The organism is Exiguobacterium sp. MMG028 (assembly GCF_027947425.1).
GTDB lineage: Bacteria > Bacillota > Bacilli > Exiguobacteriales > Exiguobacteriaceae > Exiguobacterium > Exiguobacterium aestuarii_A.
The window spans coordinates 115,173-172,406 of sequence record NZ_JAQJIN010000004.1 but is presented as its reverse complement, the minus strand read 5'-3'; the positions used below and the strand labels follow the sequence as shown (position 1 = coordinate 172,406).

Genomic DNA, 57,234 nt, shown 5'->3' with positions numbered 1-57,234 from the left:
GTCTCGAAATGGACCGGCATCCCGGTGACGAAACTGACAGAAGGAGAGCGGGATAAACTGCTTAACTTAGAAGCGGTCTTACACAAGCGTGTCTTCGGTCAAGATGACGCGATTCGTTTAGTCAGTGATGCGGTCATTCGTGCTCGCGCCGGAATCAAAGATCCGAACCGTCCAATCGGTTCCTTCCTCTTCCTTGGGCCGACTGGGGTCGGGAAAACGGAACTCGGGAAGGCGCTCGCAGAAGCGATGTTTGATTCGGAAGACCATATCGTTCGACTCGATATGAGTGAATATATGGAGAAACATGCCGTATCACGACTTGTCGGTGCACCTCCTGGCTATATCGGGTATGAGGAAGGGGGCCAGTTGACGGAAGCGGTTCGGCGTAACCCGTACTCGGTTCTTTTACTCGATGAGGTCGAGAAGGCACATCCGGACGTCTTCAACATCTTGTTGCAACTGCTCGATGATGGTCGATTGACCGATTCGCACGGGCGCATCGTCGATTTTAAAAATACAATCGTCATCATGACGTCGAACATCGGGGCAGACATTTTGCTCGAAGCAGCGAGAGACGGTGTGATTGATGAAGATGAGGAGCGCCAAGTACTCGAGAAGCTTCGCCGCCATTTCCGTCCTGAGTTCTTGAACCGGGTCGATGAAACGATTCTGTTCCATCCGCTCACGAAGGATCAAATCGGTCAAATCGTTGAGAAGGCGGTCGGACGAATGAGTGAACGACTCACGACGCGCTCGATTCATATCGAGATCACAGACGCAGCAAAAACGTTCGTCGCCGATGAAGCGTACGAACCTCAATTCGGTGCCCGTCCAATCAACCGTTACGTACAACGGACGATTGAGACGAAACTTGCCCGAAGCATCTTAGCCGGAGATGTCGAAGATGGTCAAACGGTCGTCATCGATGTCGAGAATGGAGAATTGACGTTACGTCCATCGACGGTCAATGCATAAGGAAAGAGGAATCCAAAATCGGATTCCTCTTTTATGTACGTTGATGGTTTCGTCGCAAAAGCAGAAAACTGACACCTATAAAAATGAGATAGAGCACCGTTCCGAAAAATAAGTTGAGTACCCACGGGATGGTTCCCATAAATGTGGCGCGTGTCGCTTCCTGAAACCAGAGCAGTAACCAAAAAAATAGGCCAAGACTCGTTGCGAGTAGTGTATAAAACCCCAACAAGCCTTGTTTCGTCCACCGCTTGATTCCAAATCCCAATAAAGTCGTAACGACAAAAATCGCACCTAGCCCGACATAAAATAATCCATCAATCGGTAATGACTGCACCTACATGACTCCCTTCTCACAATCAGATTCATATAGTCTCATCTTACACTGTGAGGGAATAAATGGGAATCTTTATTGTGAAACGAGAGGACGTTCTGGCTGATAGATGCAGTACGGCTCTGCCTCCTTATAATCACCAGTAACCGCATAGGCTCTGGCCCGCGAACCACCACAGAGATAACGATATTCGCAATACCCGCACTTTCCGTGATGACTATCCGGATCACGCAACGCCTTAAAGATCGGATGATGACGATAAATATCGGCGAGAGGTGTCGTTCTGACGTTCCCGCAAAGAATCGGTAAAAATCCAGAAGGTTGGACGTCACCTGTGTGCGAGATAAAGACAAACCCGTTCCCGTCATTCGTTCCGCGAGGTGCCTTCGCCAAATCATCATGGGGATGTCCAATTGGAGGGAGTCCCTCTGATTTTCGCCGTTGATTTTCTTGTCGTGCCACCCGTCGATAAAACTGGGCTTCCGTCGTCGAGATGATAAACGGTGCCGTCTCTTGTAACGAGAACGCCCACTTCAGCACCTCTTCATGTCGCTCGGGAGAGATGGGCTGTAACAGGGATCCTCGCCCGGTCGGCACAAGGAAAAAGAGCGTCCAGACCGATACGCCGAGGGACTCCACGAGTTTTGCCATCTCAGGTAAGCGATCGACGTTATATTCGGTCACCGTCGTGTTGATTTGAAACGACATGCCTTCTTCTCGGAAGTAGGAGATTCCTCGGATGGTACGGTCGAAACTACCGCGTGTTCCTCTAAAGTAATCGTGTGTCTGTGCATCCGGACCATCGATCGAAAACGCCCAACGCGACAACCCGGCAGCTTTTGCCCGTTTCACAGCGTCACGGGTAACGCGGGGTGTGGCAGAGGGTGTCATCGAGACACGCATCCCGAGAGATGAGGCGTACGCGGTCAATTCAAACAAATCTTCGCGCATGAGGGGGTCCCCACCTGTGAAGACGAGAATTGGATTGTCCATCGCGTGGATATCACGAATGAGTGCCTTCCCTTCTTCCGTGTCGAGTTCATTTTCGTATCGATGAAACTGTGCCTCGGCCCGGCAATGGACACAGGAGAGGGCGCAAGCACGTGTCACTTCCCAAATGACGATAAACGGGTTCTCGTTATAATCGATATGTTTCATACTGTCACCAACTGCTTCAATTTCAGGTTGTCGACCGCTTGTTTTGCAGAATCAACACAGTCTGGTAAGCCAACCCCATGGAGAATGGCGCCACACGCCTCGACTCCGTCCCACTTCGCGAGCGCTTTTTCAAAGGCGTGGACATCTTGTTTATGTCCGACCTCATATTGGGGCATCGTCTGAACATGGCGTTCGACTTTCGTGAAGAGTGGTGTCCCGACTTTTTGAATGCGACGGAGCTCGTGCAAGGCGAATGTCGCAATCGTATCATCCTCTTCGTGCAACAAGGATGAGACATAATCAGAACCAATGTACATCCGAATCAACGCTTTCCCTTCAGGTGCCATATGTGGCCACTTCTTATGCATCCAACTGCAGGCGGTCAAGGCGTTGCCTTCCGACTTGGCGATGACGTAACCTGTCCCGTCTAGCGCCTCGACCTCTGATTCGTCGAATGCGGCAAGAACGGTCATCGAGGATGTTCGCTTACGAGTCGACAAACGCTCGGCTTCCGGAAAACCGAGCAGCGGCCCGAGCATGTTTGGGGAAGTCGCAAGAATGATCCCGTCAAACTGCTCGACCGTTCCATCCGCCAATGTGATTTCATGCGGTCTTACGGACTTGACGATTGTCTTCAGGACGAGCCGGTCAATGGAAGGGCGGAGCGCTTCGACGAGTGCACCGAGTCCTTGATCGAGTGATAAAAACTTTCCGGTCTCTGACGGCTTCACCCCAGCCTGAGAAGGCGGTGTGAGTGCTTTCATCCCGAGAATCAGACTGCGAGTTTTTTGTTCAATCGTGATAAACTGAGGGAAAGTGGACTCGATGCTCATATCGTCGAGCGTTCCGTTATAAATCCCGGACAGAAGGGGCTCGATCATCGTGTCGACGACTTCTGATCCGAGTCTCGTCCGAAAGAAACGGTCGAGCGAGATGTCCTCTCCTTCATACACACGCGGAATGACAAGGTCGAGTCCGGCACGAAATTTCCCTCTCCACGTAAAGAGATCCGTTTTTACCATCGGCCAAAACTTGGTCGGAATACCCATGACCGAGCCGGCTGGCATCTGTCTCAGTTGTTGACGTACGTAAATGTAAGAGGTCCCGGTTTTAGAACGAACGAGTTGGTCCTCAAGACCGAGGTCGGTAATGAGAGACGTCAAGGTCGGCTTACGCGCCATATAACCGTCCGGGCCGGTCTCTAACGTAAATCCATCTCGATAGATGGTTTTGATTTTTCCGCCAAGACGGTCTTGTGCTTCGAACAGTGTGACATGTGCGCCGGCTTCTTTAGCATAATGCGCTGCGGCCAGCCCGGCGATGCCACCTCCGATAATTGCGATCTGATTCAATCGATTCACCCATTTCTTTAAAGTTCTTGTCGTATTAACGGTACCGAGAATATAGACGCAGACATAGGATAAGTGTCACGGAGTTCTAGACAAATTTGTCACGAATTCGAAAGGGGACGATGAAATGATGGCTTTCATCATTGTCGCGACGGTCATCGTGTCAGGTGTGGTTGGTTTTATTGTGACGATGAATCGGCATGGGGAAAAATTGGTCGGGGACGAAGAAAGTCCACCGATGATTTGGGCGGATGAAGAGTGGTATAAAGAAGATGGACCGCCAGACGGGTAATATGATAAGATGACCCGGTTGAAATTTGATGGAACATGAGGTGATCGAATGAATGTACTCGAACAACAGTTGAACCACTTGATTGATGAGTGTCGTCCGTATACGGCTCAGGGGAAAGTGGCGGACTACATCCCAGAACTGGCGCATGTGAAAAACGATTTACTCGGGGTGGCGATTTGTTTGCCGGACGGTACGTATATTCACGCTGGGGACGTTCATCACAAGTTTACGATTCAAAGTGTATCAAAGGCGCTGACGCTTTGTTATGTACTGATGGAATTTGGGGAAGACTATGTGTTTTCAAAAGTGGGGATGGAACCGACGGGTGATGCGTTCAACTCGATCGCGAAACTCGAGGAGACGGTCCCGTCAAAACCACTAAATCCGATGATTAATGCAGGAGCATTAGCGGTGACGAGTATGATTTTAGGGGAGACGGCTGACTTAAAGATTTATCAGTTCCGCCAATTTTTAGCGACCTTATTGAATCGACCCGTAGAGGAGATTACGTACGATGAAAAAGTCGCTCGCTCTGAATACGAGACGACCGACTTGAATCGCGCACTCCTCTATTTCATGCGTCATCATGGAATTGTAGAAGGAGACGTTGATGAGATTATCGACGTATATACGAAACAATGTGCCATTGAAATCGATTGTTTTGACTTGGCGCGAATCGGACGTGTCTTCGCAGGGAACGGGGACGACCCGGAGACAGGTGAAGAATTGATTCCGCGACGTGTCGTCCGAATCGTCAAAGCCATCATGACGACATGTGGCATGTACGATGCATCAGGTGAGTTCGCCGTCCGTGTCGGTCTTCCCGGCAAGAGCGGGGTGTCAGGTGCGATTTTAGCAGTTGGAAACCACGAACTGGATTTGAATAACGTCGGGTTTGGCATCTTCGGTCCGGCGCTTGATTCAAAAGGGAATTCGATCGCGGGGATGAAGTTGCTCGAACTATTGATTGAACGGTATACATCGCGTTAAATTGATAGCTGCTCCACGGATTCATCAAGTTCCTGCTGCAAGACTTCAATTTTTTTGTCGTATGAGGATTGCAGGTCGGTAGGAGGGGTGAAGGCCCGCCAACGCTTCAACAGTTGATCATGGTCATTCATCTCACCGAGTTCGGTTTGCATCTTTTTTAACGTACGGACGGTGTCGATTGATGCGTCCGACTCGTAGTTTAACAAATATTCATGTAAGTATCGCTCACGTTTCACGGCTAAGCGAACCTTATGGAGCGCTTCGATTTGTTCTTTTCCACTCGATTGTTCATGATAGATGCGAATTCGTTGTTTGCGTTCGCTTTTCGCCTTTTCTAACATTGGAGAGGCGTTCGTTTTTTTAAACGCACGAAACAACGGTCCGCCGATGAAACGACGAATTTGTTGGTCGAGTGAGGGAGTCATCTTTTCACTGACTCGTGTCGCGAGAATGGTCCGTTCGATGGCCCGTTGCTTTTCCATGGTTTGTAGAAAGGCTTCATCGAGCTCTGTTTTTACATCAAACTGTTCGATGAGGACATCGAGGTCACGTACATGACCGAGTGCCTCCATCAATTGTTTGAGTTGCCGGAACGTCGCGGGCTTCGTCTCAAAGATCTGCATGAACGTGATCAGCTTTCGTAAATGAACGCGGGCGCGATGAATGTCCTCGGAATTGTTGAACGAGAGGGCCTCGGTCACGTAATGGTTAAACGTGTTCCACGTTTCTAACAGCTCAAATTTAAGTTTTTCTGCATGCCGTTGATTCATGATATTGTTTCCTTTCTGAAAAAGAGATGAGGGTTGTCCATGTACCAAACACATTCATTAAACGAAAAAATCAAACTGTTCTTTACGATTTTCTTTCCAATCCTAGTCACGCAAGTGTCTTTTTATTTGATTAGCTTTTTTGATACCGTCATGTCCGGACGCGCAGGCGCCGTCGATTTAGCAGGTGTCGGTGTGGGCTCGAGTCTTTGGATGCCCGTTTATACCGGGCTAAGCGGCATCTTGTTGGCAGTAGCGCCGATTGTATCGCAAGCGCTCGGCGCACGGGACCGTCAACAGATTCAACGCACGCTATTCCAAGGAATTTATCTGGCCATTATGCTGAGCGTCATCACGTTAACGTTAGGATCTTTCCTCGTCCCGATGGCTATTGAAAGTATGGGGCTGAGTGCGGAAGGGAAACGGATTGCGACTCAATACTTACTTGCGCTTGGTTTCGGTGTCTTGCCGATGTTCTTGTTCAATGTGCTCCGCACGCTGATGGATGCCCTCGGCAAGACGAGGGTCTCGATGATCCTCATACTATTAGGGTTACCCATTAATGTCGGATTAAATTACATCTTCATTTTTGGAAAACTCGGTGTCCCGGCATATGGTGGTGTCGGAGCAGGGATTGCCTCGAGCATCACGTACTGGTTACTCTTTTTCATGGCTTTCTTCTTCGTCAGAAATGGCAAACCGTTCCGCGAATACAAGTTTTTACGGACGGGCGAGCGCATCGTCTGGCTCAGACAAAAAGAGTTGTTGCAACTCGGGACGCCAATCGGGCTAGCGATCTTCGCAGAGGTCAGCATCTTTGCGGCAGTTACGGTACTGCTCAGTTCATATGGTGACCAAATCGTCGCGGCACACCAAGCAGCCATTAACTTCGCTTCGTTCGTCTACATGCTTCCCCTGTCGGCATCGAGCGCGTTGACGATTGTCGTTGGCTATGAGCTGGGTGCGAAGCGACTACAGGACGCTGTCCGATATGCGAAAATCGGGATCTCGCTTTGTCTCGGTGTCTCTATTTTTTCTGGTGCATTCTTGTTTTGGCAAAACGAGCGGGTCGCAGCCATTTATACGAATGATCCAACGGTTGTGGACCTTGCGGCTCATTTCATGATTTTCGCAGTGTTCTTCCAATTGTCAGACGCTGTCGCCGCACCGATTCAAGGGATTTTACGAGGGTTCAAAGACGTCAACATTACGTTGGTCCTCTCTCTCGTCGCCTATTGGGTCATCGGCTTACCACTCGGTTATGTGTTGGCGGAGCATGCTGGATTTGGACCGGATGGCTACTGGATTGGATTGATTGCCGGACTAGCTGCCGGAGCGGTCTTGTTATTCCTCCGATTAGTGTGGATTGTCCGTCGCTTCGGTACGCTTCAATCGATGTCATGACACAAAGGTTGTTCACACTTGTGAACAATCTTTTATTTATCTAAAATTGGTCTATACAACTATACTTTTATTCGATATGATAACATGGAGGAAAACAAAAGAAGGAGTGGTGAAGCGATGGGGACATTGATCAATGCTCATATCGTGTCAGCGGAACAAACGTGGGAGCGTGGGTATATCAGATGGAGTGACCAATCGATTGAAGAAATCGGATCGATGGAACAATTTAAGCAACGAGACGAGACCGTCATCGATGTCTCGGGTGCGCTCGTCACGCCTGGCCTCATCGATGTTCATATACACGGGGGGTATGAAGTCGATACGATGGACGCGGACGAGTCACGGCTTCGTCAATTAAGTGAAGACATGCTTCAAGAGGGTGTCACGTCATTCTTTGCGACCACGATCACCCAGTCGAAAGAAGCGATTGAACGGGCGTTGACAGCAGTTCGGAACGTCATTGAATCAGACGATACGACCATCGTTGGGATTCATTTAGAGGGGCCATTCGTCAATGTGGAGATGGCGGGTGCACAACCAGCAGAACATATCATTGACCCAGATGCGGAACAATTTCGAAAATGGCAACAGCTTGCCGGTGGTCATATCCGACTCGTCACGTATGCACCAGAACGACCAGGAGCCCGAGCATTTGAAGCAGCCCTTCGTGAATCGGGTGCGATTGGTTCAGCGGGACACACGAGTGCGACGTTTGAAGAGAATAAGCAAGCGGGCGTCAAACATGGAACACACTTATATAACCAGATGCGTGGCTTGCATCATCGGGAACCGGGAACGGTCGGATATTGTCTCTTAGAGAAAGGGGTCATGGCCGAAATCATTCCAGACGGGATTCACAGTCGTCCGGAGATGGTCGATTTTGCTTACCGCTTAAAAGGAGCGGATGAACTCGTTGTCATCACGGATGCGATGCGGGCAAAAGGTCTGCCTGACGGACAGTATGAACTTGGGGGTCAACCCGTCATCGTAGAAGGAGGCGCTGCCCGTCTTGAAGCAGGGAATCTCGCCGGGAGTGTCTTGACGATGGATGCGGCGTTCCGAAATATTCAGGCGTATACGGGATGTACGGTGGAAGAGGCGGTCAAAATGACTTCGACGAATGCGGCAAAAGAATTCGGATTGATGACAAAAGGAGACATCAAATCGGGGTTTGATGCGGACCTTGTCGTTTGGGATGACAGTGCACATGTTCAAATGACAATCGTCAAAGGAAACATTGCATATGAACGGGAGGAACAACGATGAACGTATTAGTCGCAAAAACAGCGAATGACGCGGAACGTATCGCCTATTCGCTCATTAAAGAACGGATTTCAGGGAAGCATGACTTCGTACTCGGTCTCGCGACAGGCAGCACGCCGGTCGGGATGTATCAAATGTTTAAACAAGACGCGCTCGATTGTAGCCATGTGACGAGCGTCAATTTAGATGAATACATCGGTCTGTCACCAGAGCATCCACAAAGCTACAACCGCTTTATGAAAGATCGCTTGTTTGACGAAGTGCCGTTCAAACAAAGCCATCTTCCTCAAGGTGATGCGCCAGACCCTGAAGCGGAGGCGGCTCGCTACGAAGGACTCGTCCGGAAGCTTGGTGTCGACTTACAACTTCTCGGTATCGGGGAAAATGGTCACATCGCATTTAATGAACCGGGCACGGCGCTTGATGCGAAGACACATGTGACCGAACTCACCGAATCCACACGAGAGGCAAACCGTCGCTTTTTTGACCGATTGGAAGACGTGCCGACGCATGCGATCACAATGGGACTCGATACAATCATGAATGCGCGTGAGATCGTCCTTGTGGCGACAGGTGAGCGAAAGGCAGAGGCCGTACAACATATGATTGAAAGTGTACCGACGGTCGACTGGCCGGCGACGATCCTTCAAGCGCATCCAGGTGTGACGGTCGTACTCGACGAAGCGGCCGCATCGCGCTGTGCAGAAGCTCTTCAAGCACGAGGACAAGAAGCAGCAACACGATTTTTCACCATTCGGGCTTAATCAACCTGCGGAGACACCTCCGTGGGTTTTTCTGTTTTCAACTATGGGAAAATGTAAAGAAATGAATTTGTCATCAAAACGTTTTCGACAAATTTCACACTTTCCTCTATAATGAGTGAAGCTCATTACTTTGACTCGAAGGAGACCATTATGAATTCTAGAACACATACTCGTAGACAGCGCAAAGGTCCGTCTGCGTTTTATAAAGTCTTTAGTGCCCTTGTGCTGATTGCGATTATTGCTGGGTCTAGCATTTACGGTACCGCATTTTATAAAGCACACAACATGTTGTCCGGCACCCAAGTCACGCTAGAGGACGACCCGACGGTTGAACCGACTCGCTTTGACAAAGAAGATACGGAGTCGTTTTTGATTTTAGGGACAGACCTTTCTCCACAAAAGAAAGCGCGTGGAGAGTTTGGACGCTCGGATGTCATGATTGTGGTCATTCTGAACAAGAAAGAAAAGCAGACGACGATGCTCAGTATCCCGCGTGACTCGTACGTCAATATCGATTACACAGGATACAATATCCCTTATGGAAAGACGGGTCTTGATCAAGATAAGATCACACATGCCTACTACTTCGGTTCCATGGATGAATCGAACCCGAACAACGGGATGCGTATGGCAACAAACACGATTGAGGACTTGGTTGGCGTTGAAATCGACCATGTCGTCTCGCTCAACTTCCAAGGATTTGTGGATTTCATCGATGCAGTCGGTGGTGTTGAAATCGACGTTCCATTCTCATCACAACAAAACAGCTATGACGCCTCACGTGAGACCGTACAAATCGAAGAAGGACTTCAGCAACTTTCTGGTGAAGAGGCACTGGCCTATGTCCGTAACCGATATGATGACCCACGTGGAGACATCGGGCGTGGACAACGCCAGATGGAAGTCATCAATGCCGTGCTCGAACAGTCACTTGGCACGTCACTCATCAATAACTATGATAAGGTCTTGAAAGCCGTGGGCGACAACATGCAGACGACGCTCGGACCGAATGACTATATGCGTTTGATTGAAGATGTCGGTGCACTACAAAATACGGTGCAATATCAATTGACAGGTGAAGGCGCCCGTGCAGATGACGGCCACTTCTACTATTTCTTGAATGAACCGCTTCTTGAAGAAGTACGCTACCGTGTGCAACAAGCGGACGCAGGCAATCCTGTGGAACCGATGACGGATACGGAATTAGAGTCTTACACGTTAGACCCGAGTGGGGTCACTTACGAAGCGCAATAAAGTTTGACTTACGAAAAATGCAAAACGCTCAGAATTCATTTTCTGAGCGTTTTTTATGTGGCAATGTATTTCAGGTCAGATTGCTTTTTTGTGTGGGATTGCTTGAAAATTGATTTAGTCAATGATTTTCCCACTCAAAAATTTGGTCTCACAGTAAGGACAGCGATCTACATCTTCCACATCAGTGTCATGGTCAAATCGTATTTCTGTTTCGTGCGTTATATGCGATCCATCGCAACGGTTAACGAATAGGAGTCTCCACGAAAGAGCGAGCGACTATATTCAAACATGTCTCCGTTCTCGAGATAGGTGCGTTGATCGATCAGCAATACCGGTGCGTTTGGAGAGATGGTCAGCAGTTTCGCTTCCTCGGGACCGGCGCTGCGGGCTTCGAGTGTCTGTGTTGCATTTTTCAAACGTAAACCGTGCTGTTCGGCGTATGCATAAATGGAACCGGTCGCGTCTTCTTTCGTCAGGTCAGGCAATAAACGGACAGGAATGTAGGCGGTCTCGAGCGCGAGCGGATGGTCGTCTGCGAGTCGGAGCCGTTTCATTTCGTATACGGGTGTTTGATTCGGGATGCTCAGTTGTTGGGCGATTCGATCCGTTGCCGGGATGACCTCGTAGGACAAAAGACGACTGAGTGGTCGCATGCCACGATGTTTGATTTCTTCAGAAAAACTCGTCAGTCCAGACAACGTCATGGCAATCTTTTGACTCGCGACGAATGTCCCTCGTCCTTTTTGACGGCTCAAATAACCGGCATTGACGAGGTTCATGATTGCTTGACGAATCGTCATGCGACTGACATGAAATTGTTCGGAGAATTCACGTTCTGAAGGTAGCGTGTCTCCTGGCTTTAACAACCCGTCATCAATTTGTTGCTTTAAGTACGCTTCAATTTGATAATAAATAGGTAACGGAGATTGTTTATCGATTTCTAACATATCATTTCGCTCCTGACTGAGAAGATGTATGTTTCATTATAGACGAAATTAGACTAGTTGTCTGAACAGATTTATAGAGGGAAGGTGGAGGACAAGATGAATCAATATACAGTCAATACAATCGTGACCTCAGTAAGTGAGGATGGCAAAGGTCATTGGCATACACTCGAGAACAGTCCTTTTTATGCGGAAGGTGGGGGGCAACCGGCAGACCGGGGATGGATTGATTCGCACGACGTATTAGACGTGCAACTCAAGGAAGGTGAAGTGTGGCATCTCTTGTCAGCGGCATTACCTACCGGAACACCAGTAGTGGCTCGAATCAATGAACAGGTGAGACGAGACCATTCCATCCAGCATACTGCCCAACACTTGTTAACGGCGATTTTGGAAGATCGTCACGGCATTCGTACGCTCAGTTTTGGAATTGGGGAAGAGGATTCGTCCATTGAGATTGAGACGGCAGGGATGGACTGGGCTCAAGTTGAAGCTCTTGAGCAAGAGATGCAGCAACTCATCTTTGAGAATTATCCGATTCATGTGTATGAAATCGCAGAAGAAAAAGTGGACCGGACGCGCTTACGGAAAGCGACCGATCGAACAGGGATGATTCGAATCGTCGAAATCGAAGGGCTTGATTATAACGCGTGCGGTGGGACACACGTGGAAACGACAGGGCAACTTGGTACGATTCACGTGACGACGCTCAAAAAAGTGAGAGGAAACATCCGCTTGACGTATGTGGCCGGTAATCGGGCGTTGAAAGCGACACAACGAGCACGAGAAGCGTTACGGACAATCCACCACACGTTCTCGACGACGAATGAATCGGTGGCGGCGCGTGTGATTGAAGAACACACGATTCGTCTTGAACGTGAAAAAGAAATCAAGACGCTCGAAGAACGGATTGCGAAAGCGAAAGTGAAGGCAGTCTTACAAGAAGACAACTATGTAGCGTTACATGTGGGACGAACGGAAGCCGAAACGTTGACGACCGCAATTGTTGAACGAATCGCAGCGACCGGACGAATCGCGGTCGGAGCCAACTACGGTACGCAAAAATTATTTGTCATGCATGATGGGACTCATGACATCGCGGTCGGAACATTTCTTCGTGTGGCCCTTCAAGAAATGAAGATTGGTCGCGGTGGTGGAAATCATAAGCAGGCACAAGCACGATTCACTTCGGTCATGGAACTTGAACAAGGGATGGAAGAAATCGTGAGACGATTACAAGAGGGGGTCTTACCATGTTGACGATTCAATCGGGAAAAGAAGCCGAGTTGATTGAGCAGGCCAAACAAGTACGGGAAATCGTATTCGTTCAGGAACAAGGAATCGATGCGAGTCTCGAATACGATGATTTAGATGATGTCTGTACGCACGTGGTCGGTCTCCTTGACGCGCAGCCGGTGACGACAGCACGTCTTCGCCCGGTAGACTCGACCGTCGGGAAAGTGGAGCGGGTGGCGACGATTCAGACGGCCCGAGGTCATGGATATGGAAAAGAAATCATGGACGAAGTCGAACGTGTCGCAAAACATCAAGGATTAAGTGAACTGCGCCTAGGTGCACAGTTAACGGCGCTTCCGTTCTACGAAAAACTCGGGTACGAGGCGTTCGGAGATGAATTTTTAGATGCCAATATCCCGCACCGTATGATGCGGAAAACGTGGTAACTCTTTTTTGAAATATCCCATTTTTCTAAAAAAAGGTTGGCAAGAAGATTTCGTTTTGTTATAACTAATACTAACAACTGACAGATAGAGGTTGCGAATGACATGAGTAAGCTTGGTTGAAACGGACGCACTCCGGACCGAGCCGAAAGGGGAAATTCGCCGAAGTCGACGTTCACGTGCGTGTGAACGAAGGCTGGGGTAGTCGTGAATAACGCCTACACTGCCATGGTCAACTACCATGGAGCGCTATCTACGGAACGATTCTTTAATCGTTTTTCAACTGCGCGTACAAGCGGCAGACCGTAGGGAGAGTGCTTCCTACCGGTCTGCCGCTTTTTCTGTTGGTGGACATCTTGAAAGTGGGGAACTTGATGACAACCGTACTGAAATTTGGAGGCAGCTCTGTTGCCACAATCGAACAAATACAAGCCATTTCAGACTATTTACAAACACGTGTGGCGACCGGTGAAAAATTGGTCGTCGTCGTATCAGCAATGGGCAAGACGACGGACTCGCTCCTGTCGCTCGCTAAACAAATCACGGAGCGCCCGATGATTCGTGAACTCGATCGGCTACTCGCCGTCGGGGAAGAACAGACGATCAGTCTACTCAGTATCGCCTTGAACTCGCGAGGGGTACCTGCCATTTCACTCACCGGACAACAAGCCGGGATTGATACGATGGGCATCCATACGAAGAGCAAAATCAAAGCGATTCGTAAAGAAGTATTGCATGAGAAGTTGCGTCAATATGACGTCTTGATTGTCGCTGGTTTCCAAGGTGTGAATGAAGCGGGAGACGTTACGACACTCGGGCGTGGCGGTTCGGATACGACAGCAGTCGCACTTGCGGCCGTCCTCAGTCAACGTTGTGAAATTTATACGGATGTGGCTGGGGTATATACGACGGACCCGCGAATTCATCCGACGGCGAAGCGCCTCGACACCGTCTCTTATGATGAAATGATGGAGATGAGTGCACTCGGCTCTAAAGTCATGGAAATGCGAAGCGTCGAGCTCGCGAAAAAGTATGACGTGAATATTTTTGTTGGAAAGACGCTCTCGAGCGAAGGAGGAACATGGATCATGGATACGACGCAAGCAATGGAACAGAAAGCAGTCACGAGTGTGAGTGTCGTCAAAAACGTACTCAGTGTCTCAATTAAACACATCCCGCACACGGCAGCCGGAGTCGCGGACATCTTTGAGCGATTGTCTGAACGTCACGTCAATATCGATATGATTTCACAGACGGCATTCGATGGCGAAGTGTTCCTTTCGTTCACATGTCCACTCGACGAAGAGGCGTTCTTAGAAGAGGCACTCGCAGAATTAACAGCGACCTTGCCACAAATCAAAATCGATCGCCATACGGAACACGCAAAAATTTCGGTCGTCGGAATCGGCATGCGAGACGCGACAGGCGTCGCATCAGAACTCTTCGCGACATTCCGCGAGATGGGGATTCCGTTCTATCAAGTCACGACATCTGAGATTAGCATTTCCTACACGATTCAAGAACAAGACGTGGAAGCGGCAGTCGCAGCCATTGCGGCTCGCTTCAACTTATAAGGGGGTAGCACGATGTATAACGTAGCTGTCGTCGGCGCAACGGGCGCCGTCGGACAAAAAATGATTGAGGTCCTAACCGAATACGAATTTCCAATCAGTGAACTGAGACTATACGCTTCTGCCCGTTCGGCTGGGAAGACGGTCGAGGTGAACGGACAATCGGTCGTGATTCGTGAATTGAACGATTCAATCTATGCCGACCCTATCGATATCGCCTTGTTCTCTGCCGGTGGAAGTATCAGCGAACAGTATGCGCCGCGCTTAAGTGAACAAGGGGTCATCGTCATCGACAACTCAAGCGCATTCCGAATGCAAGAAGGAATTCCGCTTATCGTACCGGAAGTGAATCGAGTCGAACTCAGCCCGGAGAAGACGCTCATTGCGAACCCGAACTGTTCAACGATTCAATCGGTCGTCGCGCTCGCGCCGCTATCGGAAGTATATGGGTTGACGCGAGTCGCCTATACGTCTTATCAAGCCGTATCTGGTTCGGGTCAAAAAGGAATTAATGACCTCGAACGCGGTGCGCGCGGTGAGGATCCGACGAATTATCCGTATCCGATTTATGATAATGTATTGCCGCAAATCGATGTGTTTTTAGAGAACGGCTATACGAAAGAAGAACAAAAAATGATTGAGGAGACGCGTAAGATTTTGAACGCGCCGAACCTCGGCGTAACGGCCACTTGTGTCCGAGTGCCAGTACGAAACAGTCATGCGGTATCCATCACGGTGACGCTCGAACGGGATGCGACAGTCGCAGAAGTCAAAGCCGTACTCGCAGATGCACCAGGTGTCGTGGTCATGGACAACCCGGCCGAACTTTCGTATCCGACACCACTCGATGCAAACGGGACCGATGAGGTGTATGTCGGTCGAATCCGCCGGGATGACTCACAGCCGAATACATTCCATTTGTGGTGTGTCGCGGATAACGTTCGAAAAGGGGCAGCGGCAAATGCGGTACAAATCGCACAATGCATGATCAGTCAAACAGCGACAAAATAAGGAGGAGATGACATGTTCACAGGAGTTGCGACAGCACTAGCGACACCATTTCAAGAAGATGGGCAGTTAAACTTGGAGGCATGGACGGCGTTGATTGAAGACCAAATTCAAGAGGGAGTCAGTGGACTCGTCATCGGTGGAACGACCGGCGAAGGGATGACACTGACGAATGAGGAATTCGAGACTTTGCTCGTTCGAGCAGTAGAGGTCGCGAACGGTCGAGCGGTGATCATCGCGGGAACGGGATCAAACAACACGGCTGTCAGTATCGAAAAAACGAAGCGCGCCGCAGAACTTGGAGCGGAAATGGCGATGGTCGTTACCCCGTACTATAACAAGTCGACACAAGCTGGGCTCCTTGCTCACTTTACAGCAATCGCAGATGCATCACCGATTCCACTTATGCTCTACAACGTCCCGTCACGGACTGGCGTCGCCTTAGCACCTGAAACGGTCGGTGAGCTTGCAGAACATCCGCGCATCACGGCTTTGAAAGAAGCGAGTGGAGATATCTCGGTTATGGCACAGATGATGGCTCACCTTCCGGAAGGATTCACCGTTTATTGCGGAAATGACGATCAAATCTTGCCATATATGGCTTGGGGCGCTCAAGGGGTCGTTTCAGTGTTATCGAACGTTTATCCGGGTGCGACCGTCGCCTTGGCAGAAGCACTTTTAGCAGGTGATCTTCAGACGGCGCGCACATGGCAATTGCGCCTCCTCCCCGTGATCGACGAACTTTTCGCAGAAGTGAATCCGATTCCTGTGAAGGCTGCTCTTCAGGCGAGAGGGTTTGAATTTGGTGCGCCACGCCTCCCGCTCGTCCCGATGAGCGCGACAGCTGAAGCGAAATTGCTATCGGCGATGGAGCAGTTTAACGAGGTGAGACAATGAATGTACTCATCCACGGATTCGGTGCGATGGGACGGATCGTCGAAGAAGTCGCCAACGCGCAAGGCGTGAACGTCTCGGCTATTGTTTCACCTGGGAGTGACGAGCACCTGGCATCATTAGACAAGGTGGATGCACAAGTCGATGTCGTCATTGATTTTTCAAATCCGGCATTACTTCCTGGCTTGCTCGCATTCGGGCGGTCACGCAATATCCCGCTCGTCATCGCGACGACAGGATTCACACCTGAGGAACTTGCGGATATCGAAGAAGCATCATTAGACATTCCGATTTTTCAGTCGTATAACACATCGTATGGGATTGCTTTGTTGAAGCAGTTACTCGATCAACTCGTTCCGCTCACGCTCGGCTATGATATCGAGGTCATCGAGGCGCACCACCGGAAGAAAGTGGACGCGCCAAGTGGCACGGCGGAGCTGTTGGCCCGCGCCATCGAAGCGAAGCGAGAGGTGACACCGATTTACGAACGAACATCACGCCGGGAAGCGCGAGGCGCCGAAGAGTTGGGCATGCACTCGATTCGCGGCGGCACAATCTTCGGGGAGCATACGGTGCTCTTCGCCGGAGATGATGAAATGATTGAATTGAAACATACCGCGTTATCGAAACGCGTCTTTGCAAACGGGGCACTCGCTGCAGCAGCAACGATCATCGATCGCCCCGCAGGACTTTATAATCTATCGAACTTATACGAGGAGGCTACTCATGTTACTCACAAACGCTTATGAAATCGCACAATATATTAAAGATGCTAAAAAGGAAACACCGGTAAAACTTTACGTAAACGGCCAATTGGCAGGTCTTGAAATCGAAGAAGCGAAAGCATTCGGTACAGACGAGTCGAAACTGTTCTTGACGACGGCGGAGCGCGCGGCAGCTTTCTTAGAAGCGAACGCATCTGTCATCACCGATTCACACCTTGAATATGATCGTCGCAACAGTGCCGTTCCAATGCTCGATACGACACAACTCAATGCACGAATTGAACCAGGTTCGTTTATCCGTGACCACGTTCAAATCGGAAACAACGCTGTCGTCATGATGGGGGCTGTCGTCAACATCGGGGCAGTCATCGGAGACGGTTCGATGGTCGACATGAACGCCGTCATCGGAGCACGCGGAACGCTCGGGAAAAACGTTCACCTCGGAGCAGGTGCCGTGGTTGCCGGTGTCCTTGAGCCACCTTCAAAAGATCCAGTCATCATTGAAGATGGTGTCATGATCGGAGCGAACGCTGTCATCTTGGAAGGGGTTCGCGTCGGGGAAAATGCGGTAGTCGCAGCTGGAAGTGTCGTCACGCAAGATGTGCCTCCAGGTGTGGTCGTCGCGGGTACACCGGCACGCGTCATCAAGCAGAAAGATGAAAAAACTTCTGAAAAAACGCAACTTGTTGATGACTTACGCTCTCTCTAACGTATAATAGACAGAAAATATAAACAATGAGGAATGGGAGAGTTGCATTATGGAACAGTATGGACAATGGATGTGGAAAGACGGGGCTTGGATTGAGCCGACTGACGCAAACACGAGTATCATGACACACGCGATTCACTACGGAAGCGGGTTCTTTGAAGGGATTCGCGCGTATCACACGGAAGAAGGCCCAGCCATCTTCCGCTTACGTGAACACTTGGAGCGACTCGTTCGCTCGTGTGCATACTACCACGTCACGCTACCTTACACGGTAGACGAACTCGAACAAGCGACGATGGAATTGATTGAACGAAACGGATTTGAAGCATGTTATATCCGCCCTTTCGTCTTCCTCGGGACACCTTGGCAAGCACTTATGCCGACAGCAGAGACGAAGGTACATGTTGCCATCTCGTGTTGGCCGCTCGGCGAATATTTCAGCAAAACAGTCGGGATTCGGGCGAAAGTGGCCTCGTATCGCCGCGTATCTTCTACGATGATGCCGATGCAAGCGAAAGCCGCATCGAACTATATGAACTCACAGTTGTTAAAAGGAGAAGCGCTTCGTGACGGATTTGATGAAGCGATCGCCCTCGATATGAACGGAAACGTCAGTGAGGCGAGCGTCGCGAACATCTTCCTCGTTAAAGGGAAGACAATCACGACACCGTCGCTCGATTGCTCCGTACTCGATGGCATCACGCGTCAGACGGTCATGCAACTTGCGCGTGAAGCAGGTTACGAAGTCGTGGAACGTCACATCGGGCGCGATGAGTTATATGTAGCCGATGAGATCTTCTTGACGGGAACGGCAGCCGAGGTGACGAGCGTCATCGAGGTCGACCACATCTCAATCGGTGGCGGCGTCCAGGCGGTCGCGACAGAAATGTTGACACGCTATCGTGAGGCCGTATCAGGACAACTTCCGGAACACCGTGATTGGGTTACGTTTGTAAAATCAGCAGTCAAAGAGTAAAGGAGTTTTGAACGATGGGAGTCACAATTGACTTGAATGCGATTCGCGAGAACAAACGTCGGATTGAAGCGCTCGGGCGCCCCGTGTTTGCGGTCGTGAAAAACAACGCCTATAACCTAGGGATGGAGCCAGTTGTGACGACTTTGTATGATGAAGGGGTCCGTCACTTCATGGTGACAACAATCGAAGAAGCAATCGAAGTTCGAACGCATGCAGCATCGGCTCGTGTCCTCGTCATGAATCCGGTCTATACGTGGCAACACGTGCATGCCCATGACTTTGATGTCGCCATCGGGTCATATGAATGGCTCGTCTCACAGCGAGAGCATCTCGATGGAGTTCGCCTACACTTGAAACTAGATGTCGGGATGAACCGATTCGGTGCCAAAACGTTTGAAGAAGCGCTACAAATCGTCGCCTTCTGTCAAAATGAAGGACTGGACCTCGTCGGATTATGTACGCACTTCCCGCTCGCGGATGCAGATAACGCGGAAGTCGAGCATAGCGTGCAAGTCGAACGTTTTGCCGACTGGTCGACACGATTGATGGAACGTCATACGTTTGAATTGATCCATGCGGCAAATAGTGCAGCCACGCTTCAAGACGATTCGCGTCTGCACCATTGCACACATGTGCGTGTCGGTATCTTCTTATATGGCTATTCATCGGTCGAACCGGTGGAATGGTTGGTTCCCGCTTTCTATTGGGAGACGGAAGTGGTCGCGGTCCATGACATCGAAGCGGGGGCTCATGTCGGATATGGGACGGGATACACAGCCGAAACGAAGGAGCGAATTGCCGTTCTTCCTGTCGGATACGGAGATGGGTTAATGCGAGCGAGACGTCACTTGCCTGTTCATATTGAAGGGAAAGCCTATCCTTTCGTCAGCAATATCTTTATGAGTCATAGCTTCATCAAAGTGGACGACGACGTACAAATCGGCGATCGGGTCACATTATATGGGGTAGAAACGAAAATCGATGACGTGACACGTGTTGGTTACGCCAACAATTCAGAACAGCTCTGTGCTCGTTCATGGCGTGTCCCCCATCGCTTTGAAGGAGGAATTGTATGTACACCACCAATCAATCAGAATGTTTGATCGAAGGTGTGTCCGTCCGTGAACTTCAAGCGACGTACGGGACACCTTTATACATCATGAGTGAGCCAGAACTAGAGCGTCGCCTCGGGATTGTCCAGGATGCGTTCCTAGACAAGTATCCGAACACGTATGCGTTATACGCGTCAAAAGCGTTATCGATTGCGGCCGTGTATGAAAAAGTAATGGCGGCAGGTTTAAGTGTCGACGTCGTCTCAAGGGGTGAGATGTACGTGGCACTGCATGCCGGTGTACCGGCAGAGCGCATTCACGTTCACGGGTCGAACAAAACGATTTTGGATATCACGTTCGCACTCGAACAGGGGATTACACACTTTACCATCGACAACATGCGTGAAATCAGCCTCTTGTCAGGACTTGCGGCTGAATATAATCGTGAAGTCGATGTGCTTCTCCGCATCGTGCCTCAAGTCGTTGGAGGTGCCCATGCGGCGATTCAAACGGGTGGGGTTGATACAAAATTCGGTTTTCCGACGCATGACGATACGTATTTGGATGCTGTTCGTGCGACGTTGGAAGCGGAACATTTACAGTTGAAGGGCATTCATTGTCACGTCGGTTCTCAAATTCAAGATCCGACCCTCTTCATCAACACGGTGAAGACGATGGTGCGCTTCATGGATACGATTCGTCAAGAGACCGGCTATACGACGGATGTGTTAAACATTGGTGGTGGCTTCGGTGTCGCTTACTTGGATGAAGACGAGCGTCTCGACTTCGCACAAACGATGGAGCGTGTGATGGAGACGTTGGTCGAGGAAGTCGAGGCACGTGAATTGCCACTTCCGAAAATCGGGATTGAACCGGGTCGTTGGCTCGTCGCCAATGCAGGCGCCACGCTTTATGAGGTGGGAACCGTCAAAGAAGTGAGTGGTGTACGCACGTTTGTGTCCGTCGATGGGGGGATGACAGATAACATTCGTCCGGCGCTATATGACGCAGAATATGAAGTCGTGGCAGCGACTCGGATGAATGAAGAGAAGACGCTCGAGGCAAAAATTGTCGGAGCGTGTTGCGAGTCGGGAGATATCATCTCGAACCGCTCTTTGATCCCTCCTGTCACACCGGGTGATTTGCTACTCGTCAAAGCAACAGGAGCGTATAACTTCTCGATGGCGAGCAACTATAACCAAATGCTTCGTCCTGCCGTTGTGTTCGTCAAAGATGGACATCATCGCCTCGTCGTACGTCGCCAAACGTTTGAAGACCTGGTGGCATGCGAGGTCATTGGTCAATCGATTTAAGGCTACAGAGCAATCTGTAGTCTTTTTTGATTTTGAAATGAGAACGTTTTTCAATTATGATAGAGAAGAGAAAAAAAGGGGAAGTGACGGTCATGACAAAGACAGTAGCACAACAGTTAATTGAAGAAAGACGCACCGTTCGGATGTTCAAAGAAGAACCGATTGATACGAAGGTGCTTTACGAGGTGTTGCAATCGGCACACCACGCACCGTTTCATAATAAAGTCGAGCCATGGAACGTGTATGTGTTCAATGGGGATGGCAAACAAGTGTTACTCGATGCGCTCGAGCCAGCCTTCTCGGAGGCGTCAGAAGGACAGCGTGAAAAAGTGACAGGACGCATCTTGAATGCAGCAACGTGTATGTATGTGACGGCAAAGCGATTTGAGACGGAAAAAGGAAATCGTGACGCGTTGCTCGCGACGGCGACATTTATTCAAAATGTTCAACTCTTGTTTAGTGAACGTGAAATCGGAATGGTCTGGCGTACGGGTGGACTATTTGACGATGCGCGTTTGAAAGAAATGATTGGAGCGGAAGGGGAGACGTTTATCGGTCTTCTGCAAATCGGGAAATATGACACAGCAGATATCCCTGCACCGAAAGCACGACAGCCAATTGATGCACACCTGACCATTTTTGAATAAAAAAGCGAGCGAAGGGAGAATCCTTCGCTCGCTGTCTATATAAATCCGTTATCGTTTTAATTTAGTTGCGAGCCAATCTTGAATCACAGGTGTGGGAATCATCCAGCCGTTCCTCCATTTTTAGAATCTTCTTCTCTAGTATTATCCAAATGCATACGTTCCCAAACCTCACGATGTGCACCATGGAGCGTGTCATCGAAAGAATCATCGATATGAAGGCCATAACTTGGATTAATCGATGAGGCGTACAGGTCTAACATGAGTTGATCGTGGTTCGGATACATAGAGTGGGCTCCTTTCAATACGTCAGCTTGGCTACACCATTAGTATACAAAGGAACTGTGTAGAAAATTCGAGAGAAACGTTAACATTTTATGAATATTGTAAACGCTTTCACAAACTGTGTGTTTCGCTTACGGGTACGCACGACTGTTGGTACTGCTCAGCACGTTTCGCATACTTCTTAACCGTTCTCTCCATGATGAAGCGGTCTTCGTCGTTCAGAGGACGGACGACTTTTGCTGGTACGCCCATCACCATCACCCCTTCAGGGATTTGCATATTCGGTGTCACAAGCGCACCCGCAGCCACGAATGACCCTTTCCCGATTTTTGCACCATCGAGCACGGTAGCGTGCATCCCGATCAAGCAATCCTCTTCAATCTCGCACCCGTGAATCATCGCCATATGACCAATCGAGACACGGTCATGGATAATGGTCGGTGAACCCTCATATTGATGGATCATCGAACCATCCTGAATATTGACATAAGAACCGATTCGGATCGGACCCTCGTCTCCACGGATGACGGTGTTGAACCATACTCCTGAGTGTGCCCCGATTGTCACATCACCAATGACATGTGATCCTGGTGCAAGATAAGTCGTCGAATCGACGTGTGGTGTCAGTTCTCCTAGTTTGTATTGCATCGTTGTAACCCCTTTCAGATCGATATGCTATCATTGTCGCACAACTTGAAAAAGAAATTGCAACGAAAAGAATATTCTTGGTAAGATAGTTAAAATACGTTGAATAAGGAGATCAAAAGATGGAGAAACAACATTTGATTGACATCGCCGCAAAGAAAAAGAAAGCGGCCGTCGTCTTTAAAGACGTCGCTGTGATTGACGTGTACAGTCGTGAGACGATTCGTACGGACGTCGCCATCGATGCCGGGTATATCGTGGCAATTGGGGAAGGATACGATGGAGAGGTCGAATATCATGACCCGACTTGGACGCTTGCCCCGTCATTTATCGATTCGCACGTCCATATCGAGTCGTCGATGGTTCCACCTCATGAGTTCGCGAAAGCGGTCTTGCCCCTCGGGGTCACGACGGTCATTGCGGACCCGCATGAGATTGCGAACGTAAACGGGGCGCTTGGGATTGAATATATGTTAGCGGATGCAAAAGGGCTACCGCTTGACGTCCGCATGATGTTACCGAGCTGTGTGCCGGCGACACCATTCGAACATGCTGGTGCAAAGTTGTACGCAGAGGACTTGGCACCGTTTTTAGGAGACCCTGGTGTACATGGATTAGGTGAGGTCATGGACTATCCATCGGTCGAAGCAGGAAGCGAGGATATGCTTCAAAAGATTGCGCAGACGGAACAAGCGGGCAAAGTCGTGGATGGCCATGCTTCGGGTCTCAATCCTGATCAATTGAATGTATATCGTTCAGCAGGAATCATGACGGACCATGAATGTACGACGGCGGAAGAGGCGATTGAACGGGTACGACGTGGATTCTACGTTCAAATTCGAGAAGGTTCCGTTGCACGAAATGTGGAGAAGGTCAGTTTGGCCGTGACAGAAAGCAATGCCCATCGTTTCCTTTTCTGTACAGACGATAAGCATTTGGATGACTTGGTCGCAGAAGGTGGAATTGACTACAACATTCGTACAGCGATCAAGCAAGGCGTCAAGCCAGAGACGGCCTATGCGATGGCGAGTTTACACGCTGCAGAAGCCTATGGGTTAAAAGAAATCGGGGCCATCGCACCTGGGAAGAAAGCAAACTTCGTCATCTTGTCAGACGTCGAATCGGTAAAAATCGAGCAGGTGTACGTCAACGGTACGCTCGTCGCCGAAGCGGGGAATGCGACATTTGACGCTGATGGGATTGAAGTACCGAAGCCGATGAAAGGTGAACTCGAATTACCTGAATTGACAGCCGACTCGTTTCGAATTGCTCCGAGCGACGAGGAAGTGGATGTCATTCAAGTGCTTCCGAACAGCTTGTTGACGAAACGACAACGTCTCTCGTTCCAACCGGATGCATCAGGGGCAGATTTATCGCAGGATATTGCCACGCTCGCCGTCATCGAACGTCATCATGGGACAGGTCACATGGCGCTAGCTCCTGTCACAGGATTCGGGTTAAAACGAGGTGCACTTGCAGCTACTGTAGCCCATGACAGCCACAACTTGGTCATCGCTGGAGTCAGCCCAGAGGATATGTTACTCGCAGCGAGAACGCTTGAAAAAGTAGGTGGAGGGGTCGTTGCCGTATCGGAAGGTGAGGTGCTCGCCGTGTTACCGCTTGAAATCGGTGGTCTCATGACGAAACGTCCTTACCGTGAAGTGGCAGATATTCTCGAACAGTTAAATGATGCGCTCGACGTTGTCGGTGCACACCGTCACTTTAACCCATACTTGACGATGTCATTCCTTGCCTTACCGGTCATTCCGGATTTGAAATTGACCGACATGGGATTGTTCGACGTGACCACTTTCTCATTCATCAACGATTGACTCGGTCTAACGTATGATTTTTGTTAAGAACGGTCGATAACGATTGAATGACTGACAGGAAGTTGGTATAGTTACGACAAGTTTCATCGGGTCAAATTTGAAAGGGGGGATATTACAGATGGAACAAGTTGCTTACAATCGGTCGTATGATGAACATGAGGAATTGATCAATTCTGTATATCGTGCTTTCAAGGACCGATGCGAAGAACTGCCAGAAGAAACGCAGACGAAACGCCGTTTACGGCGACTCATCTTTTCTACGATTAAAGAACAGACGAAGTCTCACGCTGACCGATTCGTGTTATACCACTTCTTCAACGATTTCTTTAAAGCAGTAGAGACGAATGACCAAGAAGCGCTTGCTGTTTTGAAGCGAATCATTCGTGATGAAAAAAACTATTGATATGTGACGTCAACTTGTGATAATTTAGACGTAACTTTAAATGAATATTCGTGCTATCGATGAGGTAGAGGTGCGATGCTGATGAGTAAGTAGTCGGAGGATGACAACGATGAGGACTACAAAAAGGCAGGATCGCCGAAGTGCAACACCATGTCCGTGGGGTTGTGCTGGGCTGACGGGAAACACCCGTCGGACTGCCATACATATTTACGTATGGAGCGCTCCAAGTCGGCTAAGAAAGACGGAACATCCAGCGAGGGTGTCGGCTTTGTTGCCGATGCCCTCGCTTTGCGTTTTTTTAAGCATAGGGGGGCCTCATCCTAATAAAAAAGGAGGAATTCAGCATGGTAGATTATTCAACTTCGGTACTTTCACTCGTACCGGCATTACTCGCAATTATTATGGCAATCACAACAAGAAAGGTCATCCCATCACTCGGTGTCGGGATTATCGCAGGGGTACTTCTCTTGCATAGTTTCAATCCGCTCGATTCGATTCAATACTTGTGGTCGAACATTATCGCCCTATTCTGGTCGGATGGAGCCATTAACGAATGGAACGTCTTGTTGATTGCGTTCTTGCTCCTTCTCGGCATTTTGTCGTCAATCATTCAAACGTCGGGTGGCGCACGCGCATTCGGTGAATGGGCTGCTGCGAACGTTAAGACGGCACGCGGTGCGCGTCTCGTATCGTTTGGTCTTGGTATTTTGATCTTTATCGATGACTACTTTAACAGTTTGGCGGTCGGGAACATCAGTCGTCCACTGACAGACCGTAAAAACATCTCACGCGCGAAACTTGCGTACACGATTGACTCAACAGCAGCACCTGTCTGTGTCATTAGCCCGCTTTCAAGTTGGGGTGCGTACATCATCGCCATCATCGCTGGAATTTTGACAAAATATTCGATTGATAGCTACTCATCATTCTCTGCGTTCATTCAAATCATTCCGATGAACTTCTATGCCGTCTTCGCACTCTTGTTGACAGCGTATGTGGCTTTCACTGGACTTGCCATCGGACCGATGCGTACGCACGAACTTCGTGCCCTACAAGGTGAATTGTATGATTCAGCAAAAGGGAAGCCAATGGGAATGAGCGAAGATTTGCATGAACACGAAGGTGGAAAAGTTCGCGACTTGATCGTTCCGATCATCACACTTATCATTGCGACTGTTTCGGCGATGCTCTACACAGGTGGACAAGCACTTGCAGCAGACGGCCAGGACTTCTCATTGATTGGGGCGTTCGAATCGACAGATGTGACGCGTTCACTCGTCGCAGGTGTCGTCATCAGCTTGATTGTCGCACTCCTTCTTCTTGTCGGTCGTAAAATCCCGGCGCGTGACTATGGAAAAGCGGCATGGGAAGGCGTCCGTGCGATGTGGCCAGCCGTCCTCATCCTTTTGTTTGCTTGGACAATCATAGCAGTCATCAGTGATATGAAGACAGGTGAATACTTGGCGAGCTTCGTCACGGATACGATTGCCGCTTCGTACTTGCCACTTCTTCTCTTCTTGATTGCTGGAATCATGGCATTCTCGACAGGGACGAGCTGGGGAACGTTTGGTTTGATGCTTCCGATCGGGGCAGACTTGATCATGGCAGTCGAACCAGAGCTTCTTCTCGCATCACTCGCTGCTGTGTTGGCCGGTGCAGTGTTCGGTGACCACTGTTCACCAATCTCGGATACAACGATTCTCAGTTCGACAGGAGCTGGCTCACACCATATCGATCACGTGTTGACGCAATTACCATATGCAATCCTTGCAGCAATCGTCTCAGCGATCGGATACTTGGTTCTCGGAATCACAGCATCGATTTGGATTGGGTTCTTCGCGGCATTGATCTCGTTTGTGGTACTAGTGGGAATCGCGCAAGTGATTTCAAAACGTGGGAAAGTACCTGCTGACATTCGCGCTCAGCGTGAGGCTTAATAGATGAAAATGACTTCCATCGATTTGATAGAAGTCATTTTTTTGTGATTGTCACTCCATAAATGAGGCGGTCGAACAGTTTACCGAGAATGGACTGTCATGATGTACAGCGCTGACTGAGGCAATGAGGTCGGATGGATGATGTGTGAGGAAAACCAGGGTGTCTCAAGCAACCAGAATGGAGGCGAAGATAAAAACAATAAGATGTTCTTGTCATCCAATCCAGAAATATTGAGGATGCAGATTGCGGTAGCCAATAGGGTGAGCCATAGCGTCCAACTCTTCATAAGTAAAAATCCCTTTCACGACAGAAAAACATCCTTGATCCGTATAGGTATCAAGGATGTTATCTCATTATTTGACGTCAAGCCACTTGAAGCTCGCATCGGCACCGAACGGGTGACGGTACATGTTTTCGATGTTTGAACGCTCTAAGTATGCTTCACCTTTTTGGTAAATCGGAGCGATTGCGAAGTCTTCTTCAAGAAGGATACGTTCAGCTTCTTGCATCGTTTCCCAACGTTTCATCTGATCCGCTTCTTTCTTCGCTGATTGGATCAATTGATCATACTCGTCGTTTGAGTACTCCATACGGTTGAATGGTCCGTCTGTGACCCACATGTCGAGGTATGTCATTGGATCCTGATAGTCAGGGCCCCATCCAGCAGCAGAAACGTCATACTCACCTTTTCCTTCGAGGTCAAGGAAGTTTTTGAACGGTTGCTGTTTGATGTTAAGCGTCAAACCAGGCAAGTTCTTCTCGAGTTCACCTTTGATGAACTCGTTGACTTTCTTGAACGCTTCTTCATCACGTGAGAGGAACTCGAGCTCGATTGTTTCGACTCCTAGCTCTTCAAGACCTTTATCCCAAGCGGCTTTCGCTTCATCAACATTGTAGCTGAGGAGGTCTGGATGCTTCTCACGGAAATCAGCGCCGTCTTCTGTGAATGTGAAGTCTTTTGCCACGATGAAGTTCGCTGGCTGTGAACCGTCCGTCAAGATGACATCCGTTACACTTTGTTTATCAAATCCTTTGGCGAGTGCCTCACGGATGTTGACGTTTTGAAGCGCTTCGTTCTTTTGGTTGAAGCGAAGGAAGTTGATCCGTGCATCGGCACGCGTCTTAAATTCATCGCTGTCTTCAAATTGTGGAACGAATTCAGATGAAAGAAGCGTGTAGTCCGCTTCACCAGACTCGAACAAGTTGACACCTGTCGATACGTCTTTTACGACTTTGACGTTGATCGTATCCATCTTCACGTTTTCAGCATCCCAATACTCTGGGTTTTTCTTATAGACCCATCCTGCATTGTCTTGCCATTCGCTCAACACATAAGGACCGTTATAGAGCGTTTTGTCGACAGAAGTCGCGAATTCTTCGCCCTGTTCTTCGACGTACTCTTGTTTTTGTGGCATGTATGTTGGGAAACCAGTTAATCCTAAGAAATATGGTGCTGGTGCTTCCAACTGAACTTCAAGTGTCTTCTCGTCGATTGCTTTCGCACCGAGATCGTCAAGAGACGCTTCGCCTGCAAGAATTTTGTTTGCATTTTTTAAGTCTTGAAGGATATACGCATACTCTGCGCCTGTTTCCGGATTGAGTGCGCGTTTCCAAGAGTACACAAAGTCTTCAGCTGTGATCGGTGAGCCGTCTGACCAGTTCGCGTCACGTAGTTTGAACGTGTATGTAAGACCATCCTCGGATACTTCGACATCTTCGGCAATTCCTGGTGTCGGTTGGTTGTTCTCGTCTAGACGATATAAGCCTTCGAACACGTTGTTCGTCACGATAATCGATGTCGAGTCCGTCGTAAGCGTCGGATCGAGCTGTGGCAAATCTGTCGCCGATACCATTGTGATTTCTTTTTTAGCATCGCTTGAAGATGAATTCTCCGAACTTGATGAGTCATCTCCTGTACTACAAGCTGCCGTCGCTAATAATGCGACCCCCGATAAAGCTAGCCATTTTTTGTTACGCATTATACAACCTCCCGAAAATTCTGATAATTTAGAATATGTTGTAATTAAACTACATCTGGGATGAATATGCAATGGAATTTTTCAAATTATTCGAAAATATAAACTTATTTAGAATGTCTATCACTCAATCCTTTTAGGAAGTAGAATATAAAAATCAGCGAATGATTATACAGTATTTTTGTATAGTTATTCGATGAGATTATAGATTGGTGGAGGCGTTATTTTGAAACAACATTCAGCCGGAATCGGCTTTTTCGGTCTCGCGGCCATGGTCGTCGGGACAATGATTGGTGGAGGTGCCTTTAATCTCCCAGGTGCTATGGCACAAGGGGCAGGCGTAGGACCTGTTTTAATCGGATGGGGAATTACGGGGATCGGGATGATCATGCTCGCCTTTGTCTTTCAGTTTTTAGCGGACACGCGTCCAGAGTTAGAAGGTGGCATTTACGCCTATGCACGGGAAGGGTTCGGTAAATTTGTCGGATTTAACAGTGGATGGGGTTACTGGATGTCAGCATGGATTGGGACAGTAGCAAACATCACCTTGATTTTTAGCACGTTGGCATACTTTTTCCCTGTATTCTCGGCAGAACATCGATTGTTCCGTTTGTTCGTCAGTGCAATTTTGGTGTGGGGATTATTTTGGCTTATTTCCCGTGGAATGCGGGAGGCGGCACTGTTGAACATCGTCACGACGATCGCGAAGCTCGTTCCGATTTTTTTGTTCATCGTGCTCATTCTCTTCGCGTTTCAGATTGATACGTTCCGGGTCGACTTTTGGGGCGAGTCGGGATTTGTTTGGGCAAATGTTTTCCCTCAAGTGAAGTCTACGATGCTCGTGACATTATGGGCGTTCGTCGGTATTGAAGGGGCAGTCGTCTTATCCTCGCGCGCGCGTCAGAAAAAAGATGTAGGTCGAGCGACAGTGATCGGATTGATCGGCACATTGTTGATTTATATGATGATTTCGATTTTCTCGTTCGGTGTCATGACGCAAGAACAACTCGCAGCGTTACCAGAACCATCGATGGCCTATGCGTTAGAAGCGGTCGTCGGACCATTCGGTGCGACATTAATTAATATCGGGTTGCTCATCTCATTGACAGGCGCATTGCTTGGATGGACGATTTTAGCGACAGAAATTTCATATGTCGCTAGTCGAGATGGTGTCTTCCCGAAAGTGTTCAATCGACTGAACGCAAACGATACGCCAGTGAACGCATTATTGATCACACAGGTGTTTACGCAAATCGTCACAGCTGTTGCATTATTCTCGGAGCAGACGTACCTTGTCTTGTCGAGTATCGCCGGGATCGCAGCGCTCGTTCCATATCTTTTCTCGGCACTGTATGGATGGATGGAAGCGAAGCGGACGGCATCGTTACGGATGATGGTCATCTCTGCCATCGCCTCGATATACGCCACATGGCTACTGTATGCATCAGGAATCGAATACGTCCTGATTGCGATGATTCTTTACGCACCTGGTATTTTTGTCTTCCTGTTGGCAGAGCGGGAACAGGGACGCCCGTTCTTAACACGCACGCAGTCGATTATCGCTGTCGTTATTTTGTTATGTGCCACGTATGGCGTATATGGTCTTTGGACATCATCGATTGCATTATAAGAAAACTCACCAAACGCTTCATGCGTTCGGTGAGTTTTTTGATGACCGGAGTAATTGTTCGATTGCCTCTGGAGAAGCAGGTCTTGCATACAGGTAACCTTGGAATGAATCACACGCGGTAGACTTTAAATGCTGAAGCATCTCTTCGTCTTCGACCCCTTCGGCCACGACGTGAAGGTTTAAACTCTTCCCGAGATGGACGATGACGTCTAGCAAGTGAGATTTAGATGTCATCCAATCGTCGAGAAATACTTTATCAATCTTAAGTTCGTCGACTGGGAATGACTTTAAATACTGCAAGGACGAGAAGCCCGTTCCAAAATCGTCAATCGACAGACGATAATTCAGTCGCTTGATTTGCTCCATGCGCTCAATGATTTCATCGGTTTGTTGCATGACCAAACTTTCTGTGATTTCTAATATGATATCTGTCGGGTCAAGTTGTAGTTGTTGCTTAATGTTTCGAAGCGTATTCAAGAAACTGTCGCTTCTGAACTGATTAGGCGAAATATTAATCGCCATCGAGAGAGGCTGGTCAAATTCAGCTTTCCATGTCTTCAATTGTTTTGTCGCCTCTAAAATGACCCAGTTGTTGATCGGGACGATGAGTGCCATCTCTTCCGCGAGCGGAATGAACTCGGAAGGTGGGATTTGTCCCAACTCCTCGTGGTGCCAACGAAGGAGCGCTTCAAAGCCGATGAGACGGTCTGTCGCCAGCTCATATTTTGGCTGATACTCGAGATAAAAATGTTTTTCTTCTAGCGCGCGATATAAGGCTTTCTCGATATGAATTTGTCTTGAGAATGCGGCATCCATATCTTTTGTTACGAATTGTATCGTACCGACCCCGATCTGTTTCCCTTTGAAGAGGGCACTTTCAGCACGTGTATACAGTTCTTCGAGTGAACTCGCAGAAGACGGATAAAATACACAGCCGACCGAAATTGAGACCATGATCGAGTGATGGTAGATTCTGAATGGTCGTTGCAACTCGTGTTGCAGATGGCGGAGTGATTGGAACACTTCTTCTTTAGATTCTTCAAAATACATGACACCGAATAGTCCGCCCGTCGGATGGAACAATAAAGCGGATTCCGGGATGAGGTGGAGTGCGCGCTCCTTGATTTGGACGAGGAGCTCATTCCCGACGCGAGATCCGAACGATTCGTTTATGATTTTGAAGCGATCGATATCGAATAAAGCGATGTGGAGAAGTCCTTCTCGCTCATCGATTTGTTGAAGGATTGAATCGTATTGACGTAAGAATCCTTTTTTATTGTAGAGTCCTGTTAATTCGTTTTGGTAAGCAAGGAATCGAACTTCTTTTTCGAGACGTTTCTTTTCTGAAACATCGAATCCAAACGCCGTATACTGAATCACATCACTTTTTTCACTCACAATCGGCACGACGGTCAAATTAAGCCAGCACGGTTCCTGGTTATGCTCTTTGCAAGAAATCGGCATTTCTCCGTTCCAAATGCGATTTGTCGCTAAGGACTTTAAGACATCACGTGAAATCCTGTTTTGGTCACTTGCGTCATGAATGAGCTCGAACCAGTTTCGTCCGATTAGTTGCTGCTCCGTTGCATCGAGTAAACGACATAAGGATGGATTGATATCGACGATTTCCCCTTTTGCGTTCGTTGCCAAGTAATGGGTCGATTGCTTGATCATTTCTTGAAAATGATGAAGTAAATTAAATTGTTCTGTGCTAATGAGAGGTCCGAATCCTTTTGGCAGGAAGGCGAGAAAGTAGCCGTATATCCCTTCGAGCGAAAAAGATTGCAAGTATGCGGTCGCATAAATGACGGAGCCATCTTTATGTTGAAAAGGCGTCATCGCCGTCGTCGAAAATGGATATTGAAGGAGGAGCGGTGTCCATGTCTCCAAAGCATGCCCTAACTGCTGAACGACAGGAAGCGGTTGATGGAGGACTTCTTCACGTTCCCAGCCGAACAATACCTCGGCATGTGTATTCCATAACAGAACCGTACCATCTTGAGAAATGTAACAACACGGTACAGACAAAGCATCGATGAATTGGTCTACCGATAAATCACGCAATGAAGCCACATCATTTCCTCCAATCTGTCATGCTAAATGCATATTCTACTGTCAGTGTACCTGATTTTGCCAATTCAAGGAATGCTTAAGTTCGTCATTGTCAAAAGAAAGACGGACATCATATACTGAAAGGGTAAGATAGTTTTGAATAAGGGGGAAGCAATATGTCAAAAACACATGATGTGATTGAGCTGACAGAAAAATTCGGGGCACACAACTATCATCCACTACCGATTGTTATTTCGGAGGCGAAAGGGATTTGGGTAACCGATCCTGAGGGGAATCGCTACATGGATATGTTAAGTGCATACTCTGCAGTCAACCAGGGACACTGCCATCCGAAAATCATTCAAGCGCTCAAAGATCAGGCAGATAAGATTACGTTGACGTCACGTGCCTTTTACAACGATCAACTCGGACACTTTTACGACAAAGTGGTAACGCTTACAAAAAAACAAATGGTGTTGCCGATGAACACAGGCGCAGAAGCTGTAGAGACAGCGGTAAAAACAGCCCGTCGTTGGGCGTATGAAGTGAAAGGGATTCCAGGTCAGGCCGAAATTATCGTCTGCACCGGGAACTTCCATGGACGCACGATGGCTGCTGTGTCGATGTCGACTGAAGCAGAATACCAACGAGGGTTCGGACCATTATTGCCAGGATTCAAAGTTGTACCATATGGCGATATCGATGCGTTTGAAGCGGCAATCACAGAGAATACAGCAGCGTTCATCGTGGAACCGATTCAAGGTGAGGCAGGAATCATCATTCCACCAGAAGGTTACTTGAAACGTGCATCTGAACTCTGTCAACAACACAACGTCCTGTTCGTCGCTGATGAGATTCAGTCTGGACTTGGCCGTTCAGGAAAATGGTTTGCCATCGAGTGGGAAGATGTCACACCGGATATGTACATTCTCGGAAAAGCGCTTGGAGGCGGTGTCTTCCCGATCTCATGCGTTGCCGCGGATCAAGAAATTCTCTCTGTATTTAATCCAGGATCACACGGCTCGACATTTGGTGGAAACCCGCTCGCTTCGGCGGTCTCAGTCGCAGCGCTCGAAGTGTTGGAAGAAGAGAAACTTGTCGAACGCTCACTAGAGCTAGGGACGTATTTCATGGAACGTTTGAAATCAATCGACAACCCGATGATTCGTGACGTCCGTGGACGCGGGTTATTCATCGGCATCGAATTGACGGAAGCGGCTCGTCCATATTGTGAGGCACTTAAAGAACGTGGACTTCTCTGCAAAGAAACGCATGAGACAGTCATTCGATTGGCGCCACCTCTCGTCATCACGAAAGAAGAACTCGATCAAGCGTTTGAAGCAATCGAAGCAGTTCTTGCTCCGGCAGCTATTTCGTAAACAGCGACAGCTTGGTATAATAGCCTCAGTTGAATGGACACCTGCATGTTGCAGGTGTCTTTTTCGTGGAGGGAGGCATGAGATGCTGTACGTATACGTTGGGTTAGCAGGTGCAGTTGGAGCGTTGGCACGGTACGAACTTGGATTACTAGTCGCTTCTTTCGGAACGAGCCCGTTTCCAGTCGCGACACTCCTCATCAATTTAATTGGAAGCTTTCTGTTAGGATGGCTGACGCATCGATTCCTTCAAAGGGGAAAACCTTCTCCTCAAATCGTCACGATTATCGGAACCGGAATGATTGGGTCATTTACCACGTTTTCCACGTTTAGTGTAGAAACGATTCAATTAGTTGAACATGATCATGTACTTCTCGCTGTTACATATGTATTCCTCAGCATCACGTTCGGTTTATGGAGTTCCTGGTTCGGTTATCGCATCGGAACAAAAACGTCGACAAGAGGTGAAGTGAAATGACGCTTCTCTGGATTGCAGCCGGCGCCTTTATCGGTTCGATTCTCCGCTTCGCAATCGGTCAAGTCATGAAAAAATGGTCTGATTCAACTTTTCCTTGGGCGACGTTGTTCGTCAACGTGACAGGGTCGTTTGGTCTCGGGTACTTGTACGCGCACACCGATTACCAATCGCTCATCCTCTTTTTAGGCATCGGATTTTTTGGATCGTTTACGACGTTCTCGACTTTAAAACTAGAATTGATGCGGTTTGCGACAAAAGATTGGATTCGATTCGGCCTCTATTTGCTTGCGACGTATCTGTTCGGACTCATTGCGGCTTACATCGGTTGGTCGATGTAATAACACAACACCCCTTCGTCGAAGGGGTGTTGTGTTTATTCTGCGTGTTGAAGCTTTTCTGTGCATGAAGCACATATCGTTTCGTATGATTCGCACTGTTCGTCCATATGGTTCCCGCATTCCTGACATGTCTTATCCGGTAATTTTTGATAAAACTCGACAGATGATTCGAGTCGGCTCGCCCATTCATTCATATGAAAATGCCTCCTTCGGTAAATTGTCTGACAGTTTAGGTTGTTGTCATGATTGTATTATAACAGAAGTGTTTAAGTCAACTATAATATATAACAGATATATTACTGATTTTTTGCTACACTATATACACATAAAAGACGAGGTGAAAAATATGAAAGTGCCCCAATGTGAGACGATTGGGATCCAATCAGAAGACGTACCAACGCTACAAACTGCCTTGGCACAATTAGATGCCCCACGTGTCAGTCGATTGTTTAAAGCGTTCGCTGACCCGACTCGTTTGAAAGTACTGTATGTCCTGACGCTCGAACATGAACTTTGCGTTTGTGATGTTGCCGCCATCATCGGTCATTCGAATGCGACCGCATCCCATCATTTACGGACGTTACTCGAACAAGGACTCGTGAAATATCGCAAAGAGGGGAAAGTCGTGTATTATTCATTAGACGACGAACATGTCAGACAGCTTGTTGAAATTGCGCTGGCCCATAGCGAAGAACAAAAAGATGCTTGAATCCAATGGCCGGATCCTTTTAGGGTTCGGTCATTTTTTCCTATTGTCATGAATTTCATTTCGCGTTACGATATTTTCAAATGAACGTTTGAATGTTAGGGGTGAATGAGATGAGAAATCGAGACGTGTTACCTGTATCTGGAATTACCTGTACAAACTGTGCGGCAAAAATCGAGCGGGATGTTACAAAACGCGAAGAAGTAGCATCTTGCCAAATTGATTTCGCAACGAGCCGAATGGTGATTGAATGGATTGATGTTTCTGAGCGCAAAGCGATGCTCGATTCAATCGAGCAGACGATGAAACGAATCGAACCGGGTGCGAAGTTTATCAAAACAGAGGAAGATCAAACCGAACAACGAGATACGGTCCTTTGGCGATTCCTTGCGGCTGCCCTCATATTTTCAATTGCCCTTTGGATGGATTCCATTCCAGGCTACATCGTAGCGTATGGGCTAGCTGGATATGATGTCGTTTATGGTGCCGTCCGAAATGTATGGCACAGGGAATGGTTTGACGAAAAATTCTTAATGACCATCGCGACCATCGGGGCATTCGCGATTGCCGAATATCCGGAAGCCGTAGCGGTCATGTTGTTTTATCAACTTGGAGAATACGTGCAAGGGCGTGCGGTGCGCGCTTCGCGGAAGTCGATACAATCTTTGTTAAACATGAGACCAACACTCGCTCGCGTACTAGTTGGTGAGGAAGAAGTCGAGCGATTGCCAGAAGATGTAGCGGTCGGTTCACACCTGATTGTCCGTGCCGGAGAACTCGTTCCGATGGATGGAATTGTATTCAGTGGTGCGAGTTCACTCGATACAGCTTCATTGACAGGTGAGGCGGTTCCTCGTCAAGTGAGAGCGGGTGAAGAGGTGTTGGCGGGGATGATCAATTTGGAGGGACGACTCGCCATCCGAACGACGAAGCTCGCCGCTGAATCGAGCCTTCAAAAGATGATTGCCCTCGTAGAAGAGGCGAACGGGAAAAAGGCGAAGACAGAACAGATGATTACCCGATTGGCGAAAGTCTATACACCTTTCGTTGTCGTCATGGCGACACTCGTCGCATTTGTCCCACCGCTATTTGTCGGAGACTTGTCAGAGTGGGTTTACCGTGCGCTCATTTTCCTCGTCATCAGTTGTCCGTGTGCGCTCGTCATTTCGATTCCCTTAGGTTATTTCGGTGGGATTGGAGCGGGCTCTAAACAAGGTGTTCTTGTAAAAGGTGGAGAATATTTAGACACGTTAACAGAAGTGAACACAATCGTCTTTGATAAGACAGGAACGTTGACGACAGGGCGATTTGAAGTGACGAACGTTGTGACAACGGAAGGGGTACATGCTGAAGAATTGTTGCACCTTGCCGCTCGCGTCGAACGGGCATCGAATCATCCGCTCGCGCGAGCCATCGTCAATCGAGTCGGAGACGTTCAGCCGTTCGAATCGATTCAAGAAGAGCCCGGATATGGTCTCCATGCCCATGATGGCGATGATTACATTTACGTGGGTAGTGTTCGGTATATGAGGTATTTAGGTCAAACGATTGAGGATACATCGATTGGGACAAGTGTTCACGTGATGAAAAACAAGCGTTGGCTAGGGCGAATCGAATTAATGGATACGGTGAAGCCGGATGCGTATCCTGCAATCCAAGCGTTGAAGGAAGCTGGATACCGGACGGTGATGTTATCGGGAGACCGCCGCGAAGTCGCTACAACAATCGGCGAACGACTAGGACTAGATGAGGTGCGAGGCGAATTGCTTCCGCACGAAAAAGTAGAAGCGATTGAACAGATGACCGCCTCCCAAAAAGTTGCATTTGTCGGAGATGGAATGAACGATGCGGCAGCGTTGGCACGGGCCGATGTCGGACTTGTTATGGGGGGAGTCGGAAGTGATACAGCGGTCACGGCAGCAGATGTTGTCTTGATGCATGACGACCCGAACGATGTGGTTCGAGCCATCAAGCTCGGGAAACAGACAAAACGTGTCGTCTGGCAGAATATCTTCTTTGCGTTCGGAACGAAAGCGCTTGTTTTGGTTTTAGGATTATTCGGAATTGCGACCATGTGGGAGGCTGTCTTCGCAGACGTCGGTGTGGCACTGCTTGCCATCGCGAATGCGACGAGATTATTACGAATGACTTCATGATGACGAAAGGAGTGTTTCAGCATTAGTCTGAGACACTCCTTTTCCTACTCAATCGTTTCCTGTTGGGGTTTGATACGTGCTAACAAGAAGGTGAGGATGACGATGATGGCAATCAATAAAAACGTGATGGTAAACAGTACTTGAGTTAAGAATGAGACTTGATTTTCTGCTGCAATCAGCTCTTTCTGGATATCTTTATACTGCATCTGCTTTAGCGACCTTAAATCTTCTAGGATAGTCTGTCGTAGTTGCGTCATCGTCTCGGCTACTGCTGTTGCTTTAACAAGGTCACCTTCTTCATAGATGACGAGTACACGGTCGGCTTCTTTTTCCCATATGGCATCTCGCTCGAGTAAATCGAGGACGGAACTCGGTGTGTCCGGGTCATCGATGACGGACTGTTTCAATGCCCTAGCTTGCCGAGACATGCTATAGTACATCTCTAAAAAATGTCGATCTTCATAGGCGAGTAAACCACGGATCGCGTTTGCGCGTTCAATATTATAATACATAATATCTTCAATCGCCTCGTAAGAGCCGAGTTGTTCATCTTGTATGATTTCTAGCCGCTCATTCGTCTCCCTCAATTGGAAAATAAAAATGCCGATGATTGAGATGGATAGCACGGATAGGCTAATCCATAGTAAAATCCACTTTCGTTGTGACATCGTGACCCTCCTTTCTACTCCATCGTACATGATTTTGGAAAAATCGACAGAAAATATTTTTTTGAAAAAGGAAAAAACGGGTAAATGTATAATCAATTAGTGTAAGAACTTTATACAACAGAAGACCATTAGACACATAAGGAGAGTCAATATGTCAGAGAATTCATCGTTACACAAGTTGTACCAGGTGTTACAAGATCAGCGTACGAATCTTACTTACGAGATTCCGAGTCTATGGAATCGCATGCGTTTTCCTTCTGAACCGATTCGTGACGGGGTCGAGCGTGTGAATCCGTATGATTTTTTAGTAGAAACAATAGAGAAAGCGATTCTTCCATATGCGGTAGAAAGTCGAGCATATCATACGTCCGTCGCGAGTGCAGATGGCCATTTACAGACGGGTGGCGATTGGATTAAGCGTGCCTCTGTCTATTCGATGCAAGTTCGTACATCAACTTCCTGGGATCATGATGGATCGGGTTATGTGGAGATGCAGAACTCACTAGGGATGAAAGACACAGGCACATTTGTGAAAACGCTTGCGCTCATTCCACATCTCCTTTATATGGGGATTGATACCTTATTCCTGTTACCGATTTCTCAGCATAGCCATAAAAACAAGAAAGGTGAATTTGGCTCTCCTTATGCCGTTCAAGATTTCTTTGCCATTGATGAAGAGTTAAAGGAAACGTTGACTGGCGATGCGATGACTGTCGAAGAAGAGTTTTCAGCATTTGTAGAAGCTTGTCACATGGTAGGAATTCGTGTCGTCATCGACGTCATCCCTCGTACGTGTGCGCGAGACAACCGACTCATCCTTGAAAATCCAGAGTGGTTCTATTGGATTCCGCTGGCCGAAGTTGATTATTATCATCCACCGTCTGTACCGGGGATTGGGGAGAACGTAAAACCGGAATTCGCATTCTTGCCGATGGTGTATAACTCAGAAGATGTATGGCAACACTTGAGACGATTCTCGATGGCTCCGAACTTACTTGATGCTGAAAAATGGGAACGGGTACGTGCTTTCTTGATCGAACATCCAGAAGAGAACGTCCTCGCAACGATTGAACGAGAGTTCGGATTGACGACAGCGCCTGCCTTTTCAGACTGTATCAACGATCCACAACCACCTTGGTCGGACGTGACTTACTTCCGTCTCTTCTTAGACCATCCGCTTGCGGCAGCACCTTATGTGAACGATGCGAATATCGCTCCTTATATTCTGTTTGATTCAATCAAGTCCAATCAATTCCGAGGAAATGTCATCAACGAACCACTCTGGGAGATGCTCGCTGATATCATTCCACACTATCAACGCGAATATGGCATTGATGGCGCACGAATCGATATGGGACATGCACTTCCTGTCGATTTGGCACAGCGCATTCTAGCAAAACCACGTTCACTCGATTCGAACTTTAGCTTTATTGCGGAAGAATTGATTGAAGCAGGAGCTTGGGCGGCGAAAGATGCCGGTTATAACATGATCATCGGATATGGTTTTTATAAAGAACCTCGATTCGAGACACATGAGACGCATCAATTCTTATACGACTCACGCTTTTTACCACTTCCGGTGTTCGCGGCAGGGGAAACCGCGGATACACGTCGCCTTGCGACGCGAGAAGGGGGACGACAGGCAAGTCGGTTGTTGACAGTCTTGAACGGTTTTATGCCGAATGGTGTCCCGATGACAAACTCTGGACTTGAGTTATATGAAACGCAGCCGATGAACACCGGGCTCGATTGCCGTCCCGAAGAAGCGTACCAACTCTTCCCGACAGATCCGTATTTCGGAAAACTCGCGTTCTTTGATGCGTATCAGTTCCATTGGGATCATCCAGAGCGAGATGAAATGATCGAAGTGATGCATCAAGTAGCAGAGATTCGTCGCCGTTGGCTCGATGTACTCGTTGACCCGAACCATTTTGAACCACTTATTTTAAACGAACCGTTCGCACCGTTTATCGGATTCGCGTGGTTACGTCCAGAGACGAACGATACGTTGCTCGTTGTAGCGAACACAAATATGTGGGAGTCGTTACGAGGCGTGGTTTCCCTTGATGGTGTACGTCGCCGGAATTGGAACGCGAGTCGTTTTGCGGAGATGGTCTATTCACCAACTTCGTGGCCATATGCGGAACATGCGTTTGATGAACAATGGAATCTCCACGTCGATTTAAAACCTGGTGAAGTCAAAGTATATGAGATGAAATGAAAAAACGCCTTGAACCGATATATCATTCGGTTCAGGGCGTTGCGTGTTTCATGTAATAAATGACGAACTCATCAAGTGGCATCGGCTTTGCATAGCGATAGCCTTGCATGGAGTCACATCCAATTTTACGAAGGAACGTCTCTTGATATTCAGTTTCTACACCTTCGGCGACGAGTGCCATACCAAGTTGTCGTGCCATGGCGACGATGGTCGTCGTGACCATCTGATATTCACGGTTCTCTTCAAGTTGCATCGTGAATTCACGAGGGATTTTCAATTCATCGATTGGGTAACGAACGAGATAGGCCAGCGAACTATAACCTGTCCCAAAATCGTCAATCGAAAGTTTGATACCGAGCGACTTTAATTCTAGGATTCGATTCAAGACGCGATCGGAATGATGAGCGGCGACCGTTTCGGTTAATTCAAAATTGAGTCGGGACGGATCAATTGGGAATCGCTCGAACAACGTATTCAAATAATCAATTAAATGCTCATCAAACAATTGCCGAACGGACAAGTTGACCGAAAGCTTCGGCAAATGAATATCTCCTTGTTCGAATACGTGAATCAGTTGGAACGTCTCATGAATCATCCAGCGACCTAAATCGTGGATATGACCGGTTTCTTCAGCAATCGGAATGAATTGACTCGGGGGAATGAACGTCCCGTTATGTTGCCAACGCATGAGCGCCTCTGCTCCAATCACTGCCTTCGTAGACGCATCGACTTGAGGTTGGAGGAAAAGTGAAATCTCTCCTTTTTCAAGTGCGGTATCAAGTCCTTCCATCAATACTTTCCGTTCTTCCTTGTCTTCCCGCAATTCTGGTTCGAACATGACGGTTTCGTCACGACCTTTGTCTTTTGCGCGATACATGGCGAGATCGGCGTTCGAGAGCAAGTGTTTCAATTTCTTACCATGCTCTGGGAAGCGGACGATTCCAATCGAGGCATGCACTTCAACCAGTGTTCCAGCCATATAATAAGGTGGGCGATAGACGAGACGCCGTAAGCGTTCTGTCAACATTTCATCATCACCGTGCTCGGCGACGACAATAAATTCATCACCACCGAGACGTCCGGCATATTCGTTTGGAAGGAGTGCGGTCCGCAGTCGTTTTCCGATATGCTGCAGAAGCTCGTCTCCCATATGATGGCCAAACTGGTCGTTAATTTCTTTGAAGCCGTCTAAGTCAGAGAACATGAGCGTGAACGTGCGACCTTCTTCGATCAAACGTTCAATTTGCTCTTGTAGCGCGTAACGGTTGTGAAGCCCTGTCAGACTATCGAATTTGGCTTGGTATAAAATTTGTTCTTGCTGCTCGATCATTTGCGTGATGTCTTTCGCGATAGCGTAAATACCTTCGACTTCCCCGTCGATGATCATCGGAACATTGACGAGTTGCCAAACACGTGTCTCGCCTTCTTCGGTCATAATCCGTACATCAATCGTTCTCGGTCGACCGTTTGATAACTCTTGAAGAATAATCGTATACGGTGCACGATCTTTCGATTCGATGATGTCGAGGATATTTGACCCGAGTAACTTGTCCGTCGTCAATCCAAGAATCGAACTTCCTGCCTCATTGACCGACAACACTTCGCCGTGCAAATCGAATAAGAAAATTGGTTCTGAATGATAGGCGAAGAGCGAGCGGTATTGCTGTTCACGAATCTCGAGTTCATGCGCCTTTGTCGACACGGCCACTTCTAAATCTGTATTGACTGAATGAAGACGATGGCTGATGAGCGCGTTCTGTTTTGAGACGACGAACTGGCGAATGAGCAAGAGAAGCACGGCATTCGCAATCATCGAATCGGTTACAGACGTACCGAGAAGGCGGTCTGAAGCGAGTAAAAATAGCATGACGACGATACTGTACAGAATGTAATCCAAAATGGAATCGTAAGCAAGGGCGTCTTCCGATATATCCTCGACCCAATAACTGATGGAAATCATAAGGATACTACTGACTTGAACTAGATGAACTAGTTCATGTGTGATTCCTGAAAACATGAAGAGCGTGTTCGCGATTGAGGCGACCGTGAAGCTTAAAATTCCGACGAGTACAAGAATCCGGAATTTGTGTCCAGCCGAGACGACGCGATTTAAATACAAGAACGATAGCATCATATAAAGGCTGATCAGGAGCATCTGCTCTTCAAAGCCGCTCAACTGAGACACAAGTGACACATCTTGTGTGGAATAAAACCAGATATGTAGCGCACCAATCACAAAAAAACTAAACAAGGCGAACAAGTCGAACGTACGTAATTTCAACGTACGAATCTCAATGGATTGAGTAATGACAATCAGAGCCATAATTAAGTAAAAGAAATTTTGTAGGAATAAGAGTAACTGAGTATTCGCACCTGTCGAATCATAGTGCATCAGTAAATAAAGTGTGAAGCACACATTGCCTGCACTGATCAAAACGTGAATAAACCGTCTCATTCCTTTATGTTTAAAAATAGCTACTCCACTGAATAGGGTGGCCGCTCCTGAAATAACGAGGTAATAGATGAGCAACGTGCTGTTTCGTAAATCATGAGGGGTCAAAAATAATAATAAAAGTCCGGTCAAAAATGTTCCGATGAGAATCGCCGGAACGTATTGGCGCAACGAGTGAACTGACAACTCATGCACCTCCTTCTTTATATGTATGGGTCTCTTATTTATTATCGGAATAGGTGACTGAAGATTACACAAAAAAATCGACAACAATACGAGATTGTTGTCGAACAGGTAGAATTTAAAGCGTATAGGAGTGTTCTTTGAAGTTTCCTACGATGGAATCGATTTCGGATACAGTGACAAATGCCTCAGAATCGATTTCAGAAACAATCTGACGAAGTCGAGGGATTTCATTGTTCTGGACGACGACGTACAGCATTTTTTTCGAATCGTTCGAATATCCGCCTGTCGCATCCATGATGGTGACGCCACGTTTTAAGTTCTGCTTAATGACCAAGTTGATTTCATCCGCTTTCTGACAAATGATGAAACATTGCTTTTGAGCGGAGAAGAACTTGTGAATCGTGAGCAACGTGCGTGACCGAACAAAACTTAACACAAGGGCATACATGACGGCTTTAATGTCAAAGACAATGAAGACCATTACATAAACGATGATATCTTGAGTCAAAAAGATTTTAGGTAACGACAAGTTTCGGTTGTTCATATAAATGACTTTCCCTAAAATATCGAGACCGCCTGTAGAAGCGCCTGCGAACAAAAGAAGGGCAAGTCCGAGACCTGAGACGATTCCGCTGAACACGGAAGCGACGAGTGGGTCGTCGAGCGGAGTCGGTGGGATAAGGACCGGTAAACTATCAATCAAGATAGAAGAGAGCACGACAACAATCCCCGTCATCAAAATAAAGCGACGTCCTAAGTATTTTAACCCTAAGATGAAAAGTGGGATATTGAGCACGAGCTGAGTCATCCCGATTGGCGTTCCGAATAGTTCGTTCGTAATCAACGTGATTCCGACGATTCCCCCAGAACCGATTTCATTGGGTTTGAGCAGTAAACTGACAAAGACAGACTGAAGGATTGTCCCGGCAATGATGAACAGTACCGTTTCAAGGGCAACCCGTTTTCGAGATTTAGCATACATAGATAGTGGCTAGGCCTTACGCCTCCTTTTGGTAAGTCTTCTGCTAGCGTACTGCTACTTGTTCCTCATTTCAAGTCACAATTCGTTATGGAATCGGTCGATATCACTCGCCAATTGTTCATGTACATAGTCGATCACCTGAGCGTCATCGAATAATCCGAGCGGTACATCATCCGGAATCGCATCGAACGGTGAGACGAAGTATAGGATTGCCGCGACGAGCTCTTCTTGTTTGTCTGGTTGCATTTCAAATTGATCATTGTACAGCGCACGCAACATATTCAGCATTTGTTTCATCTGGAAGTAGAGCGTCAGTTCTTCTTCGCGCTCGATGTTGCTGATTTCATTGGATGCCACGTCTACGGTCACTTTTGCGAGGGCGCGTTCACCTTGGACGAGTAAGTCGCCGAGTTGTTCGCGGTCGTGGATGTCTTCTTTCGCTTGTTTCAAAAAGTGTGTGTAGGTTGATTTCCAATCTGCCATAGTAGATTCCTCCTTCATTCTTCATCTACTAATATGCCCGTTTTTGCGCATTGGTTGCAACTTTTCCTGAAATTTAAGAAAATAAAGATAACTGAAAAGGAGGAACGATACATATGTCTATGATTTCTATGCCGACAGAGGCAGATTTCGCACGCTATGCAGAGCTAGCTGTGAAAAAAGGTGTCAATATTCAACCAGGACAACAGCTAGAGGTACGTGCCGACATCAGCCAGGCACCACTCGTACGTCACGTGGTGAAAGCCGCGTATGCGGCAGGTGCGAAACAAGTATTTGTTAATTGGAGCGATGAGGAGACATCAAAGATTCGTTATTTCGATGCACCAGCAGACTCGTTCAAAGAGTTTCCAGATTGGTTAAAGGCTCGTTTTGAACAATTGGCTGAAGAGAAGACGGCATTCTTGTCAATCGTCAGTGATGACCCAGATGCCTTGAATGGTGTCGAATCGTCACGCATCTCGGATGCGAACCGTGCAGCCGGACAAGCACTTGCGAAATGGCGTCAATATGTGATGAGTGACAACGTGAGTTGGTCAATCGTTGCAGGTGCGTCAGAAGCGTGGGCTGAAAAAGTATTCCCAGGGCGTGAAGATGCGGTCGCAGCTTTATGGCAAGCGATTTTCGCAGCAACACGTATGGATCAAGAAGATGTGGTCGCGGCATGGGATACACATGATCAATCACTCCGTAGCCGCGCGAAGTTGCTGACAGAGAAGAAGTACGCGAAGTTGCACTACCAAGCACCAGGCACTGAACTTACAATCGGGCTTCCGAAAAAGCACGTCTTCCTTGGCGGTGGTGGTCCAAACATCGATGGCATCGACTTTATCGCGAACATGCCGACAGAAGAAGTGTTCACGCTCGCGGATAAAGATTCTGTGGAAGGTCACGTGTCGAGCACGAAGCCACTCAGCTACAGCGGAAACTTGATTGACGAGTTCACGCTTTGGTTTGAAGGTGGGAAAGTCGTCAAGGCAGAAGCGAAAAAAGGACAAGCGGCTCTTGATGAGTTGTTGAACATGGATGAGGGAGCACGCCGCATCGGTGAAGTGGCGCTCGTTCCAGATGATTCGCCAATCTCAAACTCAGGTCTTCTCTTCTACAACACGTTGTTTGACGAGAATGCATCATGCCACTTGGCATTAGGTCGTGCCTACTCGACATGTCTCGAGGGCGGTCCTTCGATGTCGCAAGAAGAACTCGCGGCGAACGGCGCGAATGACTCGATGACACACGTTGACTTCATGATTGGGTCAGCTGAAATGAATATCGATGGTGAACGGGAAGACGGCACGCGCGAAGCAATCATGCGTGACGGCAACTGGGTCATCTAAACGAAAGAGCGAATTCCGTAAAAGGAATTCGCTCTTTTCATGTGACGTCGTACAAATAACGAAGAGCGTGAGGTAAACGGCGGCGCCAAGCTGATTCGTGATGAATCGCATCCGGTTCCACTTCATATCGGAAAGCGATACCCTTTTTAGCAATGGCTTCAATCAGTTTTGCATTCGTGAACAAGTAATCCTTCGCTGTGATCGGTCCGCTCTCTTCATTCGTTCCGATGTCCATGTACAGTTTTCCAGAGATATCGGTTTGCTGTATAGCCTGGATCAATGGATTCAGATTCGCCCATGCAGCGGTGGAGAGGGATCCGACTCTTTTGATGGAAGGGTAGGTTGCCATCATATATAAAGAGATGACACCTCCCATCGAGCTCCCCATGACGCCGACATCTTCTGGATCTGTCGCATACTCTTTGTCGATTCGTGGTTTTAAGTCGTTCATAAGCCAATCTGTATACAAACGACCTTGACCACCAAGGGTTGGGCGCGTTTTCGCGAGTTCCGGTCCGATACGGCGATATAACATCTCATCTTCTTCATATGAATACTCGTCATAACGATCTAACCAGTTCGGAGCACTTGCAATGGCGACGACCATCAGAGGAAGTCGGAGTGTGTCGATGCAACGGTCAATCTCCCATCCTTCTCCATATGTAGCCGTGCTTCCTGAGAATACATTTTGCCCATCATGCATATAAAGGACAGGAAGTGGGGTGTCGGCATTGACCCAGTCTGGTCGAAACACGCGGACGATCCGTTTTTGACCACGGACCTTCTCCGTTGGAATCGATACGTTCAATTGATCAATCATTCTTCATCACCTCTTTCACCTTGTATTGTGGAGAATCATGAGCGAAAAGACAAACACAAATCTTGACTACCTACCGTTCGTTAGGTAAAGTGAGGAGGAAGGAGAGTGAGACGCGTGAATACAAAAGAGAAAATTATGCAATCCGCTCGGACACGGTTTGCCCGTGAAGGATATGAAGGATTATCACTTGCGGCGGTTGCCGAAGACGTTGGCATCCGAAAGGCTTCTTTGTATGCTCACATCGATGGGAAAGAACAATTGTTTAAGCAAGTCGTGACCGATATGGCGAATCGTTACGAAGAAGCATGGCAACAGACATCTGAGGATACTAAAGATCGACCACCTTTAGAACGTATTGAGTCGATCGTTCGGATGCTCACGTCATTCTTTAGCGATCACGAGACGTGGATGTTGACGAAACGGATGCTCCTCGTACCACCCCCAGAATTTCGGGACTATATTGAAGAAGTCATCGGAAAGGTAGAGACGGAGTTAAAGCGGTTTGAAAAAGAACAGTTTCGTCTCGCGATGGAACGTGGAGACTTACCATCGCAACCACTCGATGAGCTCTATGCTGCGTACTATTGCTTTCTAGATGGTGCCTTATTGTCTCTATTTACATTTGAAGATGAGCGGGAGATGCGACAACAAGCCGCTTTCCGAATCTTCAAGAAAGGTGTGGGTTGGAATGGATAAGGAAAAAGTCGCCTGGATTTCTCTTTTGTTCGCAGGATTGCTTGAAATCATTTGGGCAACGACGATGAAATTGTCTGAAGGGTTTACCGTTCTTGGTCCGACGTTATGGACGATTGTACTCTTGGTTGTCAGTTTTGGCTTACTCGCCAAAGCATTCCGGGTTTTACCTGCAGGTACAGGGTATGCCGTCTTCACGGGAATCGGAGCGGTTGGAACGGTGATTGTCGGTGCTCTTCTTTTTGACGAGGCGCTCAGCGGCTGGAAACTTTTACTTGTGACGACGTTGATCATCGGAATCATCGGGTTGAAACAAGTGACAGGAGGAGAAGAAGCATGAGTTGGGTATATTTGATCGGTGCAGGGATTGCTGAGATGACAGCCGTTTTCTTTATGGGGAAATCGAAAGGGTATCAAATTTTAAAATGGTCAATCTTATCGATTTTGTCGTTCGCGCTCAGTTTTTATTGGCTATCGAAGTCGCTTGAAGACATTCCGTTAAGCTTGGCTTACTCCATCTGGGTCGGAATCGGAGCGGCAGGTGGCGTCATTCTAGGCATGCTCTATTTAAATGAGTCTAAAAGCCGCTGGCGAATCTTTTATCTAATGATGATTATCGGCAGTGTGGTCGGTTTAAAAGTTGTATCGTAAAGGATTGAAACAAGCTGAAAACGGGAATTGAATAATTCAGATTATGAGATGGAAGAAAGGGGCGGAAAACGATGCATCTTGTCGAGTTGCAGTCCGAACGTTTGCGGTTTGAACCGTACACGATCTCTGATTTCTATTTTGTTAAGTCGCTTCTCCAAGATCCTCGGGTGATGCGCTTCATCAGTCCGGATGGGAGACCGTATACAGATGAACAAACAATCGAATGGTTCGAACGTCAATTGGCCCGCTATGAAACGGGACGCCAGACGGGACTATTGAAGCTGATGACGTTCGAAAGTGATGAACCGATTGGTCATGCAGGTACGTTGCTTCATGAGTTAGACGGTAAACTCGAGCTAGAAGTCGGCTATTGGTTGTCACCGAAGCATTGGCATATGGGTTACGGACGTGAAGCGGCCGCGCGATTGATGCAGTATGCCTTCACTGAAGGAGAGAAGGAAATCATTTCACTCATTCATCCAGAAAACGTTCCGTCTCAGCGTGTGGCTAAAGCGAATGGTCTTCATTGGGACCGTGACACCTTATATCAGAACATGCTCGTCTCCGTTTATGCGGGTGATTTGGAACGCCTCTGCCGGCATATTGATCGTCAACAAATGACGCGTTAAAAAAAGTACAAAAAACTTTTAAAAAGTTGTTGCCAACTTAATAGTTTCTTGATATATTAATAGTGTCCTTAAGAGAGGACACGACCTGATTCTGTAGCTCAGCTGGGAGAGCGCTACCTTGACAGGGTAGAGGTCGCTGGTTCGAGCCCAGTCAGAATCACTTGGGTGCCAAACCCTCGAGAAACCCACCGGAACATGGGTTTCCGCGAAGCCACTTCTTGCGAGAAGTGGCTCTTTTTTTGTATATTGACACGGCACGAAAGCAATTGGTATATTCCTCTCAATACATATAGAAACGGGGAATGCAAAATGGTGCTAACAGGAACCCTCGTCAATGCCGGACTAATCGTCATCGGGTCATTGTTAGGTCTCTTATTTCACCGCATTCCAGAGCGTATGAAAGAGACGGTGACGGCAGCAATCGGGCTTGCGGTCATCTTGCTCGGCATTCAAATGGGGATGAAAAGTGAAAACTTTTTGATTGTCATCGGAAGTCTTGTCGTCGGGTCTGCGCTCGGGGAATGGTGGAAGCTAGATGAAGTATTGAATGAAATCGGCTACCGGCTGGAACGGCGTCTTGGAAGTCAATCGAGTGTAGCGGAAGGGTTCGTTACGGCAACGCTCATCTTCGTCATCGGCGCGATGGCAATCATTGGGGCGCTCGATAGTGGATTACGTGGCGACCATGACGTCCTGTATACGAAAGGGTTGATTGATGGATTTACAGCCCTCGTGTTGAGTTCGACGCTCGGCATCGGGGTCATGTTTTCGGCCGTTCCGGTGTTATTGTATCAGGGTGGAATTGCACTACTCGCCATTCAAATCATGAAGTTCATTCCGGAGTCGCTCATGGACAGCTTTATTTTGGAGATGACCGCGACCGGTGGTGTGATGATCGTGGCGATTGGCTTGAACTTGGTCGGAATTACAAAAATTCGCGTAGCCAACTTATTGCCAGGGATTTTAGTAGTAGCACTTATTGTATCGGCCATACATATGATGACGTAAAAAAAATGGGCGGAAGCGTGGCTTCCGTCCATTTCTTATGGTTTCTCAATTATTTCATGATCTTCTTTGGCACTCTCGCGTAAGGCTGAAGACATCACATCGGCAAGGTTGCGGTCTCGTAACACGCCGACACCACGGTCGGTCGGTCCACCTGGAGCAGCGACGTCAGCAATGAGTTCATTCGTCTCACGTGTTTCATGTGACAGTAACTCTGCAGAGCCTTTCATCGCCTGAGCCACAATTTGACGAGCCGTCGCTTCGTCGTATCCGACATCGGTCAAGACCGGAGTCATCGCCCCGACGATTTCATAGAAGAAAGCTGGGCTACAACCTGCGGCTGCCATAAATGCAGACATCGTCTTCGCATCCGTGATGGCCGTTCGACCGACACGTTCAAAGAGGGCAGTTGCTTTTGCGCGATCGGCCTCATCTGTTTCAGGACCGAACCATAAGCCTGTCATCCCGCTCCGATATGCGACCGGCGTGTTTGGCATCGCGCATACGGCAGGAAGTCCTGAAGCTTCTTCTAATTGGCTCGGTTCGATATGTGCCGCAACCGACACAAGTAGTGGGGTCTTCCACTCTTTTGATTCCACATACGGAATGACGCCGTCCGGTTGCATCGCTAGTACGACGATGTCATAGTCGTTCACGTTTTCTTCTTCGACGATGTGTACGCCGAGTTCATCTTGTAGGAAGTTCAAGCGTTCCCGATCACTTCGGTTCGTCATGGTAATTTGTGTCGGTTCAATTCCTGAGTCAATCCACCCTCGAACGAGCGCTTCACTCATTGATCCTGCACCGACCATTAGTAATTGTTTCATCATTCGTCACCTCTTCTATTCGATTCGGTCAATAGTTATGTTGACTATCATAACAAACCTGCTGTCGAATATCGCCCATCTTGCTCATTTGTTAAGAGATGGAAAACGATTTGACATATGGAGCGGTGAACATGACAAACGTTTCAAATCGCGCTATGATGGCACTAATTCAACAGAGTGAGGCGAAATCGCGTGAAACGTGTACTAGTAAAAGGGATTCAAGGTTATCAACGTTTTATCTCACCATTAAAGCCGCCGACATGCCGGTTTTATCCGAGTTGTTCACACTACGGAATCGAAGCGATTGAGAAACATGGAGCCGTCAAAGGCAGTTATTTAACCGCTCGCCGGCTCATCCGTTGTCAACCGTTTCATCCGGGCGGGCTCGATTACGTCCCGGATACATTTGATTGGAAAGCGCCTTTACAACGAGAGAAGCCTGAATCACAGCGAGACGATTAAGTTCGTCTCGCTGTTTGTATACAGAAGTACGTTTCGAACAGTTGTTTTAGCACAATACTTTTGCATTGTTCTAAGTATTCTGAAAAAATAGGGATGTACACTATTTTTCGGGGAAAGGGGATACTTTGTATGGGGCAATCATTTAGTGAATGGGTGAGTACGGCATCCAATTTTGTATGGGGACCACCGCTTTTAATTTTGCTTGTGGGGACAGGCATTTACTTGACGGTGCGTCTAGGTGGTATTCAAATTACCAAATTACCGTATGCATTGAAATTGGCGTTTTCAAAAAATCAGGATCAATCCTCAAAAGGGGATATCAGTCACTTCCAGGCGCTCATGACTGCGCTTGCGGCGACCGTCGGTACGGGGAATATCGTCGGGGTGTCGACAGCAGTTGTATTAGGAGGACCGGGGGCCATCGTCTGGATGTGGGTGTCGGGATTCTTTGGGATGGCAACGAAATACGCGGAGGCCGTTCTAGCTGTTAAGTATCGGGTGACCGATGAACGTGGTCAAATGGCTGGGGGACCGATGTATTATCTAGAACGAGGGTTGAATCAACGTTGGTTAGCGGTGGCGTTTGCTGCATTCGCCTCGATTGCGGCGTTCGGGATTGGAAACGGGGTCCAGACGAACTCTGTCGCGCTCGCGCTCAAAACGACATTCGATGTACCACTCTACATATCAGGAATTCTCATCATGATTTTTACAGGCGCGGTCATCCTTGGAGGCGTACGTTCGATCGGGAAAGTGGTCAGCTACTTCGTCCCGGTCATGATTGCCTTCTACTTAGGTAGCGGTCTCTTGATCATGATTATGAACTACTCGCTTATTCCAGATGCGTTCGCACTCATCTTTAGTAGTACGTTCAGTGCGGAAGCAATCGGTGGAGGCGCGATTGGGGCAGCTATTCGTTACGGAGTCGCGCGTGGTGTCTTCTCGAACGAGGCAGGTCTCGGTTCTGCTCCGATTGCAGCGGCCGCTGCGAAGACGGATATGCCGGGTCGTCAAGCACTCGTCTCGATGACACAAGTCTTCTTGGACACGCTTGTCGTCTGTTCGGTGACAGGGTTGACACTCGTCATGGGTGGTCAAATCGGGACAGGACTAGAAGGGGTGGAATTGACTTCGGCCACATTCGAATTGTTCCTCGGTCCGGCAGGTGGCTACATTGTCACGATCGGTCTCGTCCTGTTCGCTTACTCGACCGTTCTCGGTTGGTCGTATTACGGCGAACGGTCCATCCATTACTTGTTTGGGCAAAAGTCGATTCTTCCATATCGGATTGCTTTCGTGCTCGTCGCCGGTCTCGGTGCCATGACGACCAATTTGAATTTGGTATGGGCGCTATCCGACGTCTTCAACGGTTTGATGGCCATTCCGAACTTGATTGGTCTCTTGTTCTTGTCGGGCGTTGTCATCGCCGAAACGAAACGATTCAACCAACAGCTTGAAATTGAGAATCGAAAAGTATCCTAAACGCATCGACGCCATCCTCATGAATCAGAGGGTGGCGTCTTTTGTTTCGCTTCTAATTCATCAAGTCGTGCTTTTTGAAGGTGGTCGAACACTCTCGTAATGAATCCGACCATGATGCCGACACCCGTGATCACATAGCCAATCGTAAAAATTTTCCCGATATCGGTCTGGGGGGCAAAATCGCCATAGCCGATAGTCGTTAATGTGATGACACTGAAGTAGAGCGCGTCGAGCCATCGCATCGCCTCAAATTGAGCATAAAAAAGTGTTCCGGATAGGATGGTGAGAAAGGCAAGGCTGAATAAGACTTGGAACTCAGGGTCCCGTAGACCGCGCCAGATCCCACGAACAATCCGGCGTAATGTCAGTAAGAACGGTAGCATGTCACTCGCTCCTTTCGATATTAGGTTTGTTCGCTAACAACGGGGGAACATCCTTTATAGTTCGAAAAAAGAGAAAGGGTGAGTAGGATGGGGAAAGTCATTCCAAAGCAAGAAGGGCTCGACCATAGTGTCGATTTTTTACGGGAAGGATATTTGTTTGTCGCAAACCGACGTAAAAGTTTTCAGTCGAATATTTTTGAAACTCGTTTGCTAGGAGAACGCGTGATTTGTCTCGGAGGAGAGGACGCTGCTACCTTGTTTTATGAGGGAGACAAATTTACACGTCAGGATGCCGCGCCGAAACGTCTTCTTAAAACCCTATTCGGGGAAGATGGGGTACAAACATTGAATGGGAAGGCACATACGCATCGAAAACGTATGTTTATGTCATTGATGACAAAGGAAAACATCGATCGTCTTCTTCGGCTGACGAACCGTGAATGGAGACGGATCCGACATGCTGGAGAAGAAATCGTTTTGTATGACGAGGCGCAACAGGTATTGATGAAAGCTGTCTGTGAATGGTCTGGAGTTCCGCTTGCACGAGACGAAGTAGCGAAGCGGACCGATGAAATGAGATTGTTATTTGAATCGGGTACTTCTTTAGGTCCAACTTATTTGCAAGGTCGGAAGGCAAGAAGTTCGGCCGAAGCGTGGATTCGACAGATGGTCAAAGAAGTACGGTCAAATCGATTATTACCGAATGAACAGACGGCACTTTATGAGTTCTCGTGGCATCGAGATGAATCTGGTGAGTTGTTGCCTGAAGAAGTAGTGGCTGTCGAAGTGTTAAACATTTTGCGACCGACTGTTGCCATCTCGGTCTATGTCCTCTTTACAGTCCTAGCGCTTCATCAATTCCCGAGAGAAAGAGCACAAGTAAAGCAAGGACAGCTTTCGAAAACGGCCTTTGTCCAAGAAGTGAGACGTTTCTATCCGTTTTTCCCTGTAGCGGCAGCTCGAGTCAAAACCGATTTTGAATGGAACGGATATACGTTTACGGAAGGAACACTGACGCTCCTTGATCTCTATGGAACGAACCACGACTCTGCGATTTGGGCTGAACCCGATCAATTTAATCCTGCTCGCTTTATGGACTGGAAGGAGAGTCCGTTCAATTTTATCCCGCAAGGAGGAGGAGATGTAGATTTTGGACATCGTTGTGCAGGGGAGCATGTGACGATTGCGATTCTAGAACAAGTCATTGAATTGTTTACGGAGGAGTTCTCGTATACCGTTCCTCCTCAAGATTTGAGTTATAGCTTCGTTGATATGCCGAGTCTACCGAAAAGTAAACTGCGTTTGACTGATGTAAAATGAATCGAATAAGTAAACGCCTACTCTTGATGGAGTAGGCGTTTAGTATGGAGTGCGGTTTATTTCGTTTGTAAATTGAGACGTTTTGAAATCGGACGAATTGGGACGGAAGGGTCAATCATTCGGTTATCCCGTTTCGGTTCATCCGTGCATTCAATCTGCCAATCGGCGTCATGAAGCTCTTTTAGTCCGACGGCAATGTCATAAAGCGAATAGTTCGCATTCCCGTTTAGCTGATAGATGCCGGGTCCGCGTTTCGTCAAGATTTCGAATAAAGCTTCCGCTGTATCCGGTAAAAATGAGCAAGATGGATACCAATGCTCACTCGCTTGTATGACCCCTCGTTGTTTCATCTCGTTTGTAAAATAGTCCATCATATTGTTCGATCCGGCTTCATCCCCAATCTGCCATCCAAGACGAACAATCTGAGCACCCGGGTTGACACGAACGATGGCTCGTTCGCAGTCACGTTTATACTTTCCGTAGTCATCTTCAGCATCTGGCGCCGTGTCCGGTGAAATCGGTCCAGTCACATCATCTGAAAAAATCGACACTGTACTCGTGAACAAGAACGGAATCTTCATCTGCCCACATAAACGAGCGAGCGTCTCGGCCCATTCAACCGGTCCCATACCGATATGTAAAAAATAGTCCGGGCGGATGCTTTCAATGAATTGTCGCATCTCCTGCTCGTCTGTCGTGGACACTTGCTCACGATTCCATGCAATCCCCTCAATGCCATGACGCTGTAACGCTTCGGCAACAACCGGTGCTACCGTGCCGTTCATTCCAGTAATGATTGCTTTCATTTTATTTCGCCCCTTTCTCTCTATATCATGCCACAAAACGGGCGTGGACAAACAATCGAGGTGTTTGCCTATGCTAGACTAGGTGATGGAGGGATCAATGATGAATATTCGACAAGCAACGAAGCAAGATTGTACACAAATCGCACCGCTCATGTATCAGGCGATTCATGACATCGCGTATACGTTGACTGGGTCAACGAATACCGATGAAGTATTAGAGCGATTGGCGATGTGGGTGGAAAAACCGAAGAATCGTTTAAGCCATGAAAATATATGGGTCGCCGATGTAGAAGGGGAAGTGGCGGGAATGATCATTTCGTATCGAGGGGACGAGGCGGAAGCATTAGATCGCCCGATTCGGGAATGGTTAACGGCGCATGGGAGCAAAGTGGAATTAGATGTTGAGACGGAGGGGTTCGTTCAATACATCGATTCACTCGCTGTACTAGAGGCGTATGGTGGTCGTGGCATCGGAACGAAGTTGATTGAACAGATCTGTACTGTCGCGGCAGAACGTGGTGTCCCGGCCGTCACCTTGAACGTGGATCAAGACAATCAAGCGGCTCATCGTTTGTATACGCGACTCGGATTCCACAAAGAAAAGGAAATTATGATTTCGGGATCTCGTTTTGACTATATGAAAAAAGAGACACGCTCGACTCCTTTCTCGGTCTAAAAGCGGATGCGCAAACGCTCGTTCTCGACTATACTAAGTGCTTGAGGAAAGATATATGTAAAGGAGATACATTATGGAGTGGAAGAATATTTGGCGGGGAATGGCCATGGGAACGAGTGATTTGATTCCTGGTGTAAGCGGCGGTACCATCGCAGTTATTTTAGGCATCTATGATCAATTGATTGAAGCAATCAGCGGTGTATTCAGCCGATATTGGAAAAAGTATATTGGTTTCTTAATTCCGCTAGCGATTGGGATGGGAACAGCCATCATCGCCTTAAGTCGAATTATCGAGTATTTGTTGCTCGAGTATTATGCACCGACACAATTCTTCTTTATCGGATTGATTTTAGGGATCATTCCGTTACTTTTTGTAGAGTTTAAGTCACGTGCATCGATTCGTCCCATTCATGTGATTGCCATGATTGTAGCAACGGTACTCGTAGCGAGCATGGCGTTTCTCAATCCGGTTGATTCGTCTATCATTACGGACGTTACCTTTGGGACAGCACTCCTCTTGTTCTTGTCTGGGTGGTTAGGAAGTATGGCAATGTTACTTCCTGGAATCAGCGGGTCATTCGTGTTGTTGCTGATTGGGGTGTATCCGACAGTGATCAGCGCCATCTCGAACTTCAATTTGCTCATTATCGGAAGTGTTGGGGCAGGCGTTGCGGTCGGCTTTATTGTCAGTAGTAAGGTGATTCGCTATTTGTTGGCGAATTTCCCAGGAATGACGTTTTCGGTCATCATCGGATTGGTAGTGGGTTCGCTCGCCGTTGTATTTCCAGGAGTGCCGGCTACGGGGCTCATGTGGGGACTCAGTGTCATTGCGTTCATCGCAGGGATTGTTGTCGTCCGATTGCTCAGTCGTTACTCCGTATAAAACAGCAAGGAGTCCGGGATCACCGGACTCCTTTTTAATAGATAAACGGAAATAATCGTTTGCGTGACTTTGACCATGATACATACGATTGACCGAAGTGACGGGTCAGCATCCCTTCCTCAATCCGAATCCGATATAGTAACGCAAGAGCCGTAAGACCGGTACCGATCAAAGCGACTGCCCAATGAAGAAAATACAATGAGAACCCTAACGTAATGAATAGTAAACCTGTGTATAAGGGATGGCGTAAGAAACGATAGGGACCAGAGCTGACGAGTTCGTCTTGAGGACGAACGACAACGTGTCGGGTGAATTGATGACGAAGGTGGAAAATTCCCCAATACCGTAATGATACACCCGCTATGTAAAACGAAAG

At 48.0% G+C, this 57,234-nt stretch carries 58 protein-coding genes, 1 tRNA gene and 2 riboswitches (2 of these 61 running past the window's edge); of the genes, 40 read left to right on the top strand and 19 right to left on the bottom strand.

Going from position 1 to position 57,234, the window contains the following annotated elements:
• Positions 1-975: the 3' end of an ATP-dependent chaperone ClpB gene (gene clpB, locus PJK55_RS13155; RefSeq protein WP_214876648.1), read on the top strand. Its footprint begins 1,617 nt before the window's first position; only the last 975 of its 2,592 coding nucleotides appear in the window; the start codon falls outside the window, past its left edge; its stop codon occupies positions 973-975.
• A gap of 31 nt (positions 976-1,006) precedes the next feature.
• Here the strand turns inward: clpB and PJK55_RS13150 are convergent, their stop codons facing one another.
• The 3 genes from PJK55_RS13150 to hemG all read right to left on the bottom strand — a co-directional run bounded on the left by PJK55_RS13150 (position 1,007) and on the right by hemG (position 3,825).
• On the bottom strand, positions 1,007-1,309 hold the full coding sequence (locus tag PJK55_RS13150; protein WP_271306088.1) for a hypothetical protein: 303 nt from the start codon (positions 1,307-1,309) through the stop codon (positions 1,007-1,009).
• Positions 1,310-1,381: 72 nt separating this feature from the next.
• Positions 1,382-2,464, bottom strand: a complete 1,083-nt coding sequence (locus tag PJK55_RS13145; RefSeq protein ID WP_271306087.1) for a TIGR04053 family radical SAM/SPASM domain-containing protein — start codon at positions 2,462-2,464, stop codon at positions 1,382-1,384.
• Positions 2,461-3,825, bottom strand: coding sequence for a protoporphyrinogen oxidase (gene hemG, locus PJK55_RS13140; RefSeq protein ID WP_271306086.1), 1,365 nt, complete (start codon positions 3,823-3,825; stop codon positions 2,461-2,463). Before hemG ends, PJK55_RS13145 begins: the two co-directional genes overlap by 4 nt.
• Positions 3,826-3,940: 115 nt before the next feature.
• Between hemG and PJK55_RS13135 the strand changes: the two genes are divergently transcribed.
• Together PJK55_RS13135 and glsA are read left to right on the top strand one after the other, a co-directional pair.
• Positions 3,941-4,105: a hypothetical protein gene (locus PJK55_RS13135; protein ID WP_214696761.1), complete on the top strand. Its 165-nt coding sequence runs from the start codon at positions 3,941-3,943 to the stop codon at positions 4,103-4,105.
• Positions 4,106-4,153: 48 nt separating this feature from the next.
• Positions 4,154-5,095, top strand: a complete 942-nt coding sequence (gene glsA / locus PJK55_RS13130; RefSeq protein WP_271306085.1) for a glutaminase A — start codon at positions 4,154-4,156, stop codon at positions 5,093-5,095.
• Here glsA and PJK55_RS13125 read toward each other — a convergent pair.
• Complete coding sequence (locus PJK55_RS13125; protein ID WP_271306084.1) at positions 5,092-5,865, bottom strand: CHAD domain-containing protein; 774 nt, start codon at positions 5,863-5,865, stop codon at positions 5,092-5,094. The genes glsA and PJK55_RS13125 overlap by 4 nt on opposite strands.
• Positions 5,866-5,904: 39 nt before the next feature.
• On the opposite strand from PJK55_RS13125, the gene PJK55_RS13120 reads away from it, so the two are divergent.
• The 4 genes from PJK55_RS13120 (at position 5,905) to PJK55_RS13105 (ending at position 10,547) form a co-directional block, all read left to right on the top strand.
• On the top strand, positions 5,905-7,266 hold the full coding sequence (locus PJK55_RS13120; protein ID WP_271306083.1) for an MATE family efflux transporter: 1,362 nt from the start codon (positions 5,905-5,907) through the stop codon (positions 7,264-7,266).
• Positions 7,267-7,383: 117 nt separating this feature from the next.
• Positions 7,384-8,532, top strand: a complete 1,149-nt coding sequence (nagA, locus tag PJK55_RS13115) for an N-acetylglucosamine-6-phosphate deacetylase (protein WP_271306082.1) — start codon at positions 7,384-7,386, stop codon at positions 8,530-8,532.
• Positions 8,529-9,293 (top strand): glucosamine-6-phosphate deaminase, encoded by a 765-nt coding sequence (nagB, locus tag PJK55_RS13110; protein ID WP_214747440.1) that lies wholly within the window; start codon positions 8,529-8,531, stop codon positions 9,291-9,293. Before nagA ends, nagB begins: the two co-directional genes overlap by 4 nt.
• Positions 9,294-9,443: 150 nt before the next feature.
• A complete protein-coding gene (locus tag PJK55_RS13105) occupies positions 9,444-10,547 on the top strand; it encodes an LCP family protein (protein ID WP_271306081.1) in 1,104 nt (367 codons plus the stop codon).
• A 218-nt stretch (positions 10,548-10,765) separates the two neighbouring features.
• On the opposite strand, the gene PJK55_RS13100 is transcribed toward PJK55_RS13105, so the two are convergent.
• Entirely contained in the window at positions 10,766-11,494 is a 729-nt protein-coding gene (locus PJK55_RS13100; RefSeq protein WP_074032977.1) for a GntR family transcriptional regulator, read from the bottom strand.
• A 96-nt stretch (positions 11,495-11,590) separates the two neighbouring features.
• Between PJK55_RS13100 and PJK55_RS13095 the strand changes: the two genes are divergently transcribed.
• The 11 genes from PJK55_RS13095 to PJK55_RS13045 all read left to right on the top strand — a co-directional run bounded on the left by PJK55_RS13095 (position 11,591) and on the right by PJK55_RS13045 (position 22,065).
• On the top strand, positions 11,591-12,751 hold the full coding sequence (locus PJK55_RS13095) for an alanyl-tRNA editing protein (protein WP_271306080.1): 1,161 nt from the start codon (positions 11,591-11,593) through the stop codon (positions 12,749-12,751).
• A complete protein-coding gene (locus PJK55_RS13090; RefSeq protein WP_083600077.1) occupies positions 12,745-13,173 on the top strand; it encodes a GNAT family N-acetyltransferase in 429 nt (142 codons plus the stop codon). Before PJK55_RS13095 ends, PJK55_RS13090 begins: the two co-directional genes overlap by 7 nt.
• 77 nt (positions 13,174-13,250) lie before the next feature.
• A riboswitch (Lysine riboswitch) is annotated at positions 13,251-13,430 on the top strand.
• A 114-nt stretch (positions 13,431-13,544) separates the two neighbouring features.
• The gene (locus tag PJK55_RS13085; protein ID WP_371743064.1) at positions 13,545-14,744 is read left to right on the top strand and encodes an aspartate kinase; all 1,200 of its coding nucleotides are present in this window, start codon (positions 13,545-13,547) and stop codon (positions 14,742-14,744) included.
• Between the two features lie 12 nt (positions 14,745-14,756).
• Positions 14,757-15,752, top strand: coding sequence for an aspartate-semialdehyde dehydrogenase (locus tag PJK55_RS13080; RefSeq protein WP_271306079.1), 996 nt, complete (start codon positions 14,757-14,759; stop codon positions 15,750-15,752).
• Between the two features lie 12 nt (positions 15,753-15,764).
• Entirely contained in the window at positions 15,765-16,646 is an 882-nt protein-coding gene (gene dapA / locus PJK55_RS13075) for a 4-hydroxy-tetrahydrodipicolinate synthase (protein ID WP_224863383.1), read from the top strand.
• The gene (gene dapB / locus PJK55_RS13070; RefSeq protein ID WP_271306078.1) at positions 16,643-17,392 is read left to right on the top strand and encodes a 4-hydroxy-tetrahydrodipicolinate reductase; all 750 of its coding nucleotides are present in this window, start codon (positions 16,643-16,645) and stop codon (positions 17,390-17,392) included. The genes dapA and dapB overlap by 4 nt, the downstream gene beginning before the upstream one ends.
• Complete coding sequence (gene dapD, locus PJK55_RS13065) at positions 17,370-18,077, top strand: 2,3,4,5-tetrahydropyridine-2,6-dicarboxylate N-acetyltransferase (protein WP_074032983.1); 708 nt, start codon at positions 17,370-17,372, stop codon at positions 18,075-18,077. Before dapB ends, dapD begins: the two co-directional genes overlap by 23 nt.
• 49 nt (positions 18,078-18,126) lie before the next feature.
• Complete coding sequence (locus tag PJK55_RS13060) at positions 18,127-19,053, top strand: branched-chain amino acid transaminase (RefSeq protein ID WP_271306077.1); 927 nt, start codon at positions 18,127-18,129, stop codon at positions 19,051-19,053.
• A 14-nt stretch (positions 19,054-19,067) separates the two neighbouring features.
• The gene (gene alr / locus PJK55_RS13055) at positions 19,068-20,156 is read left to right on the top strand and encodes an alanine racemase (protein ID WP_271306076.1); all 1,089 of its coding nucleotides are present in this window, start codon (positions 19,068-19,070) and stop codon (positions 20,154-20,156) included.
• Complete coding sequence (lysA, locus tag PJK55_RS13050; RefSeq protein ID WP_271306075.1) at positions 20,126-21,418, top strand: diaminopimelate decarboxylase; 1,293 nt, start codon at positions 20,126-20,128, stop codon at positions 21,416-21,418. The genes alr and lysA overlap by 31 nt, the downstream gene beginning before the upstream one ends.
• Positions 21,419-21,510: 92 nt before the next feature.
• Positions 21,511-22,065 (top strand): nitroreductase family protein, encoded by a 555-nt coding sequence (locus PJK55_RS13045; RefSeq protein ID WP_251129961.1) that lies wholly within the window; start codon positions 21,511-21,513, stop codon positions 22,063-22,065.
• A gap of 98 nt (positions 22,066-22,163) precedes the next feature.
• Here PJK55_RS13045 and PJK55_RS13040 read toward each other — a convergent pair whose 3' ends face one another.
• Positions 22,164-22,349, bottom strand: coding sequence for a hypothetical protein (locus PJK55_RS13040; protein ID WP_214876610.1), 186 nt, complete (start codon positions 22,347-22,349; stop codon positions 22,164-22,166).
• 109 nt (positions 22,350-22,458) lie between these two features.
• On the bottom strand, positions 22,459-22,995 hold the full coding sequence (locus PJK55_RS13035) for a gamma carbonic anhydrase family protein (protein ID WP_271306074.1): 537 nt from the start codon (positions 22,993-22,995) through the stop codon (positions 22,459-22,461).
• Positions 22,996-23,114: 119 nt separating this feature from the next.
• Between PJK55_RS13035 and ade the strand changes: the two genes are divergently transcribed.
• The 3 genes from ade to PJK55_RS13020 all read left to right on the top strand — a co-directional run bounded on the left by ade (position 23,115) and on the right by PJK55_RS13020 (position 27,164).
• Positions 23,115-24,824, top strand: coding sequence for an adenine deaminase (gene ade / locus PJK55_RS13030; RefSeq protein WP_271306073.1), 1,710 nt, complete (start codon positions 23,115-23,117; stop codon positions 24,822-24,824).
• Positions 24,825-24,942: 118 nt separating this feature from the next.
• Positions 24,943-25,227 (top strand): hypothetical protein, encoded by a 285-nt coding sequence (locus PJK55_RS13025; protein WP_015880753.1) that lies wholly within the window; start codon positions 24,943-24,945, stop codon positions 25,225-25,227.
• 57 nt (positions 25,228-25,284) lie between these two features.
• Positions 25,285-25,459, top strand: a riboswitch (Lysine riboswitch).
• Between the two features lie 112 nt (positions 25,460-25,571).
• A complete protein-coding gene (locus PJK55_RS13020) occupies positions 25,572-27,164 on the top strand; it encodes a Na+/H+ antiporter NhaC family protein (RefSeq protein WP_224863367.1) in 1,593 nt (530 codons plus the stop codon).
• A gap of 354 nt (positions 27,165-27,518) precedes the next feature.
• On the opposite strand, the gene PJK55_RS13015 is transcribed toward PJK55_RS13020, so the two are convergent.
• Positions 27,519-29,144, bottom strand: a complete 1,626-nt coding sequence (locus PJK55_RS13015; RefSeq protein ID WP_271306072.1) for a peptide ABC transporter substrate-binding protein — start codon at positions 29,142-29,144, stop codon at positions 27,519-27,521.
• Positions 29,145-29,367: 223 nt separating this feature from the next.
• Between PJK55_RS13015 and PJK55_RS13010 the strand changes: the two genes are divergently transcribed.
• Positions 29,368-30,771, top strand: coding sequence for a basic amino acid/polyamine antiporter (locus PJK55_RS13010; RefSeq protein WP_271306071.1), 1,404 nt, complete (start codon positions 29,368-29,370; stop codon positions 30,769-30,771).
• An 18-nt stretch (positions 30,772-30,789) separates the two neighbouring features.
• Here PJK55_RS13010 and PJK55_RS13005 read toward each other — a convergent pair whose 3' ends face one another.
• Positions 30,790-32,844 (bottom strand): sensor domain-containing protein, encoded by a 2,055-nt coding sequence (locus tag PJK55_RS13005; RefSeq protein WP_271306070.1) that lies wholly within the window; start codon positions 32,842-32,844, stop codon positions 30,790-30,792.
• Between the two features lie 155 nt (positions 32,845-32,999).
• Between PJK55_RS13005 and PJK55_RS13000 the strand changes: the two genes are divergently transcribed.
• The 3 genes from PJK55_RS13000 to PJK55_RS12990 all read left to right on the top strand — a co-directional run bounded on the left by PJK55_RS13000 (position 33,000) and on the right by PJK55_RS12990 (position 35,015).
• On the top strand, positions 33,000-34,202 hold the full coding sequence (locus PJK55_RS13000; RefSeq protein WP_271306069.1) for an ornithine--oxo-acid transaminase: 1,203 nt from the start codon (positions 33,000-33,002) through the stop codon (positions 34,200-34,202).
• A gap of 82 nt (positions 34,203-34,284) precedes the next feature.
• Positions 34,285-34,677 (top strand): fluoride efflux transporter CrcB, encoded by a 393-nt coding sequence (gene crcB / locus PJK55_RS12995; RefSeq protein WP_271306068.1) that lies wholly within the window; start codon positions 34,285-34,287, stop codon positions 34,675-34,677.
• Positions 34,674-35,015: a fluoride efflux transporter FluC gene (locus PJK55_RS12990; RefSeq protein ID WP_271306067.1), complete on the top strand. Its 342-nt coding sequence runs from the start codon at positions 34,674-34,676 to the stop codon at positions 35,013-35,015. Before crcB ends, PJK55_RS12990 begins: the two co-directional genes overlap by 4 nt.
• A gap of 35 nt (positions 35,016-35,050) precedes the next feature.
• On the opposite strand, the gene yhfH is transcribed toward PJK55_RS12990, so the two are convergent.
• Positions 35,051-35,209 carry a protein YhfH gene (gene yhfH, locus PJK55_RS12985; RefSeq protein WP_271306066.1) on the bottom strand — a complete coding sequence of 53 codons (159 nt, stop codon included), beginning with the start codon at positions 35,207-35,209 and terminating at the stop codon, positions 35,051-35,053.
• Positions 35,210-35,361: 152 nt separating this feature from the next.
• Between yhfH and PJK55_RS12980 the strand changes: the two genes are divergently transcribed.
• A complete protein-coding gene (locus PJK55_RS12980; RefSeq protein WP_271306065.1) occupies positions 35,362-35,724 on the top strand; it encodes an ArsR/SmtB family transcription factor in 363 nt (120 codons plus the stop codon).
• A 110-nt stretch (positions 35,725-35,834) separates the two neighbouring features.
• Positions 35,835-37,877 carry a heavy metal translocating P-type ATPase gene (locus PJK55_RS12975; protein WP_271306064.1) on the top strand — a complete coding sequence of 681 codons (2,043 nt, stop codon included), beginning with the start codon at positions 35,835-35,837 and terminating at the stop codon, positions 37,875-37,877.
• Between the two features lie 44 nt (positions 37,878-37,921).
• On the opposite strand, the gene PJK55_RS12970 is transcribed toward PJK55_RS12975, so the two are convergent.
• Positions 37,922-38,545 (bottom strand): hypothetical protein, encoded by a 624-nt coding sequence (locus PJK55_RS12970; RefSeq protein ID WP_271306063.1) that lies wholly within the window; start codon positions 38,543-38,545, stop codon positions 37,922-37,924.
• A gap of 151 nt (positions 38,546-38,696) precedes the next feature.
• On the opposite strand from PJK55_RS12970, the gene PJK55_RS12965 reads away from it, so the two are divergent.
• Positions 38,697-40,766 carry an alpha-amylase gene (locus PJK55_RS12965; RefSeq protein ID WP_271306062.1) on the top strand — a complete coding sequence of 690 codons (2,070 nt, stop codon included), beginning with the start codon at positions 38,697-38,699 and terminating at the stop codon, positions 40,764-40,766.
• Between the two features lie 31 nt (positions 40,767-40,797).
• Here the strand turns inward: PJK55_RS12965 and PJK55_RS12960 are convergent, their stop codons facing one another.
• The 3 genes from PJK55_RS12960 to PJK55_RS12950 all read right to left on the bottom strand — a co-directional run bounded on the left by PJK55_RS12960 (position 40,798) and on the right by PJK55_RS12950 (position 44,869).
• Positions 40,798-43,413, bottom strand: coding sequence for a putative bifunctional diguanylate cyclase/phosphodiesterase (locus tag PJK55_RS12960; RefSeq protein WP_271306061.1), 2,616 nt, complete (start codon positions 43,411-43,413; stop codon positions 40,798-40,800).
• Positions 43,414-43,519: 106 nt separating this feature from the next.
• The gene (locus PJK55_RS12955) at positions 43,520-44,386 is read right to left on the bottom strand and encodes a YitT family protein (RefSeq protein WP_214696834.1); all 867 of its coding nucleotides are present in this window, start codon (positions 44,384-44,386) and stop codon (positions 43,520-43,522) included.
• 75 nt (positions 44,387-44,461) lie between these two features.
• The gene (locus PJK55_RS12950) at positions 44,462-44,869 is read right to left on the bottom strand and encodes a YkvA family protein (protein ID WP_074033005.1); all 408 of its coding nucleotides are present in this window, start codon (positions 44,867-44,869) and stop codon (positions 44,462-44,464) included.
• Between the two features lie 113 nt (positions 44,870-44,982).
• Here PJK55_RS12950 and PJK55_RS12945 point away from each other — a divergent pair, with 113 nt between their 5' ends.
• Positions 44,983-46,221, top strand: coding sequence for an aminopeptidase (locus tag PJK55_RS12945; RefSeq protein ID WP_271306060.1), 1,239 nt, complete (start codon positions 44,983-44,985; stop codon positions 46,219-46,221).
• Between the two features lie 37 nt (positions 46,222-46,258).
• Here the strand turns inward: PJK55_RS12945 and PJK55_RS12940 are convergent, their stop codons facing one another.
• Positions 46,259-47,041 carry an alpha/beta hydrolase gene (locus PJK55_RS12940; protein WP_271306059.1) on the bottom strand — a complete coding sequence of 261 codons (783 nt, stop codon included), beginning with the start codon at positions 47,039-47,041 and terminating at the stop codon, positions 46,259-46,261.
• Positions 47,042-47,146: 105 nt separating this feature from the next.
• Here PJK55_RS12940 and PJK55_RS12935 point away from each other — a divergent pair, with 105 nt between their 5' ends.
• The 6 genes from PJK55_RS12935 (at position 47,147) to PJK55_RS12910 (ending at position 50,022) form a co-directional block, all read left to right on the top strand.
• The gene (locus PJK55_RS12935) at positions 47,147-47,737 is read left to right on the top strand and encodes a TetR/AcrR family transcriptional regulator (RefSeq protein WP_271306058.1); all 591 of its coding nucleotides are present in this window, start codon (positions 47,147-47,149) and stop codon (positions 47,735-47,737) included.
• The gene (locus PJK55_RS12930; protein WP_214747352.1) at positions 47,730-48,074 is read left to right on the top strand and encodes a DMT family transporter; all 345 of its coding nucleotides are present in this window, start codon (positions 47,730-47,732) and stop codon (positions 48,072-48,074) included. The genes PJK55_RS12935 and PJK55_RS12930 overlap by 8 nt, the downstream gene beginning before the upstream one ends.
• Entirely contained in the window at positions 48,071-48,385 is a 315-nt protein-coding gene (locus PJK55_RS12925; protein WP_074033008.1) for a DMT family transporter, read from the top strand. The genes PJK55_RS12930 and PJK55_RS12925 overlap by 4 nt, the downstream gene beginning before the upstream one ends.
• 71 nt (positions 48,386-48,456) lie before the next feature.
• Positions 48,457-49,014 (top strand): GNAT family N-acetyltransferase, encoded by a 558-nt coding sequence (locus PJK55_RS12920; RefSeq protein WP_214696843.1) that lies wholly within the window; start codon positions 48,457-48,459, stop codon positions 49,012-49,014.
• An 87-nt stretch (positions 49,015-49,101) separates the two neighbouring features.
• Positions 49,102-49,174: transfer RNA gene (locus PJK55_RS12915), tRNA-Val, on the top strand.
• 149 nt (positions 49,175-49,323) lie between these two features.
• On the top strand, positions 49,324-50,022 hold the full coding sequence (locus PJK55_RS12910) for a DUF554 domain-containing protein (RefSeq protein WP_271306057.1): 699 nt from the start codon (positions 49,324-49,326) through the stop codon (positions 50,020-50,022).
• A gap of 35 nt (positions 50,023-50,057) precedes the next feature.
• Here the strand turns inward: PJK55_RS12910 and PJK55_RS12905 are convergent, their stop codons facing one another.
• Entirely contained in the window at positions 50,058-50,846 is a 789-nt protein-coding gene (locus PJK55_RS12905; protein ID WP_271306056.1) for a pyrroline-5-carboxylate reductase family protein, read from the bottom strand.
• Between the two features lie 192 nt (positions 50,847-51,038).
• On the opposite strand from PJK55_RS12905, the gene yidD reads away from it, so the two are divergent.
• Positions 51,039-51,308 (top strand): membrane protein insertion efficiency factor YidD, encoded by a 270-nt coding sequence (yidD, locus tag PJK55_RS12900; RefSeq protein ID WP_015880777.1) that lies wholly within the window; start codon positions 51,039-51,041, stop codon positions 51,306-51,308.
• A 129-nt stretch (positions 51,309-51,437) separates the two neighbouring features.
• Positions 51,438-52,790, top strand: a complete 1,353-nt coding sequence (locus PJK55_RS12895; RefSeq protein ID WP_214747338.1) for an alanine/glycine:cation symporter family protein — start codon at positions 51,438-51,440, stop codon at positions 52,788-52,790.
• Positions 52,791-52,807: 17 nt separating this feature from the next.
• Here PJK55_RS12895 and PJK55_RS12890 read toward each other — a convergent pair whose 3' ends face one another.
• Positions 52,808-53,173, bottom strand: coding sequence for a potassium channel family protein (locus tag PJK55_RS12890; RefSeq protein WP_271306055.1), 366 nt, complete (start codon positions 53,171-53,173; stop codon positions 52,808-52,810).
• Between the two features lie 87 nt (positions 53,174-53,260).
• Between PJK55_RS12890 and PJK55_RS12885 the strand changes: the two genes are divergently transcribed.
• The gene (locus PJK55_RS12885; RefSeq protein WP_271306054.1) at positions 53,261-54,493 is read left to right on the top strand and encodes a cytochrome P450; all 1,233 of its coding nucleotides are present in this window, start codon (positions 53,261-53,263) and stop codon (positions 54,491-54,493) included.
• A gap of 56 nt (positions 54,494-54,549) precedes the next feature.
• On the opposite strand, the gene PJK55_RS12880 is transcribed toward PJK55_RS12885, so the two are convergent.
• The gene (locus PJK55_RS12880; RefSeq protein WP_271306053.1) at positions 54,550-55,299 is read right to left on the bottom strand and encodes a sugar nucleotide-binding protein; all 750 of its coding nucleotides are present in this window, start codon (positions 55,297-55,299) and stop codon (positions 54,550-54,552) included.
• Positions 55,300-55,399: 100 nt separating this feature from the next.
• On the opposite strand from PJK55_RS12880, the gene PJK55_RS12875 reads away from it, so the two are divergent.
• Together PJK55_RS12875 and PJK55_RS12870 are read left to right on the top strand one after the other, a co-directional pair.
• Entirely contained in the window at positions 55,400-55,975 is a 576-nt protein-coding gene (locus PJK55_RS12875; protein ID WP_271306052.1) for a GNAT family N-acetyltransferase, read from the top strand.
• A 73-nt stretch (positions 55,976-56,048) separates the two neighbouring features.
• Positions 56,049-56,858 carry a DUF368 domain-containing protein gene (locus PJK55_RS12870; protein ID WP_271306051.1) on the top strand — a complete coding sequence of 270 codons (810 nt, stop codon included), beginning with the start codon at positions 56,049-56,051 and terminating at the stop codon, positions 56,856-56,858.
• 34 nt (positions 56,859-56,892) lie between these two features.
• Here the strand turns inward: PJK55_RS12870 and PJK55_RS12865 are convergent, their stop codons facing one another.
• Positions 56,893-57,234: the 3' portion of a methyltransferase family protein gene (locus PJK55_RS12865; RefSeq protein ID WP_214696868.1), read on the bottom strand. Its footprint extends 213 nt past the window's final position; only the last 342 of its 555 coding nucleotides appear in the window; its start codon lies off the right edge, out of view — the gene reads right to left on this strand; the stop codon is at positions 56,893-56,895.

Coding starts and splice junctions, on each gene's coding strand:
- PJK55_RS13145 (WP_271306087.1), bottom strand. CDS start 2,464: ATGAAACATATCGATTATAACGAGAACCCGTTTATCGTCATTTGGGAA.
- PJK55_RS13135 (WP_214696761.1), top strand. CDS start 3,941: ATGATGGCTTTCATCATTGTCGCGACGGTCATCGTGTCAGGTGTGGTT.
- glsA (WP_271306085.1), top strand. CDS start 4,154: ATGAATGTACTCGAACAACAGTTGAACCACTTGATTGATGAGTGTCGT.
- PJK55_RS13125 (WP_271306084.1), bottom strand. CDS start 5,865: ATGAATCAACGGCATGCAGAAAAACTTAAATTTGAGCTGTTAGAAACG.
- PJK55_RS13120 (WP_271306083.1), top strand. CDS start 5,905: ATGTACCAAACACATTCATTAAACGAAAAAATCAAACTGTTCTTTACG.
- nagA (WP_271306082.1), top strand. CDS start 7,384: ATGGGGACATTGATCAATGCTCATATCGTGTCAGCGGAACAAACGTGG.
- nagB (WP_214747440.1), top strand. CDS start 8,529: ATGAACGTATTAGTCGCAAAAACAGCGAATGACGCGGAACGTATCGCC.
- PJK55_RS13105 (WP_271306081.1), top strand. CDS start 9,444: ATGAATTCTAGAACACATACTCGTAGACAGCGCAAAGGTCCGTCTGCG.
- PJK55_RS13100 (WP_074032977.1), bottom strand. CDS start 11,494: ATGTTAGAAATCGATAAACAATCTCCGTTACCTATTTATTATCAAATT.
- PJK55_RS13095 (WP_271306080.1), top strand. CDS start 11,591: ATGAATCAATATACAGTCAATACAATCGTGACCTCAGTAAGTGAGGAT.
- PJK55_RS13090 (WP_083600077.1), top strand. CDS start 12,745: ATGTTGACGATTCAATCGGGAAAAGAAGCCGAGTTGATTGAGCAGGCC.
- PJK55_RS13085 (WP_371743064.1), top strand. CDS start 13,545: ATGACAACCGTACTGAAATTTGGAGGCAGCTCTGTTGCCACAATCGAA.
- PJK55_RS13080 (WP_271306079.1), top strand. CDS start 14,757: ATGTATAACGTAGCTGTCGTCGGCGCAACGGGCGCCGTCGGACAAAAA.
- dapA (WP_224863383.1), top strand. CDS start 15,765: ATGTTCACAGGAGTTGCGACAGCACTAGCGACACCATTTCAAGAAGAT.
- dapB (WP_271306078.1), top strand. CDS start 16,643: ATGAATGTACTCATCCACGGATTCGGTGCGATGGGACGGATCGTCGAA.
- dapD (WP_074032983.1), top strand. CDS start 17,370: ATGTTACTCACAAACGCTTATGAAATCGCACAATATATTAAAGATGCT.
- PJK55_RS13060 (WP_271306077.1), top strand. CDS start 18,127: ATGGAACAGTATGGACAATGGATGTGGAAAGACGGGGCTTGGATTGAG.
- alr (WP_271306076.1), top strand. CDS start 19,068: ATGGGAGTCACAATTGACTTGAATGCGATTCGCGAGAACAAACGTCGG.
- lysA (WP_271306075.1), top strand. CDS start 20,126: ATGTACACCACCAATCAATCAGAATGTTTGATCGAAGGTGTGTCCGTC.
- PJK55_RS13045 (WP_251129961.1), top strand. CDS start 21,511: ATGACAAAGACAGTAGCACAACAGTTAATTGAAGAAAGACGCACCGTT.
- PJK55_RS13040 (WP_214876610.1), bottom strand. CDS start 22,349: ATGTATCCGAACCACGATCAACTCATGTTAGACCTGTACGCCTCATCG.
- PJK55_RS13035 (WP_271306074.1), bottom strand. CDS start 22,995: ATGCAATACAAACTAGGAGAACTGACACCACACGTCGATTCGACGACT.
- ade (WP_271306073.1), top strand. CDS start 23,115: ATGGAGAAACAACATTTGATTGACATCGCCGCAAAGAAAAAGAAAGCG.
- PJK55_RS13025 (WP_015880753.1), top strand. CDS start 24,943: ATGGAACAAGTTGCTTACAATCGGTCGTATGATGAACATGAGGAATTG.
- PJK55_RS13020 (WP_224863367.1), top strand. CDS start 25,572: ATGGTAGATTATTCAACTTCGGTACTTTCACTCGTACCGGCATTACTC.
- PJK55_RS13015 (WP_271306072.1), bottom strand. CDS start 29,144: ATGCGTAACAAAAAATGGCTAGCTTTATCGGGGGTCGCATTATTAGCG.
- PJK55_RS13000 (WP_271306069.1), top strand. CDS start 33,000: ATGTCAAAAACACATGATGTGATTGAGCTGACAGAAAAATTCGGGGCA.
- crcB (WP_271306068.1), top strand. CDS start 34,285: ATGCTGTACGTATACGTTGGGTTAGCAGGTGCAGTTGGAGCGTTGGCA.
- PJK55_RS12990 (WP_271306067.1), top strand. CDS start 34,674: ATGACGCTTCTCTGGATTGCAGCCGGCGCCTTTATCGGTTCGATTCTC.
- yhfH (WP_271306066.1), bottom strand. CDS start 35,209: ATGAATGAATGGGCGAGCCGACTCGAATCATCTGTCGAGTTTTATCAA.
- PJK55_RS12980 (WP_271306065.1), top strand. CDS start 35,362: ATGAAAGTGCCCCAATGTGAGACGATTGGGATCCAATCAGAAGACGTA.
- PJK55_RS12975 (WP_271306064.1), top strand. CDS start 35,835: ATGAGAAATCGAGACGTGTTACCTGTATCTGGAATTACCTGTACAAAC.
- PJK55_RS12970 (WP_271306063.1), bottom strand. CDS start 38,545: ATGTCACAACGAAAGTGGATTTTACTATGGATTAGCCTATCCGTGCTA.
- PJK55_RS12965 (WP_271306062.1), top strand. CDS start 38,697: ATGTCAGAGAATTCATCGTTACACAAGTTGTACCAGGTGTTACAAGAT.
- PJK55_RS12955 (WP_214696834.1), bottom strand. CDS start 44,386: ATGTATGCTAAATCTCGAAAACGGGTTGCCCTTGAAACGGTACTGTTC.
- PJK55_RS12950 (WP_074033005.1), bottom strand. CDS start 44,869: ATGGCAGATTGGAAATCAACCTACACACACTTTTTGAAACAAGCGAAA.
- PJK55_RS12945 (WP_271306060.1), top strand. CDS start 44,983: ATGTCTATGATTTCTATGCCGACAGAGGCAGATTTCGCACGCTATGCA.
- PJK55_RS12940 (WP_271306059.1), bottom strand. CDS start 47,041: ATGATTGATCAATTGAACGTATCGATTCCAACGGAGAAGGTCCGTGGT.
- PJK55_RS12930 (WP_214747352.1), top strand. CDS start 47,730: ATGGATAAGGAAAAAGTCGCCTGGATTTCTCTTTTGTTCGCAGGATTG.
- PJK55_RS12925 (WP_074033008.1), top strand. CDS start 48,071: ATGAGTTGGGTATATTTGATCGGTGCAGGGATTGCTGAGATGACAGCC.
- PJK55_RS12920 (WP_214696843.1), top strand. CDS start 48,457: ATGCATCTTGTCGAGTTGCAGTCCGAACGTTTGCGGTTTGAACCGTAC.
- PJK55_RS12910 (WP_271306057.1), top strand. CDS start 49,324: ATGGTGCTAACAGGAACCCTCGTCAATGCCGGACTAATCGTCATCGGG.
- PJK55_RS12905 (WP_271306056.1), bottom strand. CDS start 50,846: ATGAAACAATTACTAATGGTCGGTGCAGGATCAATGAGTGAAGCGCTC.
- PJK55_RS12895 (WP_214747338.1), top strand. CDS start 51,438: ATGGGGCAATCATTTAGTGAATGGGTGAGTACGGCATCCAATTTTGTA.
- PJK55_RS12890 (WP_271306055.1), bottom strand. CDS start 53,173: ATGCTACCGTTCTTACTGACATTACGCCGGATTGTTCGTGGGATCTGG.
- PJK55_RS12885 (WP_271306054.1), top strand. CDS start 53,261: ATGGGGAAAGTCATTCCAAAGCAAGAAGGGCTCGACCATAGTGTCGAT.
- PJK55_RS12880 (WP_271306053.1), bottom strand. CDS start 55,299: ATGAAAGCAATCATTACTGGAATGAACGGCACGGTAGCACCGGTTGTT.
- PJK55_RS12875 (WP_271306052.1), top strand. CDS start 55,400: ATGAATATTCGACAAGCAACGAAGCAAGATTGTACACAAATCGCACCG.
- PJK55_RS12870 (WP_271306051.1), top strand. CDS start 56,049: ATGGAGTGGAAGAATATTTGGCGGGGAATGGCCATGGGAACGAGTGAT.